This window comes from Streptomyces sp. NPDC058401, assembly GCF_042722885.1.
Taxonomy (GTDB): Bacteria; Actinomycetota; Actinomycetes; order Streptomycetales; family Streptomycetaceae; genus Streptomyces.
The window spans coordinates 38,639-92,913 of record NZ_JBHXKA010000008.1 but is presented as its reverse complement, the minus strand read 5'-3'; the positions used below and the strand labels follow the sequence as shown (position 1 = coordinate 92,913).

General features: G+C 72.6%; 54 protein-coding genes, 3 tRNA genes and 1 pseudogene (1 of these 58 cut by a window edge). 23 read left to right on the top strand and 35 right to left on the bottom strand.

The annotated features are described in order from the left end of the window. The 4 genes from ACFWNV_RS05000 to ACFWNV_RS04985 all read left to right on the top strand — a co-directional run. Positions 1-72 carry the 3' portion of an SPFH domain-containing protein gene (locus ACFWNV_RS05000; protein WP_383940616.1) on the top strand. The gene continues 2,283 nt to the left of window position 1, outside the view, so 72 of the gene's 2,355 nt are visible here — the last part of the coding sequence; its start codon lies off the left edge, out of view; its stop codon occupies positions 70-72. Between the two features lie 241 nt (positions 73-313). Continuing rightward, positions 314-940, top strand: a complete 627-nt coding sequence (locus ACFWNV_RS04995; RefSeq protein WP_383940614.1) for a lytic polysaccharide monooxygenase — start codon at positions 314-316, stop codon at positions 938-940. A 58-nt stretch (positions 941-998) separates the two neighbouring features. Beyond that, positions 999-2,675, top strand: a complete 1,677-nt coding sequence (locus tag ACFWNV_RS04990) for an AMP-binding protein (protein ID WP_383940611.1) — start codon at positions 999-1,001, stop codon at positions 2,673-2,675. Between the two features lie 109 nt (positions 2,676-2,784). After that, positions 2,785-2,858, top strand: a tRNA-Lys gene (locus tag ACFWNV_RS04985). Positions 2,859-2,935: 77 nt separating this feature from the next. Here ACFWNV_RS04985 and ACFWNV_RS04980 read toward each other — a convergent pair. Beyond that, complete coding sequence (locus ACFWNV_RS04980; protein ID WP_383940608.1) at positions 2,936-3,694, bottom strand: IclR family transcriptional regulator; 759 nt, start codon at positions 3,692-3,694, stop codon at positions 2,936-2,938. Positions 3,695-3,933: 239 nt separating this feature from the next. Between ACFWNV_RS04980 and ACFWNV_RS04975 the strand changes: the two genes are divergently transcribed. Next, the gene (locus ACFWNV_RS04975; protein WP_383940605.1) at positions 3,934-5,097 is read left to right on the top strand and encodes an LLM class flavin-dependent oxidoreductase; all 1,164 of its coding nucleotides are present in this window, start codon (positions 3,934-3,936) and stop codon (positions 5,095-5,097) included. A gap of 18 nt (positions 5,098-5,115) precedes the next feature. Here the strand turns inward: ACFWNV_RS04975 and ACFWNV_RS04970 are convergent, their stop codons facing one another. Together ACFWNV_RS04970 and ACFWNV_RS04965 are read right to left on the bottom strand one after the other, a co-directional pair. Then, a complete protein-coding gene (locus tag ACFWNV_RS04970) occupies positions 5,116-5,523 on the bottom strand; it encodes an NADAR domain-containing protein (RefSeq protein WP_383940602.1) in 408 nt (135 codons plus the stop codon). Between the two features lie 93 nt (positions 5,524-5,616). After that, entirely contained in the window at positions 5,617-5,898 is a 282-nt protein-coding gene (locus ACFWNV_RS04965; RefSeq protein ID WP_383940599.1) for a hypothetical protein, read from the bottom strand. Positions 5,899-6,225: 327 nt separating this feature from the next. Here ACFWNV_RS04965 and ACFWNV_RS04960 point away from each other — a divergent pair, with 327 nt between their 5' ends. Next, positions 6,226-7,929, top strand: coding sequence for a glycosyl hydrolase family 18 protein (locus tag ACFWNV_RS04960; RefSeq protein WP_383940596.1), 1,704 nt, complete (start codon positions 6,226-6,228; stop codon positions 7,927-7,929). An 89-nt stretch (positions 7,930-8,018) separates the two neighbouring features. Here the strand turns inward: ACFWNV_RS04960 and ACFWNV_RS04955 are convergent, their stop codons facing one another. Then, positions 8,019-9,182, bottom strand: a complete 1,164-nt coding sequence (locus ACFWNV_RS04955; RefSeq protein WP_383940593.1) for a serine hydrolase domain-containing protein — start codon at positions 9,180-9,182, stop codon at positions 8,019-8,021. 179 nt (positions 9,183-9,361) lie between these two features. Between ACFWNV_RS04955 and ACFWNV_RS04950 the strand changes: the two genes are divergently transcribed. Together ACFWNV_RS04950 and ACFWNV_RS04945 are read left to right on the top strand one after the other, a co-directional pair. Further along, complete coding sequence (locus ACFWNV_RS04950) at positions 9,362-10,210, top strand: Scr1 family TA system antitoxin-like transcriptional regulator (protein WP_383940590.1); 849 nt, start codon at positions 9,362-9,364, stop codon at positions 10,208-10,210. Continuing rightward, a complete protein-coding gene (locus ACFWNV_RS04945; protein WP_383940587.1) occupies positions 10,170-10,430 on the top strand; it encodes a DUF397 domain-containing protein in 261 nt (86 codons plus the stop codon). The genes ACFWNV_RS04950 and ACFWNV_RS04945 overlap by 41 nt, the downstream gene beginning before the upstream one ends. Before the next feature lie 4 nt (positions 10,431-10,434). On the opposite strand, the gene ACFWNV_RS04940 is transcribed toward ACFWNV_RS04945, so the two are convergent. Then, positions 10,435-12,321: a putative bifunctional diguanylate cyclase/phosphodiesterase gene (locus ACFWNV_RS04940; RefSeq protein WP_383940584.1), complete on the bottom strand. Its 1,887-nt coding sequence runs from the start codon at positions 12,319-12,321 to the stop codon at positions 10,435-10,437. Between the two features lie 441 nt (positions 12,322-12,762). Here ACFWNV_RS04940 and ACFWNV_RS04935 point away from each other — a divergent pair, with 441 nt between their 5' ends. Next, positions 12,763-13,962 carry a M6 family metalloprotease domain-containing protein gene (locus tag ACFWNV_RS04935; protein WP_383940582.1) on the top strand — a complete coding sequence of 400 codons (1,200 nt, stop codon included), beginning with the start codon at positions 12,763-12,765 and terminating at the stop codon, positions 13,960-13,962. A gap of 30 nt (positions 13,963-13,992) precedes the next feature. Here the strand turns inward: ACFWNV_RS04935 and ACFWNV_RS04930 are convergent, their stop codons facing one another. From ACFWNV_RS04930 to ACFWNV_RS04915, 4 genes are all read right to left on the bottom strand, one after another. Next, positions 13,993-15,129: an alpha/beta hydrolase gene (locus tag ACFWNV_RS04930; protein ID WP_383940579.1), complete on the bottom strand. Its 1,137-nt coding sequence runs from the start codon at positions 15,127-15,129 to the stop codon at positions 13,993-13,995. 176 nt (positions 15,130-15,305) lie between these two features. Continuing rightward, positions 15,306-15,379: transfer RNA gene (locus tag ACFWNV_RS04925), tRNA-Lys, on the bottom strand. Positions 15,380-15,397: 18 nt separating this feature from the next. Further along, complete coding sequence (locus ACFWNV_RS04920; protein ID WP_383940576.1) at positions 15,398-15,955, bottom strand: bifunctional DNA primase/polymerase; 558 nt, start codon at positions 15,953-15,955, stop codon at positions 15,398-15,400. A 120-nt stretch (positions 15,956-16,075) separates the two neighbouring features. Continuing rightward, the gene (locus ACFWNV_RS04915) at positions 16,076-16,423 is read right to left on the bottom strand and encodes a hypothetical protein (protein WP_383940573.1); all 348 of its coding nucleotides are present in this window, start codon (positions 16,421-16,423) and stop codon (positions 16,076-16,078) included. Between the two features lie 170 nt (positions 16,424-16,593). On the opposite strand from ACFWNV_RS04915, the gene ACFWNV_RS04910 reads away from it, so the two are divergent. Continuing rightward, on the top strand, positions 16,594-17,856 hold the full coding sequence (locus tag ACFWNV_RS04910) for a M20 family metallopeptidase (protein ID WP_383940570.1): 1,263 nt from the start codon (positions 16,594-16,596) through the stop codon (positions 17,854-17,856). Here the strand turns inward: ACFWNV_RS04910 and ACFWNV_RS04905 are convergent. Further along, a complete protein-coding gene (locus ACFWNV_RS04905; protein ID WP_383940567.1) occupies positions 17,846-18,415 on the bottom strand; it encodes an NADPH-dependent FMN reductase in 570 nt (189 codons plus the stop codon). The two genes, ACFWNV_RS04910 and ACFWNV_RS04905, sit on opposite strands and share 11 nt — an antisense overlap. A gap of 106 nt (positions 18,416-18,521) precedes the next feature. Between ACFWNV_RS04905 and ACFWNV_RS04900 the strand changes: the two genes are divergently transcribed. Next, on the top strand, positions 18,522-19,022 hold the full coding sequence (locus ACFWNV_RS04900) for a MarR family winged helix-turn-helix transcriptional regulator (RefSeq protein ID WP_383940564.1): 501 nt from the start codon (positions 18,522-18,524) through the stop codon (positions 19,020-19,022). A gap of 54 nt (positions 19,023-19,076) precedes the next feature. Here the strand turns inward: ACFWNV_RS04900 and ACFWNV_RS04895 are convergent, their stop codons facing one another. The 5 genes and pseudogenes from ACFWNV_RS04895 to ACFWNV_RS04875 all read right to left on the bottom strand — a co-directional run. Continuing rightward, positions 19,077-20,477: a signaling protein gene (locus ACFWNV_RS04895; RefSeq protein WP_383940561.1), complete on the bottom strand. Its 1,401-nt coding sequence runs from the start codon at positions 20,475-20,477 to the stop codon at positions 19,077-19,079. Positions 20,478-20,589: 112 nt separating this feature from the next. After that, on the bottom strand, positions 20,590-21,927 hold the full coding sequence (locus ACFWNV_RS04890; protein ID WP_383940659.1) for an AAA domain-containing protein: 1,338 nt from the start codon (positions 21,925-21,927) through the stop codon (positions 20,590-20,592). A gap of 2 nt (positions 21,928-21,929) precedes the next feature. Next, complete coding sequence (locus ACFWNV_RS04885) at positions 21,930-23,534, bottom strand: hypothetical protein (RefSeq protein WP_383940559.1); 1,605 nt, start codon at positions 23,532-23,534, stop codon at positions 21,930-21,932. Then, positions 23,522-24,808 carry a hypothetical protein gene (locus tag ACFWNV_RS04880; protein ID WP_383940556.1) on the bottom strand — a complete coding sequence of 429 codons (1,287 nt, stop codon included), beginning with the start codon at positions 24,806-24,808 and terminating at the stop codon, positions 23,522-23,524. The genes ACFWNV_RS04885 and ACFWNV_RS04880 overlap by 13 nt, the downstream gene beginning before the upstream one ends. 235 nt (positions 24,809-25,043) lie before the next feature. Further along, a pseudogene (locus tag ACFWNV_RS04875) lies at positions 25,044-25,517 on the bottom strand (phosphatase PAP2 family protein); the annotation flags it as partial. A 323-nt stretch (positions 25,518-25,840) separates the two neighbouring features. Here ACFWNV_RS04875 and ACFWNV_RS04870 point away from each other — a divergent pair. Then, complete coding sequence (locus tag ACFWNV_RS04870) at positions 25,841-26,437, top strand: histidine phosphatase family protein (RefSeq protein WP_383940553.1); 597 nt, start codon at positions 25,841-25,843, stop codon at positions 26,435-26,437. A gap of 106 nt (positions 26,438-26,543) precedes the next feature. Here the strand turns inward: ACFWNV_RS04870 and ACFWNV_RS04865 are convergent, their stop codons facing one another. Genes ACFWNV_RS04865 through ACFWNV_RS04855 form a run of 3 tightly spaced genes read right to left on the bottom strand, consistent with a single transcriptional unit; the run spans position 26,544 to position 28,575 of the window. Further along, on the bottom strand, positions 26,544-26,939 hold the full coding sequence (locus ACFWNV_RS04865; protein ID WP_383940550.1) for a type II toxin-antitoxin system VapC family toxin: 396 nt from the start codon (positions 26,937-26,939) through the stop codon (positions 26,544-26,546). Next, positions 26,939-27,214, bottom strand: coding sequence for a hypothetical protein (locus tag ACFWNV_RS04860; protein ID WP_383940547.1), 276 nt, complete (start codon positions 27,212-27,214; stop codon positions 26,939-26,941). The genes ACFWNV_RS04865 and ACFWNV_RS04860 overlap by 1 nt, the downstream gene beginning before the upstream one ends. A gap of 8 nt (positions 27,215-27,222) precedes the next feature. Next, complete coding sequence (locus ACFWNV_RS04855) at positions 27,223-28,575, bottom strand: tetratricopeptide repeat protein (protein WP_383940544.1); 1,353 nt, start codon at positions 28,573-28,575, stop codon at positions 27,223-27,225. Positions 28,576-28,892: 317 nt separating this feature from the next. Between ACFWNV_RS04855 and ACFWNV_RS04850 the strand changes: the two genes are divergently transcribed. Continuing rightward, entirely contained in the window at positions 28,893-29,309 is a 417-nt protein-coding gene (locus ACFWNV_RS04850) for a hypothetical protein (RefSeq protein ID WP_383940541.1), read from the top strand. 80 nt (positions 29,310-29,389) lie between these two features. Continuing rightward, positions 29,390-30,268: a spermidine synthase gene (locus ACFWNV_RS04845; RefSeq protein WP_383940538.1), complete on the top strand. Its 879-nt coding sequence runs from the start codon at positions 29,390-29,392 to the stop codon at positions 30,266-30,268. A 19-nt stretch (positions 30,269-30,287) separates the two neighbouring features. On the opposite strand, the gene ACFWNV_RS04840 is transcribed toward ACFWNV_RS04845, so the two are convergent. Then, positions 30,288-31,790, bottom strand: a complete 1,503-nt coding sequence (locus ACFWNV_RS04840) for a class I adenylate-forming enzyme family protein (RefSeq protein WP_383940535.1) — start codon at positions 31,788-31,790, stop codon at positions 30,288-30,290. 69 nt (positions 31,791-31,859) lie between these two features. Continuing rightward, the gene (locus ACFWNV_RS04835; protein ID WP_383940532.1) at positions 31,860-32,402 is read right to left on the bottom strand and encodes a hypothetical protein; all 543 of its coding nucleotides are present in this window, start codon (positions 32,400-32,402) and stop codon (positions 31,860-31,862) included. A gap of 79 nt (positions 32,403-32,481) precedes the next feature. Here ACFWNV_RS04835 and ACFWNV_RS04830 point away from each other — a divergent pair, with 79 nt between their 5' ends. The 5 genes from ACFWNV_RS04830 to ACFWNV_RS04810 all read left to right on the top strand — a co-directional run bounded on the left by ACFWNV_RS04830 (position 32,482) and on the right by ACFWNV_RS04810 (position 36,248). Then, positions 32,482-33,171: a response regulator transcription factor gene (locus ACFWNV_RS04830; protein ID WP_383940529.1), complete on the top strand. Its 690-nt coding sequence runs from the start codon at positions 32,482-32,484 to the stop codon at positions 33,169-33,171. Between the two features lie 10 nt (positions 33,172-33,181). Then, positions 33,182-34,573 carry a sensor histidine kinase gene (locus ACFWNV_RS04825; protein WP_383940526.1) on the top strand — a complete coding sequence of 464 codons (1,392 nt, stop codon included), beginning with the start codon at positions 33,182-33,184 and terminating at the stop codon, positions 34,571-34,573. 68 nt (positions 34,574-34,641) lie between these two features. Then, entirely contained in the window at positions 34,642-34,806 is a 165-nt protein-coding gene (locus ACFWNV_RS04820) for a DUF5993 family protein (RefSeq protein ID WP_383940523.1), read from the top strand. Positions 34,807-34,817: 11 nt separating this feature from the next. Next, complete coding sequence (locus ACFWNV_RS04815; protein ID WP_383940520.1) at positions 34,818-35,459, top strand: disulfide bond formation protein B; 642 nt, start codon at positions 34,818-34,820, stop codon at positions 35,457-35,459. 114 nt (positions 35,460-35,573) lie between these two features. Next, positions 35,574-36,248, top strand: coding sequence for an NADPH-dependent F420 reductase (locus tag ACFWNV_RS04810; protein WP_383940517.1), 675 nt, complete (start codon positions 35,574-35,576; stop codon positions 36,246-36,248). Here ACFWNV_RS04810 and ACFWNV_RS04805 read toward each other — a convergent pair. Together ACFWNV_RS04805 and ACFWNV_RS04800 are read right to left on the bottom strand one after the other, a co-directional pair. Then, positions 36,211-37,500, bottom strand: a complete 1,290-nt coding sequence (locus ACFWNV_RS04805; RefSeq protein WP_383940514.1) for an MFS transporter — start codon at positions 37,498-37,500, stop codon at positions 36,211-36,213. The genes ACFWNV_RS04810 and ACFWNV_RS04805 overlap by 38 nt on opposite strands. A gap of 145 nt (positions 37,501-37,645) precedes the next feature. Beyond that, positions 37,646-38,146, bottom strand: a complete 501-nt coding sequence (locus ACFWNV_RS04800) for a MarR family winged helix-turn-helix transcriptional regulator (protein ID WP_383940511.1) — start codon at positions 38,144-38,146, stop codon at positions 37,646-37,648. Positions 38,147-38,248: 102 nt separating this feature from the next. On the opposite strand from ACFWNV_RS04800, the gene ACFWNV_RS04795 reads away from it, so the two are divergent. Continuing rightward, the gene (locus tag ACFWNV_RS04795) at positions 38,249-39,091 is read left to right on the top strand and encodes an NAD(P)H-binding protein (protein WP_383940509.1); all 843 of its coding nucleotides are present in this window, start codon (positions 38,249-38,251) and stop codon (positions 39,089-39,091) included. Here ACFWNV_RS04795 and ACFWNV_RS04790 read toward each other — a convergent pair. The 5 genes from ACFWNV_RS04790 to ACFWNV_RS04770 all read right to left on the bottom strand — a co-directional run bounded on the left by ACFWNV_RS04790 (position 39,088) and on the right by ACFWNV_RS04770 (position 42,789). Further along, a complete protein-coding gene (locus ACFWNV_RS04790) occupies positions 39,088-39,864 on the bottom strand; it encodes a hypothetical protein (protein WP_383940505.1) in 777 nt (258 codons plus the stop codon). The genes ACFWNV_RS04795 and ACFWNV_RS04790 overlap by 4 nt on opposite strands. Positions 39,865-40,068: 204 nt before the next feature. Continuing rightward, a tRNA-His gene (locus tag ACFWNV_RS04785) sits at positions 40,069-40,141 on the bottom strand. Between the two features lie 96 nt (positions 40,142-40,237). Then, positions 40,238-40,840, bottom strand: coding sequence for an oligoribonuclease (gene orn / locus ACFWNV_RS04780; RefSeq protein WP_266877785.1), 603 nt, complete (start codon positions 40,838-40,840; stop codon positions 40,238-40,240). 82 nt (positions 40,841-40,922) lie between these two features. Next, entirely contained in the window at positions 40,923-42,092 is a 1,170-nt protein-coding gene (locus ACFWNV_RS04775) for a helix-turn-helix domain-containing protein (RefSeq protein WP_383940501.1), read from the bottom strand. 376 nt (positions 42,093-42,468) lie between these two features. Beyond that, positions 42,469-42,789, bottom strand: coding sequence for a hypothetical protein (locus tag ACFWNV_RS04770; protein WP_383940499.1), 321 nt, complete (start codon positions 42,787-42,789; stop codon positions 42,469-42,471). Between the two features lie 473 nt (positions 42,790-43,262). Between ACFWNV_RS04770 and ACFWNV_RS04765 the strand changes: the two genes are divergently transcribed. After that, positions 43,263-43,793: a universal stress protein gene (locus ACFWNV_RS04765; protein ID WP_214951587.1), complete on the top strand. Its 531-nt coding sequence runs from the start codon at positions 43,263-43,265 to the stop codon at positions 43,791-43,793. Between the two features lie 99 nt (positions 43,794-43,892). Continuing rightward, entirely contained in the window at positions 43,893-44,459 is a 567-nt protein-coding gene (locus ACFWNV_RS04760; protein WP_383940496.1) for an acetate uptake transporter, read from the top strand. Positions 44,460-44,544: 85 nt separating this feature from the next. On the opposite strand, the gene glmS is transcribed toward ACFWNV_RS04760, so the two are convergent. The 3 genes from glmS to ACFWNV_RS04745 form a co-directional block, all read right to left on the bottom strand. After that, complete coding sequence (glmS, locus tag ACFWNV_RS04755; RefSeq protein WP_383940493.1) at positions 44,545-46,362, bottom strand: glutamine--fructose-6-phosphate transaminase (isomerizing); 1,818 nt, start codon at positions 46,360-46,362, stop codon at positions 44,545-44,547. Between the two features lie 89 nt (positions 46,363-46,451). Beyond that, positions 46,452-46,727: a hypothetical protein gene (locus ACFWNV_RS04750; RefSeq protein WP_383940490.1), complete on the bottom strand. Its 276-nt coding sequence runs from the start codon at positions 46,725-46,727 to the stop codon at positions 46,452-46,454. 107 nt (positions 46,728-46,834) lie between these two features. Then, positions 46,835-47,770, bottom strand: coding sequence for a DUF4429 domain-containing protein (locus ACFWNV_RS04745; RefSeq protein ID WP_383940487.1), 936 nt, complete (start codon positions 47,768-47,770; stop codon positions 46,835-46,837). A 52-nt stretch (positions 47,771-47,822) separates the two neighbouring features. Between ACFWNV_RS04745 and ACFWNV_RS04740 the strand changes: the two genes are divergently transcribed. Next, positions 47,823-49,427 carry a beta-N-acetylhexosaminidase gene (locus ACFWNV_RS04740; protein WP_383940484.1) on the top strand — a complete coding sequence of 535 codons (1,605 nt, stop codon included), beginning with the start codon at positions 47,823-47,825 and terminating at the stop codon, positions 49,425-49,427. A 22-nt stretch (positions 49,428-49,449) separates the two neighbouring features. Here ACFWNV_RS04740 and ACFWNV_RS04735 read toward each other — a convergent pair whose 3' ends face one another. The 5 genes from ACFWNV_RS04735 to ACFWNV_RS04715 form a co-directional block, all read right to left on the bottom strand. Next, complete coding sequence (locus ACFWNV_RS04735; protein WP_383940481.1) at positions 49,450-50,376, bottom strand: siderophore-interacting protein; 927 nt, start codon at positions 50,374-50,376, stop codon at positions 49,450-49,452. 139 nt (positions 50,377-50,515) lie between these two features. Continuing rightward, positions 50,516-51,556: an ABC transporter substrate-binding protein gene (locus ACFWNV_RS04730; RefSeq protein WP_383940478.1), complete on the bottom strand. Its 1,041-nt coding sequence runs from the start codon at positions 51,554-51,556 to the stop codon at positions 50,516-50,518. Between the two features lie 127 nt (positions 51,557-51,683). Then, entirely contained in the window at positions 51,684-52,844 is a 1,161-nt protein-coding gene (locus ACFWNV_RS04725; RefSeq protein ID WP_383940474.1) for an acyl-CoA dehydrogenase family protein, read from the bottom strand. Between the two features lie 8 nt (positions 52,845-52,852). After that, positions 52,853-53,785, bottom strand: a complete 933-nt coding sequence (locus tag ACFWNV_RS04720) for a hydroxymethylglutaryl-CoA lyase (protein WP_383940471.1) — start codon at positions 53,783-53,785, stop codon at positions 52,853-52,855. Next, a partial coding sequence (locus ACFWNV_RS04715) for an acetyl-CoA carboxylase biotin carboxyl carrier protein subunit (protein WP_383940468.1) occupies positions 53,782-54,275 on the bottom strand: 494 nt, incomplete at its 5' end. The genes ACFWNV_RS04715 and ACFWNV_RS04720, both read right to left, overlap by 4 nt.

The window sequence follows — 54,275 nt, the reverse complement described above, 5'->3', positions numbered from 1 at the left end:
CTCGACGACTACGAGCGCAAGGCCCTCGTGAAGGACCTGACCGTCGCCTTCTATACGGGCCGCGCCGAGTAGCCCCTACGGGCGCGAGCGGCCAACGCGGGCCGACAGGAGAACGGGTGGAATCCGGGTGGTCCGGACCACCCGTTCTTCCGTTGGTCTGGACATGGCCAACTCCCGTCAATACTGTGGAACTTGGTCTAGACCTACACCAGAGCTCGTGAACGGGCCGTGCCGCCGAAACCGGTACGGCCCATCCCCACGCGTGCGCACGCTCTCTCCGGACTTCCCCCCACGTTCAAGGAGCATCAGCATCATGCGTTCCTTCCGCATGCCCAGAACCAAGCGGGCCGCCGCCACGGCCACCGCCACCACCGTCGGCCTCGGAGTCGTCGCCGCCCTCGCGCTCGTCACGGCCCCCACGGCCAGCAGCCACGGGTACACCGACACCCCGATCAGCCGCCAGAAGCTCTGTGCCAACAAGACCGTGTCCGACTGCGGCCCCATCCAGTGGGAGCCGCAGAGCGTGGAGGGCCTCAAGGGCTTCCCCGCGGCCGGTCCCGCCGACGGCAAGATATGTGCGGGCAACCACTCGGAGTTCGCGCAGCTCGACGACCCGCGCGGCGGCGCCTGGCCGGCCACCCCGGTGACCAGCGGGCAGAGCTACAGCTTCCGCTGGCAGTTCACCGCGAACCACTCCACCACCGACTTCCGCTACTACGTCACGAAGAACGGCTGGGACTCCACCAAGCCCCTCACCCGCGCCGCGCTCGACCCGCAGCCGTTCCTCACGGTCGCCTACAACGGCGCCCGTCCCGCCACGACCACCGTCCACCAGGGCACCATGCCGAGCGGCAAGACCGGCCGGCACATGATCCTCGCCGTGTGGACCGTCAACGACACCCCGATGGCCTTCTACTCCTGCTCCGACGTCCAGTTCTGATCACCACGGCCCGCCGCGGCGTTCAATTCTGACGGAACGTCAGCTATTCTCCGGCGGCATGCGGCCAACGAGGACACCCGAAACCGTCGCGGAGCTCATCGCGAGCCAATGGGGCGACCACCGGCCCGGGCTGAAGTACGCCGACGGCGTGCTCAGCCACCACCGGACCGCCCGGGAGGCCGCGGCGCGCGCCGCGCTCCTCGTCGACCTGCTGCCGCCGGGGGCGGAGCCGCACATCGGGGTGCTGCTCGACAACACCCCCGAGTTCCCGTTCTGGCTCGGCGCGGCGGCCCTCGCCGGGGCCGCCGTCGCCGGGATCAACCCCACCCGGCGCGGTCCCGAGCTGGCCCGCGACATCCTGCACACCGACTGCCGGATCCTGGTGACCGAGCGGACCCACCTGCCGCTCCTGCGCGGGCTCGACCTGCCCGGCGTACGCCTGCTCGTGACGGACACGGACGAGTACGAGGCCCTGCTCGCCCCGTACGCGGGCGCGAAGCCCGGCGACGCGACGCTGGGCCCCGGCCCGACCCCGGCCTCCCGCCTCCTCCTCTACTTCACCTCGGGCTCCACCGGAGCCCCGAAGGCCGCCATCTGCACCCAGGGCCGGCTGGCCGGCGCCGGCGCTTCGCTGGCACGTCACTTTTCGGTCACCCCGGACGACGTCCACTACATCTGCATGCCCCTCTTCCACGGCAACGCCGTCATCGCCGACTGGCTCCCCGCCCTCGCGGGCGGGGCCGCCGTGGCCCTGCGCCGCCGCTTCTCGGCCTCCGCGTTCCTGGACGACGTACGGGCTTACGAGGCGACGTACTTCACCTACGTAGGACGGGCGGTGCAGTACCTCCTCGCCACCCCGCCCCGCCCCGACGACCGCGCGCACACCCTGCGCCTCGGCTTCGGCACGGAGGCGGGCGCCGTCGACGCGGCCCGCTTCGCCGAGCGCTTCGGGGTCCGCCTCGTCGAGGGCTACGGGGCCACCGAGGGCGGAGCCTCCGTCCAGCGCACCCCCGACACCCCACCGGGCGCCCTGGGCCGGGCCGGCGCGGGCGACGACCTGGCCGTCATCGACCCGGAGACGGGACGCGAATGCCCGCCCGCCGAGCTCGACGCCCGGGGCCGGCTCCTGAACGGCTCCGAGGCCATCGGCGAGCTGGTCAACAAGGGCCGCAGCCTCTTCGAGGGCTACTGGCGCAACCCCGACGCGGAGGCCGCCCGCACCCGCGACGGCTGGTACTGGACCGGGGACCTCTTCTTCCGCGACCCCGACGGCTTCCTCTACTTCGCCGGCCGCACCGACGACCGGCTGCGCGTCGACAGCGAGAACCTGGCCGCCGCGGTGATCGAGAACATCCTGGCCCGCTGGACGCGGGCGGCCGCGGTCGCCGTGTACGCGGTACCGGACGAGGTGGCGGGCGACCAGGTCATGGCCGCCGTGGCCCTGCGCGACGGGGCCGTCTTCTCCCCGCAGGGGTTCGCGTCCTTCCTCGCCGCCCAGCCCGACCTCGGCACGAAGATGGCCCCGCGCTACATACGGGTCGTCGGCGCCATGCCCACCACGGCGACCAACAAGGTCCACCGGGTCTCCCTGCGCGGCGAGGCCTTCCGGACCACCGACCCGGTCTGGTGGCGGCCGCGCGGCGAGGACGCGTACCGGAGGCTGGAGGCGGAGGACCTGACCGGGCTCCTGGCGGCCTACGAGGCCCAGGGGCGAGCCGATCTGCTGGGCCGCTGAGGACGTCGCCGAGGGCGTCGCGGAGAGGGCTGCGGAGGGCCGCGGAGGGCCGCTCCGTAAGCGGTTTTGAGCACTCCTGGGGAGCAGGTAGTATTTTCTCTGTCAGCAGGCGCCGCTAGCTCAGTTGGTTAGAGCAGCTGACTCTTAATCAGCGGGTCCGGGGTTCGAGTCCCTGGCGGCGCACCTGTCCTTCGGGCGGTTTCCGGTTCACCGGGAACCGCCCGAAGTGTTTTCCGGGCCCCCTCGCAGAGGGTCAGACCTCAGAGGGTCAGCGACAGCAGCAGTGGCGCGGCCTTGCGGTTCAGTACGTCGGCCGCGGCCCGAAGCCGGTGGGCGTGCTCCACGGGCAGGGACAGCGCGAGGCAGCCCACCGAGGCGCCCGCGGTGATCGGGACGGCCGCGCAGACGGTTCCGACGGCGTATTCCTGCAGGTCGAGCGTGGGCACCGTGGCCGGCTGGCTGTCCAGCTTCGAGAAGAGGATCCGCTCGTTCACGATGGTCTTCGACGTCAGCCGGGCGATCTTGTGCCGGGAGATGTGGTCGCGCCGTCCGTCGAGGTCGAGCTGGGTCAGCAGGCACTTGCCGACCGCGCTGGCGTGCGCCGCGGACCGGAAGTCGACCCACTCGTGGACCTTGGGGGTACGCGGGCTGTCCGCGAACTGGGTGATCCGGACCTCGCCGTCCACGTACCGGCTGATGTAGACCGCGGCGCCGACGGAGTCCCGGAGCCGGTCCAGGGTGTCCTGGAGCTTGTCCTGCAGCGCCTGCTGGCGGTCGACGCCGGATCCGAGCAGGACGAGCGAGTCCCCGATGGCGTAGGCGCCGTCGGACACCTGCAGTACGTATCCCTCCCGGCGCAGCATGAGGAGCATGGGGGCGAGATGGACCGCGGGCAGGCCGGTCTCACGCGCGATCTGTACGTCGGTCACGCCGCCGGTATGGCGGGCGACCGTTTCGAGTACGCGCAGGGCGTACTGCACCGAGTGGAACGGCGCGGTCGGCTCGGGCTTCAGCGCCACGGTTTCCCCCTAGCAGGTTGTTACCGCTTGCTCTCACACGATAGCCACCAAGAGGCCCGTGTGGAGCGCCTGTTGATGAGATTGATGGCTCAATCACATCGGTCTGCCTGGATCTACTCCTCTGGCATATGCCAAGGTCATGGGTGGTGTCCGAGAGTGCCGGGAATGCCCGGACCGGCCGCGCGGTTCGAGTTCTTCGTACGGACGAGGACGGACGGGCGAGCGGAGCGGGAGAGACGATGAGTGAGCTCAGTGGCGCGGGGGACCCGGGACAGCCGCAGGGGATCGGCGGTTCCCCCTCGGGAAGCGGCGACGGCGGCGACGGAACCGGAACAGGTGACGCAATCCGCGGGACCGCCCTCGGCCGGGCGCCGGTGCCGCTCTCGGTGCTCGACCTCGTCACCGTCGGCGCGGGCAGCACCGCCCACGCCTCCCTGCGCACCAGCGTCGACATCGCCCGGCTCGCCGAGTCCCGCGGCTACCACCGGCACTGGGTCGCCGAACACCACTCCATGCCCGGGGTCGCCAGCTCCTCCCCGGCCGTGATCCTGGCCCACCTGGCCGCCCACACCTCCCGGATCCGGCTCGGCTCCGGCGGGGTCATGCTGCCCAACCACGCCCCGCTCGCCATCGCCGAGCAGTTCGGCACCCTGGAGGCCCTGGCCCCGGCCCGGATCGACCTCGGCCTCGGCAGGGCACCCGGCACCGACGGGCAGACGGCCGCCGCGCTGCGCGGGCCCGGGCGCCGGGACGAGGCCGTGGACGAGTTCCCCCGGCAGCTCGCGGAGCTGATCCGCTTCCTCGACGACGACTTCCCCGACGGACACCCGTACGCCCGCGTGCACGCCGTGCCGGGCCCCGTACAGGGCCCCGCCGGACGGCCGCCCATCTGGCTGCTCGGCTCCTCCGGCTTCAGCGCCCGCCTCGCCGGCGGACTCGGGCTGCCCTTCGCCTACGCGCACCACTTCTCCCCGGCCGGAACCCTGCCCGCCCTCGACCTCTACCGGCAGTCCTTCCGCCCCTCGGCCGTCCTGGACGCCCCGTACGCCGTCATCGGAGTCGCGGCCCTCGCCGCCGACACCGCCGCGGAGGCCCGCGCACAGGTACTGACCGGCGCCCTGTCGATGCTCCGGCTGCGCAGCGGACGCCCCGGCCTGGTCCCGACCCCGGAGGAGGCGGCGGCGTACCCGTACACCCCGCTGGAGCGGGAGTTCGTCGACGACCGCCTCGCGAGCGTGGTCCACGGCACCCCCGACGAGGTCACCGCGGGCCTGGACGCCCTCGCGAAGCTGACCGGCGCGGACGAGTTGATGCTGACGGCCAACGCCCACTCCGGCGAGTCCCGCCTCCACTCGTACACCCTCATCGCAGACGCGTACGGCATGCCGGTCCTCGGCGCCTGACCGGCCCGGGATCCCCGCTCACAGCCCGGGGATCCCGGCCCGCCGCAGATGCAGCTCGGCCCGGACCAGCTCGAGCAGCCGCCCGGTCCAGTTGCGGCCCCGGCCGGCGTCGTCGCCCCAGAACGCCGAGTCCGAATCCTCGTACAGCAGATGGGCATCGCCCGTTGCCAGCAGGATCTCGGCCAGCTCGGGATACCGGTCGTACTTGGCGCGCAGCAGGCCGGCCATGACGGCGGTCCGGGCATGCTCCCAGCCCTCGCGGTCCCGCACCACGTCCACGAGATTGCCCGGCGAGCTCCATATCCGAGCGAGCGACAGCGTCCAATAGGCGTCGGCGACCGAGAGGTAGGCGATCTCGCGGACCGCGACCGGGGTCGGGTAGTCGTTGCGCAGGCCGTGCAGGCCGTGCAGGCCGGGATCGGCCATGGGCTCGCTCAGGAACACCTGGCGGAGGCGGACCGCCGGAGCGCGTGAGGCCTCCGGTCCGTCGGCCGGGACGCGCGCCTCCTGCCGCGCCTTTCATCGGGCCCGATTCTCGAAGTACGCGAGGGCTCGGTCGTACGTCTCCTGCGTGACCGGCGGGTCGATCGGCAGGTAGGTCAGGCCGCCGGGCCCTGCCACGAGGACCCGCAGCGGCCAGTCCTTGTTGTCCATGTCGCCCAGGAGGCCGCGGCGCTCCGAGAGCGGGACGGCCAGGAACGCGGCCCGGGCAGCGGACCGGTTCTCCTCGGTCCGGTCGGCGAGGGAGGCCTCGACGGCGGCCAGGCAGCGGTCGGTCGGGGTGATCCGGTTGCCGGTCATCCCGTGATTCTGCCGCCGAGGCGGGCCCGCCGGGAAGGGTTTACGGATGCGCACCAGCCCCTAGCGCCTCACACACGCCGACATCCGGAGTTTGGCTGGTTTGTTGCTGAAACCTTGCCGGAGGGTGAATGAAGTCAGGCTTAAATCGCTCGTCACCGTGGGTGGCGGGGGATTTTTGGTGGGGTGTCAGGTCGCTGACGTGGGCTTCTGGGTGGTGAGTGGTCTAGTCCTTCTTTGGTCCAAACCATTGACTCGGGACCGGAGTGATCGCTATCACTATCCCCACCTGAAGTCTTGCCTTCCCCTCCCACTCCCCGGAGGCAGTTCATGCACATCCGTAAATCCCTCATCGCGGCCGCCGCCACGGCCGCGCTGGCCGGCGGCACGCTGGCCGCCTTCGCGGGACTCACCACCGCCTCGGCCGCCGAGGCCGGGACCACCGCGACGGCCGGCAACGTCAAGATCGCCTACTACGACCAGTGGTCGGTGTACGGGAACGCCTTCTATCCCAAGCACCTCGACACCCGTGGCATAGCGAGCAAGTTGGACGTCATCAACTACTCGTTCGGCAACATCCACCCCACCAACCTCACCTGTTTCGAGGCGAACAAGGCGGCGGGTGACGACAACAACCCCAACGCCGGTGACGGTGCGGGCGACTCGTACGCCGACTACCAGAAGTCCTTCAGCGCGGCCGACAGCGTCAGCGGCGTCGCGGACAAGTGGGACCAGCCGATCGTCGGCGTGTTCAACCAGTTCAAGCAGCTCAAGGCGAAGTACCCGAACCTGAAGATCAACATCTCGCTCGGTGGCTGGACCTACTCGAAGTACTTCAGCGACGCGGCCAAGACCGACGCTTCCCGCAAGAAGCTCGTCACGTCCTGCATCGACCAGTACATCAAGGGCAACCTGCCCGTCGAGGGCGGCTACGGCGGCGCGGGCAGCGCGGCCGGCATCTTCGACGGCATCGACATCGACTGGGAGTACCCGGGCTCGTCCGGTGGCCACCTCGGCAACCACTACGCCCCCGAGGACAAGCAGAACTTCACGCTCCTGCTCAAGGAGTTCCGCAGCCAGCTCGACGCCTACGGTGCGGCCAACGGCGGCAAGAAGTACCTGCTGACCTCGGCCCTCCCGGCCGGCCAGGACAAGATCAAGTACATCGAGACGGACAAGATCGGCGCGTACCTCGACTACGCGAACATCATGACGTACGACATGCACGGCGCTTGGGACTCGGACGGCCCGACGTACCACCAGTCCCCGCTGCTGCCCTCGTCGTCCGACCCGACCGACGTGATCGCCCCGGGCACCGAGAAGTACAGCGTCAAGAACGCCATCGACTCCTGGATCGACGGCAACGCCGCCTACGGCATCACCGGCGGCTTCCCGGCCAACAAGCTGGTCCTGGGCTACGAGTTCTACTACCGCGGCTGGAAGGGCGTGCAGCCCGGTACCACCAACGGTCTCGCCCAGCCCGCCACCCTGGCCTCCGCCGCCCGTCCGACCAGCCAGCAGGCCGGCATCGCGCTCTACAAGGAGCTCGGCGGCATCGTCGACAACCCGGCGACCACCTTCTGGGACGACCAGGCCAAGGCCTCGTACTTCTACAAGGACGGCGAGTTCTTCACCGGCCTCAACCAGAAGTCCATCCAGGCCCGTGTCGACTACGGCAAGCAGCGCGGCCTGGCCGGCGCGATGATGTACTCCCTGCTCGGCCTGGACGCCAACGCGACCCTGCTGAACCAGATCTCGGACTCCCTCGGCGGCACCACCCAGCCGCCGACCACCCCGCCGACCACGCCTCCCACCACCCCGCCCACGACGCCTCCCACCACCCCGCCGACCACGCCTCCGACGACGCCGCCCGCGGGCTGCACCGCTCCGGCCTACGTCGCGGGCACCGTCTACAACGGTGGCAACGAGGTCTCGTACAACGGCCGCAAGTACAAGGCCCAGTGGTGGACGCAGAACGAGGTGCCCGGCACCACCGGTGAATGGGGTGTCTGGAAGGACCTCGGCGCCTGCTGATTCCCCCCACCCCGCGCCGAGCGCCGGCAGCCCCCGCACTCCCCTCCCAGGGTGCGGGGGTTGCCGTGTTGTCAGCCCTGTCAGCCCTGTCAGCCCTGTCCGCCCTGGCCGCACAAGGCGTGGTCGACGAGGTCGCGCAGCGCGTCCTCCTGGCGGGCCGCGACCTGCGGGTCCGCGGAGCGGCTGTGCGCGGAGACGGTGACGGTGCGCCGTCCGTCCGTGGTCGTCGCCGCGCGCATGTCGTATCCGAAGCCGTTTCCGCCGTGGCCGAGGTAACCGCCACCGCAGGACAGCGGCGTGAAGAACAGGCCCAGGCCGTCCCGGGTGCCTTCCGGGTGACCGCTGTCCGGCGGCATCGGCACGGTGTCGCGCAGCGCGGCGAGTTCGGCGGGCTTCAGCAGCTGTCCGGCCGCCAGTGCGGCGAAGAAGCGGTTGAGGTCGCGCGCCGTACCGGTCATCGAGCCGTCGGCTCCGCTGTCGAAAGGACGGTAGGCGATCGTCGTGTCGACCAGGGGGCCGTTCGCGGTGAACTGCTGGTGGTTGGTGGTGTGGGGATGCGGGAGGAAGGGCCACGTGCCGGGAGTGGCGGTCTGCCGGAGGCCGAGCGGGCGCAGGACGCGGTCGTGGACCTGCTGCTCCCAGGTGTGGCCGGTGACCTTCTCGATGATCATTCCGGCCAGTACGTAGTTGGTGTTGGAGTACGCCCAGCGGGTGCCTGCCGGGAAGGCGGGTTCGTGGCGCAGGGCCAGGGCCACCAGCTCTTCGGGCCGGTAGGTGCGCCACCGGTTGGCCAGGTAGGTCCGGGCGGTGGGTTCGGGGAAGACGTCGGGGACGTACTCGGGCAGGCCGCTGGTGTGCCGGAGCAGATCGCGGAGGGTGATGGTCCGGCCGTCGTTGCCGGCACCGGATACAACCCCGGGCAGTAGCTCCTCCACCGTCTGGTCGAGGGAGATCCGCTTCTCGCCCACGAGTTGCAGGACGACGGTGGCGACGAACGTCTTGGTGGTACTGCCCAGCCGCAGGTACCCGCCCTCCGGAACCCCCACCCCGGAACGGGCCGTGACCGTCCCGCGCGGGGTGTCCAGGCGGACCGCCACCCCGGTGACCCCGGTGTCCCGCAGCGCGTCGGCGTCACGCTGGACGGAACCGGCCGGGTCGGAGGGTCGTGGCGCGGCCGAAGCCGCGACGGAGGGCAGGGAGGACAGGGTCAGCGCCAGCACTGCGGTTGATAACCAGAAACGACGAGAGATCATCAACCGAGGCTAGGAACGGCCGAGGGGCGACGGCCATCCCGCATACGCCCCGACTCGAACGGGTGCCAGCCGGATGGACAGCGCACGGCTTGCCGAATTCCCCGTACCGGAGCGTGTCGAAGTCACTACGCTCGGCGATGAGTTGGATCCGCACGCGTCTTCATGGGGGTGACCATCCCATGGTCAACATCCGCGCTCTCGATCCCAGCGCCTCGCCGCTGGACTACTACGGCAACGAACTCCGCCGCCTACGGGAGGCTGCCGGCCTGAAGCAGCAGCAGCTGGGCGACAAAATCTTCTGCGCCGCCTCCCTGATCGGGCAGGTGGAGACCGCGAGGAAGGTCCCGACCCGCGACTTTTCGGAACGGCTCGATGCGGCGCTGGGCACGGACGGGCACTTCTCCCGGCTGGTGGGGCTGGTCCTACGGAGCCAGTTGCCCCACTGGTTCCAGGCGTACGCGGAGATGGAGGCCCAGGCCGAGTACATCTCCACGTTTCAGTGCCAGTTGGTCTACGGTCTCCTCCAGACGGAGTCGTACGCCCGAGCGCTGATCGGCGTGGACCGCCCCGACCAGGTCGACGAGCTGGTGGCGGGCCACATGGAGAGGCAGCGCCTTCTGGAGCGCGAGCAGCCACCGGCACTGTGGGTGGTCCTCGGCGAGGCCGTGCTGCACCAGGAGGTCGGCGGGTGCGAGGTCATGCGGGACCAGCTCACACACTTGTTGAGCTTTGCCCATCGGCCCTGGGTGCAGATTCAAGTGCTGCCTTTCTCGGCTGGAGCGCACACGGGCATGCAGGGGTCGTTCACCCTCCTCCGCTTCGAGAGTGATCCGGACCTGATCTATGAAGAGGGGTATGCGCAGGGCTACATGTCTGCCAATCCACCAGTGATCAGGGAGCGTTCGGTCGGATACGCTCGGCTGCAAGCCGGGGCGCTCTCGACGGAATGCTCGGCGGCGTTGATCACTCGGGTAATGGAGGAACGCTATGGGAACCAACCAGAACCTGGCGGGCGCGCTGTGGCGTAAGTCGTCGTACAGCGGGACCACCGGCGGTGAATGCGTCGAGTGTGCCCCGCTCGGCACGGCCGCCTGGCGCAAGGCCTCGTACAGCGGAACCAACGGGGGCGACTGCATCGAGATCGCCGCCCAGCCCTGCCGCATCGCCGTCCGGGACTCCAAGCGCCCCGACGGCCCCGCCTTCACCGTGAGGCCCGAGGCCTTCGGGGCCTTCGTCCGGAGTCTCTGACTCATCAGACCTCCGGGTGCGGCGCGGGTCCCTCCGGCTGGGCGGGGCCCGCGGCGGCCTGGCGGCTGATGATGGCGGCGATGGCTTCCGGGGCCACCGCGCGGGAGTACAGCCAGCCCTGGCCGGTGTCGCAGCCGACGCGGCGCAGGCGGGCCGCCTGGCCGGCGGTTTCCACGCATTCGGCGGTCACCGTCAGGCCCAGTCGGTGGGCGAGCTGGACCAGGGCTTCGACGATGGTCTCGTCGGCCGGGTTCGGGTGGGAGCCCTCCTCGTAGCGGAAGCCGCGGACGAAGGAGCCGTCCAGTTTGAGGACGGAGACGGGCAGGCGGCTGAGGTAGGCCAGGTTCGAGTAGCCGGTGCCGAAATCGTCGATGGCGATCCGCACCCCCATGTCGCTCAGTGCCTGGAGGGCCTGGAGCGGGCGGCCCGCCGAGCCCATGACGGCCGACTCCGTCAGTTCGAGCTGGAGGAGCTGGGGGGCCAGTCCGGTCTCCGCGAGGATCTCGGCGACGTCGCCGACGAGGTCGGAGTCCCAGACCTGGCGGACGGCCACGTTGACGGAGACGAAGACGGGGGAGTCGCTGGGCTGCTCGATCTGCCAGCGGCGGGCCTGGCGGCAGGCGGTCTGGAGCACCCAGCGGCCCAACTGGACGATGGAGCCGTCCTCTTCGGCAATTCCGATGAACCGATTCGGCGTCAGAGTGCCGAACTGCGGGTGGTTCCAGCGCACCAGGGCCTCCACCCCGCGCACCGCCCCGCTCTCCAGGTCCACCAGCGGCTGGTACTCCACGTTGAACTCGCCGCGCTCCACGGCCGGCCGCAGCGTCGAGGACAGGGCCTGGCGGGTCATGCGGTGGGCGTTGCGCTCCGGGTCGAAGAGGGTCCAGCGGGCCTTTCCGTCGGCCTTGGCCCAGTAGAGGGTCGTGTCCGCGGCCTGCATCAGGCCGGTCGCCGAGGTGCCGGCGGCCGCCCGCTCCACCACCCCGATGGACGCGGAGACCGACAGCCGCTGCCCGGCCAGGTCGAAGGGCTCCTGTACGGCGGCCAGGACGCTCCGCGCCAGGTCCGCGAGCTGCTCGGTGCCGGTGGAGTCCTCGACGAGCAGGGCGAACTCGTCGCCGCCGAGCCGGGCCACCAGGTGGCCGCCGGTGCGCCCGTAGCCGGACTGGTCGGCGCACTGGGTGAGCCGCTGGGCGACGGCGGTCAGCAGCCGGTCGCCGACCCGGTGGCCCAGGGTGTCGTTGACGGCCTTGAACCCGTCGAGGTCCAGGTAGCAGAGCCCGATCCGGCCCGTGCCGCTCTGCCCGTACGAGGAGGCCTCCAGGGCGGCGGAGAGCCGCTCGAAGAACAGCGCCCGGTTGGCGAGGCGGGTCACCGGATCGTGCATCTGGAGGTGGCGCAGCCGGGCCTGGAGGTCGCGCCGGTCGCTGATGTCGGCGACGGAGAGCAGCACGTCACCGGTGCCGGGGACGGGGCCGAGGGTGATCTCGGTCCACAGGGAGTGCCCGTCGGGGTGCTTGAGGCGGCGCGTGCAGCGGAGCCGGGCCTGCCGGCCGCGCAGCACCTCCTGGTAGGCCTGCCAGGTCCGGGCCTCGGAGGCCAGGTCCACCAGCTCGGCGGCGGACTGCCCGGCGAGGAGGTGCGGCTCGGAGCCGAGGAGGGCGGCGAGGGCCTGGTTGGCTCCGGCGATGTGGCCGGTGCGGTCGACGACGGCCATGGGGAGGTGGGCCGCGTGGAAGGCGGCCCGGTAGTCGGCGGGGTGGTCGTCCGGGCGGTCGGCCGGGTGCTCGGCCCGGGAGTCGGCCGGGTAATCGTCCGCGCGGTTGGTCTGGTGGTCGGCGCGGTCCGGGGTTGCCGTCGTCGCCGGCGTTGCCGGGTGACGCTGCGTCATGGCCGGTCGGATGCTGTCGGCCGCCGAACCGGTTCCGTCTGGGGTTCCGCTCACCCTTGGCTCCCGCAGTGCGTGTGAGTGTCCGTGCAGGAAAGTGTGCCGATCATAGAGGTTCCCGTACGGCCCTATCCAGCGGCGACGCCGTGCGGGGCGCGGGAGTTCGGCGTGATGACGGTTCGTCGGCCTGACGGCGAATGATCGTTTCCGCGCGGCTGTGAGCATCCGGCGCCCACCGCTGATCCGACCTGATCGGTCGTGACTTTCCGTAGGCGCATGTGCGAAACCCGGCGTCACCGGCTTGCCCTAGTGCTCACTCGTGTGGGGCAGCGGAACAGGGCATTAGTAAGACAATCGCCCCAAGGTGGATGAAGAGGTACTAATCCACCACCGGAGGTCGATGTGCCGCGACAGCAGACACCCGGGGGAGTGGACCGCTCCCGCATGCGAACCACGGCGGCGGCGCTCACCTCCCTGACGGCGCTCGCCGCCATGTCGCTCGTCGCGGGACCCGCGGTCGCCGCTCCCGGAGCCGGACCCTGCGCGCTGACCCGTACCGCCGCCCACCACTCCCTGGGCCTGGACAGCTGGAACGGCGCCTACCCCAAGCCCGAGCGCACCCTCAACGCGGTCATGGTCTTCCTCTCCTTCCCCGACCACCGCACCACCCTGACCACCGACGAACTCACCGCCGACTACTTCCCGGCGACCAGCGAGTTCTTCGAGCGGGCCTCCTACGGCCGCTTCCGGCTGGTCCCGCACCCGCAGAAGCAGTGGATCCAGATGCCGAAGCCGTCCGCCGCCTACGGGATACAGCGCGACTGGGCCCCGGCGGACCGGGCCGCCTACCTGCGCGACGCCGTGGCCGGAGCGGACCCGTCGGTGGACTTCAGCCGGTACGACGTCGTCTACTTCGTCGCCGACCCGGACGCGCCCGGAGTCGACTCCGACGCCACCAAGGTCGTCAACTTCGAGCAGCCGATCCGGGCGGACGGAGCCGACCTGCGCCGCATCGTCACGGTCTTCGAGAAGCACCCGCCGGACCGCAACGTACTGGCCCACGAGACCGGCCACGTCTTCGACCTGCCCGACCTCTACCACCGCCCCTCGGACGGCAAGGGCGACTGGGACACCTACGTCGGGGACTGGGACGTCATGGGCAGCCAGTTCGGCATGGCCCCGGACCTCTTCGCCTGGCAGAAGTGGAAGCTCGGCTGGCTCGACGCCTCCCAGGTGGACTGCGTGGTGTCCGGCTCCTCCCTGCACACCCTCCAGCCCCTGTCCGAGGCCCCGCGCCCCGGCGGCACGGGCGGCACCCGGCTCGCGGTGATCCGTACGGGCCCCGGCAGCGCGATCGCCGTCGAGGCGCGGGGCTCCGCGGGCAACGACGGGGACACCTGCACCGAAGGGGTCCTCATCTACCGGGTCCGCAACGAGGCGGCCTCGGGCGGCGGGCCGATCGAGGTCGTGGACGCGCACCCCCACACCGAGGCCTGCTGGGACCGGTCGGTGTACCCGCCGCTGGCGGACGCCCCGCTGGAGGTGGGGGAGACCTTCACCATTCCGGAGGAGCGGATCACCGTGGAGGTGGCGGACCGCACGCAGTCGGGCGCGTACACGGTGAAGATCACGCGGGAGCGGTAGCGGTAGCGGCGGCGGCAGGGGTCGCCGCCGTCAGCCGCGCGTCCAGCGGAAGCCGACCTCCGGGTAGCGCGGGGAGGGGGCGTTCAGCAGCGGCGACGGCCGGCCCTTCAGGAACCGGTCGAGGCACAGGCGGGTGTAGGTGCGGATCAGCTCGGTCGAGCGGGCCGGGTCCAGGGTCCCGAGCAGCTCGGCGTACAGATCGGCCGGCCAGGCTTCCCCCAGGCCGCCCGGGCCGGCGAAGTGCGGCAGATCGGTGTAGGTGAGGTGGCCGGTGCCGTGCGCCCGCAGCTGGCGGCCCCAGCCGCGCTGGTGCTCGCGCCAGCGCCGCCAGGTGTCGTGGTCCTCCAGCGCGGTGAGCAGCAGGTACGGGCGGTCCAGCCCGAGGTCGGCCACCGGCGAGCCGAACAGGGCGCCGTCGAGGCCGACGCCGACGGCGAAGCGGTCGTCCACCCGGAGGAGTTCGGCAGCGGCGGCCCCTCCCATGGAATGTCCGACGACGCCGATCCGGCGGGGGTCCGCGCGGGGCGAGCGTCGCCGACGGGTCAGGGCCGTGGCGACGAACCGCAGGTCACCGACGCGCGCGGCTATTTCCAGGCGCTCCTGGCGCTCCCAGTCGTCCGATTCCTCGGGCAGCACGCTGTGGACGGCCCGGCCGCCGGGGAACTCCACCACCGCGGCGTCGTAGGTGTGGTCGATGCCCGCGACCAGGTACCCGTACGAGGCGAGCTCCTCGGCCAGGGCGGTGCAATTGCTGCGGCCGCCCTTGCGCCCGTGCCCGAGCAGCACCAGCGGCAGCGCTCCCGCCGCGGCCGGCGCACCGGTCCTGGCGTGCGGACGTACGGCGGCCAGGGTGCCCGCCCGGAGCGGCAGGCCCGCCTCCAGGGCGGCGGCGACCCGGCCCGTGGTGTACGGGGCCCTGCGGCATCCGGCGGTGGTGAGCGCGGGGTACCAGAGCTGCACCATGAGCTCGCGCGGCCTGCGGTCCGGGGCGAGCGGGTCGTCGCGGTCGTGGTCGACCAGGTGCAGGTCGACGGTGCCCACCGGCTGCCCGGAGGTGGGAGCGGGAAGGTCGATGAACCGTCCGGCGGCCCGCGCGGGTACGGCGGGCAGGGCGACCGCCCCCGCGCCCGCTCCGGCGAGCACGAGAAGGGACCGGCGCGTGACCATCAACCACCCCAAGGCAACGGTGTGCGGAAGGACTTGACGGTTGCTCACCCTAGAAGGTCTGGACCATTCTGCCTAGGCGTGGGGGCGCCGGTGCGCGCGGTCGCGCGGCTGCGGCACGGGATCTGCGGGGGGACACGAAAAAGACCCCCACCTGAGTGGGGGTCCTTCTCCGTCTGTGCGCCGCCAGGGACTCGAACCCCGGACCCGCTGATTAAGAGTCAGCTGCTCTAACCAACTGAGCTAGCGGCGCTTGGTGACGAGAGAGACATTAGCACCCCGAGCGGCGATCGGAAAAATCGATATCCGCAGCTCGGGTGGCACGGACGAACGCCCACAGCAGCGCCTCGGGCCCGGGCAGCCACGGAAGGCGCGCGTCGGGCGCCACGAGCCAGCGCGAGGGGCCCCCGTCGGCGGCCAGCGGGGGCACGGTGACGGCGTCGCCGGGGCCGTGGCAGAGCGGGGCGGGCACGGGGCTGCTCCACTCCTCCCAGGCCAGCAGGGCCGGGAGGCGGTGGGCGGTGCCGGGGGTGGCGAAGAGCAGGGTCCGCCCGCGGTGCACGGCGGCCGGCCCGGAGCCCGGGCCTTCGGCCCAGAGCAGGTCGAGCATCCGGCGGCCGAGGACGAGGGGGACGTTGACGACGTCGAAGGCGGTCCCGCAGGGCAGCACGGCGGGCGCGGTGGGCCGGGCCTGCCAGGCGGCCAGCGTGCCTCCGGGCTGGGCGGAGGCCGAGGCCAGCCAGGCGGCGCCGGCCGGGGTGACGTGGGTCGCGGAGGCGGTCGTCGTCGTCCGCAGGTCGAACGCGGGACAGCCGGTCAGGGTCGTCATGCGTCCAGGTCTACCCGCGGTAGCGATCCGGTCTCCGGGAGTTACGGGAAACCGGGACAGGGCGGGTGGGACTGGGGTATGTTGCGCCCCGCATATGCCAGAGGTTGAGGCCGGCCCCCCTCAGGCGCCCTCGGGGGCGGTGCCGCGCAGCAGGGACTCGCCGAACTCGATCATCTTGCGGGCGTAGTCCTCGGTCCACTCCGCCTGCTCCGCGATCGCGGAGGCCGGCAGCCGGTCGAACCGCCGGGGATCCGCGAGCTGTGCCGCGGCCACCGCCTGGAACTCCACCGCCCGCTCCTGGGCGGCGCGGAAGGCGAGGGTCAGCTCGGTCGCCCGGGTCAGCAGTTCCCGCGGGTCGTCGATCGATTCGAGGTCGAAGAAGTGCTCCGGGTCCGTGACGGTCTCCGACGGCTCGAAGAGCAACTGCGCGGGCCGCAGCCTCCGCTCGGTCCGCTCGGGCTCTGCCATGCGTGTCCTCCTGCTGGACGTGGAAAGGGCTTCCGGGCCGAAGGGCCTGCGCGGTTGCGCGGCTCCGCGGCTCCGGGGCGCCGGGGCTGGAAAAGCTTCCGGGCCACCGTCCATTGTCCAGCTTCACGCAAGGGTGCCCGAGGTCCCGGCGCATGGGTTAGAACGTACGTATGGCCGATGGTGTGCACGAGGACCTGGACAAGCTCTGTGACGAGGGCATCGAGCAGGTGATCGGCTGGCGCCGTCATCTGCACCGCAATCCGGAGCTGCCGAACCGCGAGGCCGCCACCGCGCGACTCGTGGCCCGGGAGCTCACCGGCTTCGGACTGGACGAGGTGCGGACCGGCATCGCCGGGCACGGGGTGGTCGGGGTGCTGCGCGGCGGCCGGCCCGGGGACCGGGTGGCGGCGCTGCGGGCCGACATGGACGCCCTGCCCGTCCCCGACCGCTGCGGTGCGGACTTCGCCGCCACCGGCGCGGCCTCGCACGCCTGCGGCCACGACTGCCACACCGCGATGCTCCTCGGAGCCGCGCGCGCACTGGCCGACGTACGGGTGCGGGAGCGGCTGCCCGGAACGGTGCTGTTCGTGTTCCAGCCCGCCGAGGAGGGCCCGCCCGTGGACGAGGAGGGCGGGGCACGCCTGATGGTGGCCGAGGGGGCCTTCGCCGATCCGGTCCCCACGATGGCCTTCGGCATGCACGTCACCCCGCACCCCAAGGGCTGGATCGGCTACAAGTCCGGTCCGATGTACGGGGCCTCCTGCCTGGTCCGCATCACCGTCGCGGGCCGGCAGTCCCACGCCTCCTCGCCCTGGCACGGCATCGACCCGATGCCCGCCGTCGGGGCGCTGCTGACCGGGATCGGCCAGCTCTACCGGCAGGTGTCGGCTTTCTCCCCGGTCACGGTCTCCATCGGCCACATCGAGGACGTCGGCCGGTTCAACGTCATCGGGGAGACGGTCACCCTGTGGGGCACGATCCGCTGCGCCGAGGAGCGGGACATGCCCGAGGTCAAGCGCCGGCTGACCGTGCTGGCCGAGCACACGGCCGAGGCCTACGGGGCCTCCGCGGCCGTCGAGCTGCTCCAGGACGTGCCCGCCGTGTGCAACGACGCGGCCTGGGTCGAGGCCGCGCTGCCCACGATGCGCCGGGTCGCGGGCGCGGACCGGGTGGTGGAGGTCGGCGGCACGCTGGGCTACGACGACGTCTCCGAGTTCATCACCCGCTTCGGCGGGCTGTACGTGATGCTCGGCGTCCAGGACACCGCCCTGGACCCGGCGAGCGGCGAACCGGTGGCCGTCCCGGGCGGCCGGGGCCTGGTGGGCAACCACCACCCCGGTTTCTACGCCGACGACGCCACCCTGCTCACGGGCGTACGGCTGCACGCGCACGCCGCGTACGACCACCTGACGGGGGCCCTCGTCACGCGCTGACCGGCGTCCTCGCCAGGGCGGCGAGCTCCTCCAGTACGGCCGCCAGCCGGTCCGCGAGGCCCTCCGGGGCCCGGAACCCGTCGGCCGTGACCAGCCCCGTGATGCCCGGAACGGCCGCCGAGGCCACGGCCGGGACCATGCCGACGGCCTCCAGCACCGGCCGCAGCATCCGCCCGGCCGGGGCGCCGCCGGAGCCGCCCGCGCTGTAGGAGAGCAGGCCGGCCGGCTTGCCCTGCCATTCGCGGTAGAGGAAGTCGATGGCGTTCTTGAAGGGGGCGGTGAAGCCGCCGTTGTACATCGGCAGGACGAAGAGGAAGGCGTCGGCGGAGTCGACCAGGGCGCTCCACGCGCGGGTGTGGGCGTGGGCGTAGACGCCGGTGGAGGCGTAGGCGGGCTCGTCGAGGAAGGGCAGGGCGATCTCGGCGAGGTCGACGGGGGTGACCTCGAAGCGTCCCGCTTCCCGTGCCTGTCCGGCGGCCCAGTGGGCCAGGGGGCGGGCGGCGGAGGTGGGGCGGACGGAGGCGGAGATGACGTGCAGGCGGATCGGGCGGGGGTTCACGGGGGCTCCCTGAGGGTTTTGTTGACGTGTCACCTATGGAAGCGCGAGAGTGTGTGACGTGTCAACTAGATAGGTGACGTGTCACGCATCGGTCTAGACTTGGACCATGAGCGAGAAAGAGAGCGGCCACGGGACCGAGAGCGCACCGCGCTGGCTCAGCGAGCCCGAACAGCAGGCCTGGTACGCCTGGCGGCGGATGTTCCCGCTGGTCAACGCCGATATCGCGCGCGATCTGACCCAGGACAGCGGCCTCTCCGAAGCCGACTACGACGTCCTGTCCGTCCTCGGCTCCACCGACGGCCACCGCATGCGCATCAGCGCCCTCGCCGTCCTCATGCAGTGGTCCCGCAGCCGGCTCTCCCACCAGCTCACCCGCATGGAGCAGCGGGGCATCGTCCGCCGCGAAGAGGTGGCCGACGACGGGCGCGGCGCCGAAGTGGTGCTCACCGAGCAGGGCGTCACCGCGATCATGACGGCCGCACCGCTCCACGTGGAATCGGTGCGCCGCCACCTGATCGACATCCTGACCCCGGAGCAGCTGCGCACCTTCGCCGAGGTGGGCGAACTGCTCCGCACCCGGCTCGGCGTCGAACGCAAGACCCGCTGAGCCGGGCCCGTGCGGCCCGGCACGCGATCAGCCGGTTCGGCTGGTTCAGCCGGTTCAGCTGGTGAAGAAGCCGGCGTCGAGTCCGATCCAGCCGGTGAGCTGGCGCTGGTCGAAGACGACGAGCGAGCCGTCGGTGAGGACCTCCCACCGGATGGTGAGGGAGTCCGTGACGCCGGAGCCGGTGGTGACGCCGATCAGGCCCTGGGTGCGCTGGGGGCGGATGTGCGGCGGGAGGGTGAGGACCTTCTCGCCGTTGGTCCACGGGGCGCCGTCGGCGCGGGCCAGCCGCAGGTGGAGGTCGACGCGGTTGCCCAGCTGGCGGTACTGGGGAACGTAGTTGCCGGAGTTGGGCGTGTAGACGGCGGTGTCGTAGTCCAGGTTGGTCCACGGGACGTGCTCGCCCGTGCCGTCGGTGGTGCTGGTGATGCCATAGAGGGCCATGCGGCGCGGTCCTGGTTCTTGGGTGGCGAAGCCGAAAACGAGCTGGGGCCCGTCGGGCGTCGGACGGACGGTGATGGATTCGGTCTCGCGGTGGGAGAGGCCGAGGGCGGTGGTGTTGAACCGCCGCTCGATCGTCTGCCCGGTGGTGATGTCGTAGACGTTCCACCAGGAGTTGCCCGGGGCCGGGTTGGCCGGACCGTAGGCGCTGCCCTCGTTCTGGTAGACGAGGTCACCGGCCAGGCACCAGGCCTGGGTGCGGTAGCGCGCCGGGAACGCGTGCAGCGGGGTGAAGGACCGGCGCTTGAAGGCGTCGAGGTCGTAGACGCGGTACTCCTCGGCGCCGTGCGCCCCGTGGCGTATCCCGATGCGGCCGCGCCCGGCATCCAGGGACGGGGTGATGCCGGAGGTCCCCGGAACGGGGTCGAACACCTCGATGCCGGCGCTCCCCGCATCCACGACGGCATCGGGAGCGAACGCGATGCGGCCGATGCGCTTGCCGTAGGCGAAGCCGTCGGCGACGGGGGTGGCGTCGGTCTCCAGCCAGAGCCAGACGCGGCCGTCGGCGTGCTCGACGCCCAGCCCGCCGCCGTGGCCGACACCCCTCAGGTACATGACGGCACGGACGGCGCCGTCGGGGGCGACCTCGTTGATGCACAGGTCGCCCCGGCGCTCGCGCTCGACGCCGGGTACGGGGGCGGACTCGTCGGCGAGCTGGCGGCCGTCGCTGATGAGCTGCGTCGCGTAGGCGAGGCCGGTCACCGGATCGAAGGCGACCTGCTGGTGCACCCTGCCCTGGGTGAGCCGGATCTCCTTGCCGAACAGGTCGGCCGGCTCGGCCCGCAGGTCGAACCTGTTCCGCGCGTGCAGGCCCGGGCCGGTCGGGCTCTTGGCGAGGGGGCCGGCCGCGAGGGCGGTCTGACGGCCGGCTGCCCGTGCGGCTGCGGCGGGGACGATGACCGGGACGGCGGCCACGGCGGCCGCGGTGGTCAGGACGGTACGGCGGGTCAACGGCATGACGGGAGTACAAGCCCCCTTCTGAAATGATCACTTGTACGGTGAAGTGATTTTCACATGCCGAACCGGGGGTCCCGGAGCCACTGCTCCGGCCCCGGTAGCCACCGCTCCGCTACGGCCGCCAGAGCACCCGGTGCTCGGCCAGGTGGGCCAGGACCGAGTGGTTGGCCTCCCAGCCGTCCGGGAACTTCATCGTCACGCCCAACTGCACCGGTTCCGAGGACGGGTGGGCGTCCAGGAGGTCCGCTATCCCCGCCCTGGCCACGACCACGCAGGCGTGCCGGTGCCGGGAGGCCAGCACGCACAGCCGGCCCGTCTCCAGGTGGAAGGCGGTCGCGTCGGGGCGGCCCGACAGGGGGTGCAGGACCACCGTGAGGTCGTACTCGCGGCCCTGGAGCCGGTTGGCCGTGTCCACGGTGACCCCCGTGACCCCGATCGCGCACAACGCCGCCCGGACCGCCGCCGCCTGGTCCCGGTGCGCGGTGCCGACCGCGATCCGGTCCGCCGTCAGCGGGGACGGGCCGCCCGGCTGCTCGTCCACCGTCACCGCACCCCGGTCCAGCGCCCGGCGCACCACCAGGGCCACCGCCCGCACCGCCTCCGGGTCGGTGCGCGGGGTGTGCCGGGCCGGCAGCTCCAGCAGCCCCCACCCCGACTCGGCGGCCTCGTCCAGCACCCGGTCGGGGCCCGAGCCGTCGCCCGCGACCCCGTAGGACAGCCGCCGGTCGCCCGGGCCGGTACCGCTGCGGAACTGCGTGTACGGGTAGAAGGCGCGGGAGACCAGCGGCGCGGCCGAAGCCGGCAGCCGCCAGGACACCGGCAGCCGGTGCTGCGGCAGGTCCGGGTTGTGCGCCAGCAGGGTGGACACCGCCGAGGCCGAAGGATCGTAGGACAGGCCCGCCCACTGCTCGGCCCCGACCACGCTGAAGGGGTCGAGCTGCCCCGGGTCGCCCACGAACAGCGCCCGGTCGAACAGCCCGGCCACGGCCAGCAGCGCGTCCGACCGCATCTGGTACGCCTCGTCCACGATGGCGTGCTCCCAGGGCTCCACGTCCTTGACCCACGCCCACTTGGCCGCCGTCGAGATCGTGACCGGCAGCCCCGCCAGGTCCCCCGGCTTCGCCGAGAGGACCACGGAGTCCAGGTCGCGCAGCGCAGGATCGTAGGCATCGCCCTCGCTGCTGTGCAGCCGGCCCACCTTCAGCTCCGGATCCTTCGCGTGCAGCCGCAGCACCAGGTCGTCGACCTGCGCATTGGTCTGCGCGACCACCATCAGCCGGCGCCCGGCCGCCGCCAGGTCCCGGGCGGCCCGGACGACCAGGGTGGACTTCCCGGCCCCGGGCGGGGAGTCGACCACCACGCCCCGGGCCGTGCCGTGCAGGGTGTCGCGCAGGATGGCGTCGGTGGCCCGGCCGGCGGCCGCGCCCGGATCGAAAGCGGTGCTCGCGATGCTCACAGGAGGTCCTCGGCGGTCACGGGATCGGGCAGCGGCAGCACGGGGGTGTCGCCGGTCAAGTGCGCGGGCGGTCCGCCGTGGGTCCACGGGGTCCGCTCGGGGTCCGGCAGCTTCGGGCCGCCGCGCGCATCGTGCTCGAACAGCGTCCAGCAGACCCGGTCGCCCTTCTCCGGCACCGAGCCCGGCTCCGGGTCCTTGCCGCGGCCCATCTTGTCGAGCAGGCGCAGCACGAGCCGGCCGTCCTCCTCGCGGCGCACGAACTGCGCGCTCTGCGGGCGCCCGTCCAGCGAGCGGTACACCTTCGGACCGCCGCTGCCGCCGCCGTCCCCGGTGAGCTGCGGCCGGTCCTCCGTGGCCACCCACACCAGGGGGCGCGGGCTCGGCCGCTTCGACTCCGTCCACTCCATGACCACTTCGGTGACCTCGCCGGCGAAGGCCTCGCCCGAGAGCCGCCGGCCCGCCATCACCAGCAGGTCGTCCAGCGCCTCCTGGGCGTCGAGCCGTACCTGCTCGGTCTCCCGCGCCGCGAGCTTGCGCGCGGCCGTCACCGCGTCGTCGCGGCGCGGCTGCGGGCCCTCGCCCGCCCGGACCCGGTCCCGGTGACCGGTGTACGACCAGCGGTCACCGGTCCAGCGGTCCTCGGTGCGCTCGCCCGGGGGCAGTTCGCGGAGCAGGGCGACCGATTCCCAGACCGCCCGCCAGGTGCCCTCCATCTGCTCCACGACCAGCCGCCGGACCGCCTGCTCGGCGGCGGCGCGCCGTCCGTCGCCGTTCCCGCTCGCCGCCTCGGCCGCCCGGGCCGCGTCGAACTTCGCGATCGCCGGGGCCAGCAGCTTGTTGTCGAAGGCCGGATCGGTGGCCGGGCCCGCCGGCGGGACCAGCAGCAGGCCCTGCGGGTCCCGGCCGAGCTCGGCGCGCAGCGCCCGCTCGGCGCCGGATTCACCCTCGGGCGGGGCGATCCACGCCAGCAGGGCGCCCAGGTGCTGGTCCTCCAGATTGCTCTGCCCGGTCGCCCAGTGCCGCGACAGCAGGTCCGTCGCCGACAGCAGCATGGAGGAGCCGGGCACCCGGGAGCGCTCGGCGAGGTGCGTGAACCAGCGGCCCAGCAGCGGCACCTGCGCGGGCGCCGGGTAGGGGTGCTCGGGGTCCTCCTCGGCGGTCCGCCGGAACCGCATGGAGCGCCCCAGCAGCCGCACGTACTCGATGCCCGCGCGGCTCGGCACGATCAGCTGCGGCGCGTCCAGGCACAGCTCGGCCGCCACCTTGACCCGCTTGCCCGTCTCCGGATCGGTCTCGGTGCGCTCCACCGGCTCCACGGCGTCCGCGTAGCCCTCGATGTACGGGACCACGTGCCCGGCCAGCTCCGCCAGGAACTCCCACCGCAGGTCCCGGTCGCGCGGCTGCGGTATGGCCAGGACGTGCGGCCGGTCCGGATCGGTGCCGACCATCGCGCCCAGCGGAGCCCCGGCCTCGCCCGCCGTGGTCAGCGGTACGAAGACCAGCGGCTGCTCGCTCAGATGCCGGTGCCGTACGGTCGCCAGCGGCTGGGCCCGCCCGGCGCGGACGGCCTCCAGCCGGGCCAGGGTGTTCAGCAGGGACATGCGGCGGCCTCCGTGCGGACGCGGGCGGGGGCCTGCTCCAGCGCCTCGGCGCGCAGCCGGGCGGCCTGCCGCAGCGCGGCGGCCGTGGGGTCGTCGGGGGCCGCCCCGTCGGGGGAACCGCATGCCGCCGCGAGGGCCGCCTCGACCGTGGTCAGCCCGCCCAGCTCGCCCCGTACGGAGCGGCCGAGCGCGGTCACCTCGTCGGCCGTGCGGGCCCGCTCCCGGCAGTGGAAGGCCAGCTCGCAGGCGGCCAGGCACTCGGGGGCGTAGGAGGCGGACACGGCCGACACGGCCTCGGTCAGCTCCTCGGCCGAGGACGCCGGGTCGAAGGTGAGGCCCGCGGGCAGGGCCCCGGCCAGTTCCTCGACCCGGGTGAGCCGCTCCAGCTGGCGCCGGGTCACCGAGCGCTCGCGGCGGACGTCAACGGGGGCGGCGGTGGGCAGGTTGGAGAAGTCCTTGGGGCAGACGAGCAGCACGGTGTGCCCGACCTCGGCGCCGGCCACCTTGGCGGCGGTGGTCTCCAGGGCCAGGACGTAGACGGCGGCCTGGCGGGCGGCGGCGCCCACCTTCGCGGCGTCGGCCGACCCGTCGATCATCGGGAACGACTTGATCTCCACCACGGTCCAGCGCCCGTCGGGGTGCACGACGACCGCGTCCGGCTCCAGGTAGGCGGGGGAGCCGGCCACCTCCAGCGCGAGCATGGGGTGGTCGAGCAGGGTCCAGGCCCCGGCGGCGGTCGCCTCGCGCAGGGCGAGCGCGGTGCGGGCGGCGCGGCCCTGGGGGCCGGCGGCCGTGAGGTCGGGGGTGAGGGCGTCCGGTCCGGGCGGGTCCGCGACGCCGCCGGAACCCGCGGTGCCGGATCCCGCGCCGAGGTGCTCGTACACCAGCCGCAGGAGCTCGGCCCCGCCGTCTCCCTTGACCTTGGCCTCGAAGGAGTTGCCGCGCACGATGGCGAACTGCGACTGCCCGAAGGCCGCGGGGGAGCCGAGGGCGGCGGCGAGGACGGTCTTGTCCACGCCGGCCCCGTCGAGCAGGGCGCGTCTGCCGCACCCGGGGTTGGCGGCGAGGGCCGCCAGCGCGCGGGCGTCGAGCGGGCGCGGTGCGACATCGGGGCCGCGCAGGTCAGCGAGCCGCTGCCGCAGCGTCTTCGGGGGACTCGGGGGATTCGTCGGCTGCGCGGCCTGGGTGGCCTGCCATGCCGCCGGCTGCGCCGTCGGTCCGGGGGACCGCGGCGGGGTCTGCGGCGGCTGACCGCTGGACGGGTAGGAGCTCACCCGCGGAAGTCTCCCATCCGCCACTGACAATCGTGGACTTACGGCGGAAACCGGCTGTTCGGGTGGTGTGCGGGCCGGCCGCGGCGGAACCCGGGGACCCGGCGGAAGCGGCGCTCCGGTCGATCCCGGTGATCCCCGCGATCCCGGTGATCCCCGCGGGCAGGGCGCGGGCGGCGAGGTAGCCGGCGCCCATCACGGCGGCCCCGGCGACGGCGTCGAGGAAGTAGTGGTTGGCGGTGCCCATGACCACGAGGGTGGTGACGGCGGGGTACGCGGCCCCGAGCGCCCGGACCAGCGGCCGGCGCGCACAGCTCCACAGCACGATCCCGCACCACAGGGCCCAGCCCACGTGCAGGCTGGGCATGGCCGCGAACTGGTTGGTGAAGGAGCCGAGCCCGCGCGGGGCGCTGGCCTCCCCGCCCCACCAGCCGTAGGAGCTGTAGCGGGCCATCGTGTCGGTGAACCCGTACGAGGCGTCGAGCAGCCGCGGCGGGCAGGTGGGCAGCAGGGCGAAGCCGACGAGCCCGAGGAGGGTGGAGAGCATGAGCCAGGTGCGGGCGAAACGATACTGCTGGGGGCGGCGCCGGTAGAGCCAGACCAGCACCGCGGGGGTGACGAGGTAGTGCAGGGAGGCGTAGACGAAGTCGGCGGGTATGCCGAGGACGGCCTGCGCGGTGAAGAGCCGGTTGAGCGGCCGCTCCAGGTCCATGGCCAGGAGCTCCTCCAGGCGCAGGATCGCGAGCCCGTGGTCCACCGCCATCCCGACGTCGCCCCGGGCGAGGAGTCTGCCACCCGAGTACGCCGCGTAGACGAGCCCGAGGAGCAGCAGTTCGGCCCACCAACGCGGAGGCTGCCGCCTATTAGTCATACGGCGTATGACGTGTGTGAAGAGGCAAGGGTTGCGCGCCGTTCACCTGATGGATGATGGAACGGCGACGGAACCCCCGCAAAGCAGTGCGAATGGTCGGGCCGTCGGTGCTCCACCCGTCCCGCCCGCCCCACCCATCCCACCCCTCGACCAGGAGAACTCATATGGCCCCCCGCATCCTCTTGGCCCGTCACGGCCAGACGGCGTGGTCCCAGCTCGGCAAGCACACCGGACGCACGGACGTGCCCCTGCTGGAGGAGGGCAAGCGCGGCGCCAAACTGCTCGGCGAGCGCCTCTCCCGCGACCCGTGGGCGAGCCTGCGCGGGCTGGAGGTGCGCACCAGCCCCCTGGTCCGCGCCAGCGAGAGCTGCGACCTGGCCGGCTTCGGGATCCAGGCGGAGCCGTGGGACGCGCTGATGGAGTGGGACTACGGCGACTACGAGGGCATGACCCCGGCCGAGATCCAGGCGATCCGGCCCGGCTGGCTGATCTGGCGCGACGGGGTCCCGGGCGGCGAGTCCGTCGCGGACGTCTCGGCCCGCGCCGACGAGGTCGTCACCTGGGCCCGCTCGGCCGAACGCGACGTCCTCGTCTTCGCGCACGGCCACATCCTGCGCACCCTGGCCGCCCGCTGGCTCGGCTTCGACGCCTCCTTCGGCGCCCGCATCCGCCTGGAGCCGACCTCCCTGTCGGTCCTCGGCTGGGCGTACGGGGCCCCCGCACTGGAGCGCTGGAACGACACGGGGCACCTGGACGCGTAGGCGGCGGGCCGGAAGGGCCGCTCGTGGCCGTCCCCCGGTCCGGCCATCGGGGGCGGCCCGCCGGTGCCCGGAGCCGCATCCGGGCACAGGCACGGGGTTCCCCGTCTCAGACCCCCTGTACGAGCACGCGGTCGCCGCAGAGCAGCCTCATGTCCTGCGCGTCGGACGTGAAGATCGTGACGCTTCCCGGCTGGCGCAGTGCCACGGCGGCGAGGGACGCGTCGATGGCGTACTTGTGCCCGTGCAGGCCGGCGGCCTCCAGCAGCTCGATCGCCTCGCCCGCGATCTCGCGCGTAACCGGTTCCACCGCGATTTTCGAAGGGGTCCACGACCACGCGGCCTTCCTGACCCGCTTGTGATAGGCCTCGATGAGCGTCATGGAGCTGGTCACCACCCGAATGCCCGAGCGATCCGCGTCCTTGAGGCGGGCGCCCATGGCACGGTTGCCGAGCACGGCCTGGGAGAGGCCCTCGCTGTCGAGCACGTAGACGAGCCCGGACATCAACTCGCCTTCCGGTCCGGCACGGACCGGGCCTTGAGTTCCGCGTGCTGCCGCTGGAGCGAGAGCCGCTCAGCCTCGGCCAGCGCCAGCTCGGCGTCGGTGACCTCTCCGTGCTCGCCCTCCCACCAGCCGACGAACTCGTGGAGGTGGTCCCGCTCGCGCTGGCGCTCTATGGCCTGGGTGACGTACCGACTGAATCCACCGGACCCCACCTCGGCGCGGATCTCCTCCGCCAGCTCCTCCGGCAGGGTCACGGTGTATTTCTTGGTTGCCATACCAGTCGTCATACCGCCGACGCGTGCCGCCCGAGGAAGGCGCCGACGCGCGGGGAGCGCTGGTGGGGGACCAGGGTGCGGGCCGTGGCCGCCAGCATCGACTGGATGCGGGTCGACTGGACCTGGGCCAGCAGGTCCAGCACCCGGCCGCCCGCCCAGGCGGCCTCGTCGGGGGCGCCCGCGTGGGCCAGGTTGTCCGCCAGCTCCGCGGTGTAGAGGGCGACGTTGCGGGCGAAGTGCGGGTCCTGGAGGTCCGCCGCCCGGCGGGCGTGCCGGGCGGCCCGGGCGTGCTCGCCGAGCGCGGCCCAGCAGCGGGACTCCAGGGACTCCAGCTCGGCCTCGCCGAAGAACGACATCCACTCGGGGTCCGCACCCGCCTCACCGCGGGAGAACTCCGTGTGCGCCCGGGTCAGCGCCTCCTCGCAGGCCTTGCGGTCGGACAGTCCCGCCCAGCCGCCGGCCTCCCGCAGCGCGAGCAGCGACAGCAGCCGCGGGGAACCGAGCGAACGGGCGGCGCGGCGGCCCGCCTGGGCCGCCCGTACCGATTCGCGGGGGCGCCCGCAGTCCCGGGCCAGGAACGCCATGTTGCTGAAGGCGTGCGCCTCCAGCCCGGCGTCCCCGGAGACCCGGGCCGTGGCCAGCGCCTCCGCGTAGTGCGAGCGGGCGTCGTCGAACCGGCCCGAGTCGTGCGCGAGCCAGCCCACCGAGATGGCCAGCTCGCCCGCGCCCGCGTGCAGCCGGTCCTCGGTGGACTGCCGGGTCGCCCCCGCATCGAGCAACGCGTAGGCGGTGCGCAGGGGTTCCGCGGCCCGCCGGTACAGGGCGTCGGCGCCGTGCCGGTCGTCCAGCAGCCGGATCTGGCGTACGGCGTCCTCGACGGCGGCCGCCTCGGACTCGCCGGCGCGGGACGGGATCCGGCGGGTGTCGCCGAGCAGGGTGAGGCTGAGGGTCGCGGCCGCCACGGTCGCGGAACCCCCCGCCATGAACGCGCGACGCAGCACGTCGCTCTCCTTGGAACGCGAAGGGGCAGGGATGCCGGTGGGGTGCGGGCGCTTGGCGAAGGCGGCGAAGGGCGCGGCCTGTTCGCGCTGCGCCAGCCGGCCCCGTACCGTCTCGCGCGGGGAGAACCCCAGGTCGGCCAGGGTGCGGCCGGGGAACATGTGGAGGAAGACCCGCTCGTAGGCGTAGTTGGGGCAGCGGATCTCGCCGGACTCGACCCGGCCGATGTAACGGGCGTCGCAGGAAACCGTTTCTCCGATTTCCTTCGCCGCCCTGCGCACCAACGCGGCGAATTCGGCCGGGGAGTGCTGACCGCGCAGTCGCCGGAAGGGGGTGTTCGGTGAGTGGGGGGACGCCGCCATGGACGTGGCCTCTCTGGGCAAGTGATCGCGCTGCCGGTGCCTGTGCGGTGAAGCGGTGGTGCCTGTGTGACGCGCTGCCCGGCGGGCACGAACGTACCGCCACGGACGGAGGGTTGACTCGGTGTTTGGCTACAAAACGGATATCTCACCCGCGATCCGCCATGAACTGCCATCCTTTGCAGCGTCTTGCCGCCGCACCTGTTGACGTTCCCGTGCGTTGAACCCGTGCGGAGTGGGAGGAAGCCCGCCGGCTTCCGGGACCGCTCGCGCGATGCTCGTACGCGGATCGAGGAGGGGTTCCCTTGGTGGAGGGCGGCATGGAGAGTACGGACGTGAACACCGCGCCCGAGCCCGGAGCGGCCCTCCTCGCGGGCGCCCCGGACCTGGTCACCGTGCCCACCCGGCAGGGGCTGGAGGCCGTCGACATCATCCAGCGGGCCGCCGGACAGGCCAGCCGCGCGGGCGGCGTCGGCCCGGTCCTGCACGACGGCTCCGGCAGCACCCTCGGCTTCCTCGTCCCGCCCGGCACCGCCGACGCCTGGGACCTCCCGGGCAGCGCCTGCACGCACACCAACGGGCGCGGCATGCGCTTCGGCGACACCTCGCCCACCGCGGGCGACACCGGCTGGCTGCTGCCGCCGGACGCCGTCGGGCCGGTCACCGACCCGGAGGTGCTGCGGGCGGCGCTCGGCGAGGCGGCCCGGCTGATCGAGGCCGCCGACAACTGCCGCTGACCCGCTCCGGCAGCTGCCGCTGACCCGCTCCCGCAGCTGCCGCTGACCCGCTCCCGGCCCTGACCAGCCATAATGAGGACGTGGCGAGCAAGGGCAAGGGCAGTGACAAGCGGCGCGGGCGCGAGAGCGCCGAGGCACCGGCCGGGCAGGTCGACGGCGGTCACGCCGCGCTGGAGCCCGACCGGGAGCGGTCGCGCGCCTGGACCCTGCTGATCGACGGCGCCCCGCAGTCCCACGTGGACCTGGACGACCCCGGCCACCTGGACTTCTCCTACCAGCGCCGGATCGGCCACCTGATCGACCTGTTCGCCCCCGCCCGCCAGCCCCTGAACGTGCTCCACCTCGGCGGCGGCGCCTTCACCCTCGCGCGCTACACGGCCGCCTCCCGCCCCCGCTCGACGCAGCAGATCGTCGAGATCGACGCCGGGCTCGTGGCCTTCGTACGGGAACACCTGCCGCTGGACCCGCAGGCCCGGGTCCGGGTCCGCGCGGTCGACGCCCGGGCCGGGCTGGCGAAGATCCCCGACGGCTGGGCCGACCTGGTGATCGCCGACGTGTTCAGCGGGGCCCGGACCCCGGCGCACCTGACGAGCGCCGAGTTCCTGGACGACGTACGCCGGGCCCTGGCGCCGGGCGGCTGGTACGTGGCGAACCTCGCGGACGGTCCGCCGCTCTCCCATCTGCGGGGCCAGATCGCCACCGCCGCGTCCCGGTTCACGGAACTGGCGCTGGCCGCCGACCCCGTGGTGTGGCGGGGGAAACGCTTCGGCAACGGCGTGCTGGTGGCCGCCGACCGGGAGCTTCCGGTCGCCGAGTTCACCCGCCGGGTGGCGAGCGACCCGCACCCCGGGCGGGTCGAACACGGCCGCGCCCTCATCGACTTCGCGGGCGGCGCCGCCCCGGTCTCGGACGCCTCGGCGGTGGCCTCGCCGGAGCCCCCGCCTTCGGTCTTCCGCTGAGCCGCGGCTATCCCCGCGGCTATGCCCGCGGGGCCGCCGCCAGCTCGCGCAGCCTCCGCTTGTCCGGCTTGCCGCGGTCCGTCAGCGGGAGCTCCGGCAGCCAGAACACCGCCGCCGGCCGCTGCCCCGGCGCCAGCTCCGCCGCGACCAGCGCGCACGCCGCCTCCGCCGCCCCGTCCGTCGGGGCGTGCCCGGGGGCCGCGACGAGGAAGGCGCACACCGCCTCCCCGGTGAGCGGGTCCGTGCGCCCGACGACGGCCGCCCGGGCCACGGCGGGATGCCTGGTCAGGGCCGTCTCGATCGGGCCGCAGTAGATGTTCGCCCCGTGCACCATCACCACGTCCTTGACCCGGTCGTCGAGGTACAGGTACCCGTCGGCGTCGAAGTGCCCGACGTCCCCCGTGCGCAGCCAGCCCTCGTGCAGCACCTCGGCGGTCAGGGCGGGCTGGTTGCGGTAGCCGGCCATCACCATGGGGGAGCGCACCCACACCTCTCCGGTGGCCCCCGGCGCGGCGCCCCGCACCTCGACCTCCACCCCGGGAGCCGGACGGCCGACGGAGCCGAGCAGGTGGGGTCGGTCGGCGGCCGCCGCGTCGTGGTCGGCCGGGGAGAGCCGGCTGAGCACCCCGGCCTCGTTCATCCCGTAGCCCTGGGTCCAGCGCACCCCCGGACCCCACCGGGTCAGCGCCCGGCGCAGCCGCTCCGGGTGGACGGGGGAGTCGCCGTAGGAGACCCGGACCAGGCCGGGCACGCCGTCGGCGGTCTCCGGGTCGTCGAGCAGCCGGTACAGCATCGAGGGCGTCAGGTACGTGGCCGCGGGCCCGAGCCGCCGGCAGGCCTCGGCGAACTCCCGGGTGCCGAAGGGGTGCAGGATCTCGGAGCGGCCGCCGGTCCGCAGTTGTTCCAGGCACCGGCCGCCGGAGCGCTGGGAGAGCGAGTCGGTCGACACGAAGGTGAGCGGCGCGGTGTCCGGGGAGTGCGGGGCATCGGTGCGGGTGGCCGTACGGGCCGCCATCGCGGCGAAGGTGGAGGCCACCCCCTTCGGCCGGCCCGTGGTACCGCCCGTGTAGGTCACCCGGGCCACGTCCTCGCCGCGCGCCGCCACCTCCACGGGCAGGGCCTCCCGGGCGGAGGCCAGCTCAAGCAGGGCGGCCAGGCCGATGCGGGCACCGGGGCCCGGCGGCACCGGGGTGTCGTGGACCACCAGGTCGGGCGCGCAGTCCCGTAGGAGCTGGTCGAGTCCGTGGGTGGTGGGGCCGACGCACACGTGGGTCAGCCGGGCCCCCAGCACGTGCGCGGCCAGCCGGACGAGCAGGGTCCGGGGCGGGTTGCCCGCCGAGACGCAGGCCAGTGCGGAGCCGCGCCGGATCCCCAGCTCGGCCAGGGCGCCCGCCAGCCGGTACGTCCAGGCCAGCACCTCGGAGTAGGTCAGGACCCAGGGACCGGAGCCGAGGGCGGGCCGGTCGGCGTACCGCTCGCAGGCCTCGATCAGGTCGGTGACGTACCGCGCACGGGTGCTCATGGCGCCACGGTATCCGGCGGTCCCGACCGGGCGGACGGGCCTGTGGACAAAGGTCCGGGGGCCGCCCGGCTACGGGTCGACGATCTCCACCAGCGGCGGGTGGTCGTGCCAGGTGCAGAACACCGACACCTCGCGGCCGTCGCGGGTGAAGGTGACCCGGATCCAGGACGGCTGCTTCCAGACCTGCATCCGCCAGCCGGCCAGCGGGGTCGCCGACACCAGCTCCGCGGAGGTGGCACCGAGATCGAAGACGACCCGGCCGCCCGAGACGCTGTACGCCTTCACGTTCTCGCCCGGCGGCGCCTGGCGCCGCGGCTGCGGGGTGGGCGGCGCGGAGGACCTGGCGGAAGAGGAGGGGGAGGCCGGCGCGGTGGACGCGGACGGCGAGGGCGACGGCGGCGGAGAGGACGAGGGCGTCGGATCCGGCGGCAGCGCCTGGTGGGTGGAGGAGGAGAGGGGCTGCGCGGCCAGCGGCACCGCGAGCGGCGGATCGTAGGCGGTGCCGGACATGACCGAGTGCACGCCCCACCACGACAGCGTCACCGCCGCCCCGGTCGCCAGGGTCCACGCCCCGGCATGGCCGACCGCTCTACCGACTCGTCCTCGTCGCATCGGGGGACATACTGCACCACCCGCCCCAGACCCGGCCCGCCACCCCTCGGCGTCCCCCGGATGGGCTACGGTGCGGGCCATGGCTAGTGTGCTCGTGGTCGAGGACGACCAGTTCGTACGTTCCGCCCTCATCCGGCACCTGACCGAGGCCTCGCACACCGTGCGCAGCGTCGGCACCGCCCTGGAGGCGCTGCGCGAGGTCGCCCACAACCGCTTCGACGTGGTGATCCTCGACCTCGGACTGCCCGACCTGGACGGGGCCGAGGCGCTCAAGATGCTGCGCGGGATCACCGACGTGCCCGTCATCATCGCGACCGCCCGCGACGACGAGGCGGAGATCGTCCGGCTGCTCAACGACGGCGCCGACGACTACCTGACCAAACCCTTCTCCGTGGAGCACCTCTCCGCCCGGATGGCCGCCGTGCTGCGCCGCGCCCGCTCCGCCGCCGGGGCCGAACCGCCCTCCCGGGTGCTGCGCGTCGGCGGCCTCGCGATCGACCCGCTGCGCCGCCAGGCCGAGCTGGACGGGGCCGTACTGGACCTCACCCGGCGGGAGTTCGACCTGCTGACCTTCCTGGCCGGGCGGCCGGGCGTGGTCGTGGCCCGCCGGGAGCTGCTCGCCGAGGTCTGGCAGCAGTCCTACGGCGACGACCAGACCATCGACGTCCACCTGTCGTGGCTGCGCCGCAAGCTCGGCGAGACCGCCGCCAGCCCGCGCTACCTGCACACCTTGAGGGGCGTCGGGGTGAAGCTGGAGCCGCCGGCGTGAGGGGCTCTCCGTGAGGTGGGCCCTCGTCAAGGTGTGCCTCGCGGTCACCGTGATGGTGGTCGTGGCCTTCGCCGTACCGCTCGGGCTGGTCGTCCAGGAGATGGCCAGCGACCGGGCGTTCTCCAACGCCGAGCGGCAGGCCGCCACCATCGGGCCGACGCTGTCCATCACCACCGACCCGGTGCAGTTGCGCAAGGCCGTGGAGTCCACGCAGATGGGCGCCGACCGGCGGATGGCCGTGCACGTCCCGGCCGTCGGGGACGACCCGCGCGTGGACATCGGCGACGGCTGGGCCGGCGAGCGCGCCGTCTCCGAGACCCGGCGGATCGGGCGGGCCGCGACGGCCCCCGTGGCGGGCGGCGGCTTCGCGCTGCTCCAGCCCGTGGCGCTCGGCTCCGGGGACATCGCCGTCGTGGAGATCCTGGTGCCGGAGAGCGAGGTCAGCAACGGCGTCGCCACCGCCTGGCTGGTCCTCGCGGGGGTCGGCCTCGCCCTGATCGTGGGCTCGGTGGCGGTCGCGGACCGGCTCGGAGCCCGCCTGGTGCGGCCGGCCGAGCGGCTCGCGGACGCCGCGCACCGGCTGGGCGAGGGCCGGCTGGGGGCCCGGGTCCCGGAGGACGGGCCGAAGGAACTCCGCTCGGCAGCCGTCGCGTTCAACTCGATGGCGGACCAGGTCGTGGAACTCCTGGCCAACGAGCGGGAGCTGGCCGCCGACCTCTCGCACCGGCTGCGCACCCCGCTGACGGTGCTGCGGCTCAACGCGGCCTCCCTCGGCGACGGTCCGGCCGCGGAGCAGACCCGGGCGGCCGTGGAGCAGCTGGAGCGGGAGGTCGACACGATCATCCGTACCGCCCGCGAGCAGCGCCCGGCCGCGGCGCAGGGCCCGGGCGGGGTGCAGGGGGCGGGCGCCGGCTGCGACGCCTCCGAGGTGATCCGCGACCGGATGGGGTTCTGGTCGGCGCTGGCCGAGGACGAGGGCCGCGAGGTGCGGCTCGCGGGGGTCGACCGTACGGTACGGATCCCCGTGGCCCGGCCGGAGCTCGCCGCGGCGCTGGACGCCATGCTGGGCAACGTGTTCCGGCACACCCCGGAGGGCACCCCCTTCGCGGTGGACGTCCACGACGCCGGGGACGCGGTCATCGTGCTCGTCTCGGACGCGGGGGGCGGCATCTCCGATCCGGACGCGGCCCTGCGGCGCGGCAACGACGGCGGCCGCGACGGGTCCACGGGCCTGGGGCTGGACATCGTGCGGCGGGTCGCGGAGTCGACGGGCGGGGACGTGCGGCTGGGGCGTTCGGTGCTCGGCGGCACCGAGGTGCGGGTGTGGATCGCGCTGGACGGGCGGGCCCGGGGCGAGTCCGCCCGCGCCGGACGCGGCCGACGCAAGCGGCGACGCAACTGACGTAACCCTGGGCCGGGCGGGGGCGCGCCGCACGCCCGGCATGTCCCCCGGTCGGTACGGTCCGCGCCATGGACACCCTCATCTTCGGCGGCCTCCTCGCCACCCTGATCGCGATGTACCGGGACTCCCCGCGGTTCATCGTGCTCGGCGCCTGGTGGCTCGTGCTCCTCGCCGTGATCCTTCTGATGGCGCACCACATCACCGGCGGCCTCGCGCTCACCTTGAGCTACTGACCGTGGCCGCGATGTCCAGCCTCCTCCCGGAGGCGCCGCTGGAGGGCGGCCTGCTGGGCCGGGTCCAGTTCTGGTTCGCGTGCGCCTTCGCCATCGGCTGGACGGGGGTGGTGTGCGGCGGGCTCTTCTACCAGTTCGGGCTGGGGGAGTACCCCTGCCCGCTCTGCATGGTGCAGCGGATGTTCATGCTGCTGGCGGCCATGGGGGCGGCCCACATCGTGCGGACGGCGCTCTCGCGCGGGGCGGTCACCGGCCGCGACTACATGATGGGCTGGGGCCTGTCCCTGGTCGCCGTGACCGCCGGCTCGTTCGCCTCGTGGCGGCAGACGATGCTGCACGTCCTGCCGGGCGACAAGGGGTACGGGAGCGAGGTGTTCGGGCTGCACCTCTACGTCTGGGCGTGGATCCTCTTCCAGGCCTCGGTCGTCGCCGTGGGCATCGTGCTGGCCTTCGCCCACGCCACCGCGGACCGGCTCGTCCCGGCCGAGGACCCGGGACCGTACCGCACGGTGGGGATGGCCGCGCTGTGGTTCCTGGGGCTGGTGATCGCCGTGAACCTCGTGGCCGTCTTCCTGGAGGAGGGCTTCCACTGGTTCCTGCCGGACGAGCCGACGCGCTACCAGTTCTTCTACGACGTGGGGATCCTGGACTAGCTGAGGTTGGCGCGGAGTTGACGCCTCCCGCGCGGGAATCCGTACGACCTGCTTGAGTGGGTCCGCCCTTCTCCCCGTTCCTCCGTGTTCCTTCCGTATGCGATGGGAAGCGTCATGCGCTACGCAGTCCTCGGCACCGGGATCGTCGGCCGTACGGTGGCCGCCCGGTTGCTCTCCCTCGATCACGAGGTCGTCATCGGCACCCGGGACCCCGGGGCCACCCTCGACCGCACCGAATACGCCGCCTGGCAGCAGGCCCACCCGGCGGCCGGGCTGGCCCCCTTCGCGGAGGCGGCCCGGCTCGGCGAGGTGCTCGTCAACGCCACCGGCGGGCAGGTCAGCGTGGCGGCCCTGACCGAGGCCGACGCCGCGCACCTGGACGGCAAGATCCTGATCGACATCGCGAACCCGCTGGACTTCTCCCGCGGGTTCCCGCCCGGGCTCGACCCGGTGGACAGCGACAGCCTGGGCGAGCTGATCCAGCGGACGTTCCCGGGGCTGCGCGTGGTCAAGACGCTGAACACGATGAACTGCCAGGTCATGGTCGACCCGGCCAGGGTCCCCGGCGACCACACCGTCTTCCTCTCGGGTGAGGACGCCGAGGCCAAGAAGGCCGTACGGGAACTCCTGTACTCCTTCGACTGGCGCGAGCGCAGCGTCGTCGACCTGGGCGGCATCGAGACCGCGCGCGGCACGGAGATGCTGCTGCCCATCTGGCTCCGGCTGATGGGAACCCTCGGCCACACGGACTTCAACTTCCACATTCAGGGCGCGAACCGGACGGCGTAGGGCTGAGCATCCGGTCGGCCGCCGCCCACGCCAGTACCGCTGACGCCGCCGCGGCCGCGCAGGAGACGGCGAAGGCCGCCCGGTACCCGTAGGCCGCGGCGAGCGGACCGGAGACCGCGGCGGCCAGCGCCTGGCCGATGATCAGACCGCTGCCGGCCAGGGTCATGGCCTCGCCCATCCGCCGGGCGGGTCCGGCCCGTTCCACGAGGCCGAACAGCGCGATCAGGTGCGGGGCGACGGCCAGCCCGATGCCGGCGACCGCGAAGGCCGCGCCCCACAGGCCGGAGACGGCGAGCAGCGGAAGCGTCAGCAGTGCCTGGGCGGCGATGGTCCTGCGCAGCCGGACGGTCAGGGCGGCCGTTCCGGGCCGGGCCACGGTCACGAAGCCGGCCACCGAGCTGGTCACCGCCATGGCGGCCCACACGAGCCCGGCGGCCCCGGGGGAGCCGACCGCCACGGCGAGCGCGTTGACCCCGGTGTTGGCCCCGCTCCACGCGGCGCCCTGCAGGACGGCCACCACGAACAGCAGCGCCAGCGCCGGAGACCACAGCCGTACGTCGCCCCGCGCGCCGGTGCCCGGCCGCGTTGGCCCGGGCGCCGTGGGATGCAGGGCGAAGAGCGTCCCGAACACCAGGCCCAGGGCGGCTGCGAGGAGCAGCGCCGACGCGGGGTGGACGGTCACCGCGAGGATCCCGGCCAGCGTGGGCCCCACCATGAAGCCGACCTCGTCGAGGGTGGTGTCGAAGGAGAGCGCGGCCCCGACCAGGGCCTTGTCCTCCCCGGCCAGCCGCGCCCACCGGGCCCGGGCCAGCGGCCCGACCTGCGCCGACGTGAGGCCGGCGGCGACGGCGAGCGCGAGGCGGGCGGCGAGCGGCAGCCCGCCGAGCACGGCGGCGACGAGGGCGAGGAGCACGGCGGCGTTCGCGGCGCAGGCGACCAGCAGCACGGGCCGGTGGCCGCGCCGGTCGGCGAGCCGGCCGATGACCGGACCCCCAAGGGCCTGGCCGAGCCAGAGGGCGGCGGCGATGGTCCCGGCGGCGCCGATGCCGTCGCGTTCGTTGATGAGCAGCAGCGTCCCGATGGGGCACAGGGCGGCGGGGAGGCGGGCGAGGAACCCGTGGACGGGGAGGGCGCGGCCGCCCAGGGCGAAGACCCCGCGGAAGCCTGCGGGGGCGGGGGTGGGGGCGGGGGTGGGGGCGGGTGTGGGTCCGGCTGCGGGCACGGGTGTGGACTTGGGGGACTGCGTGGGCATGGACAACCTCCAGCCGCACGCCGACCCTCCCGTTTCTCCGGCGCGCGCCGTTGCCCGTTGGGCGGGAGGCTAGCGCCGGAGCGGCCGCTTGGGTAGGGCCTGTCCGGGGCCGGGGCCGGGGCCGGGGCCGGGGTCGCCGGTCGTGTCAGTCACCCTCCGCCGAGTTCAGCCGCTTGGCCTGGGCGCGGCCGACTTCGGCGGCGCGGTGCAGGTAGTCGGCGATGACGGCGAGTTCGGCGTCGGAGTAGCTCGCCAGGACGGCGCCGAAGGCGCGGCCCGGGGTGTCCCACGCGGCGCCGATCCGGTCGCGGGCGGAGGGGGAGAGGGCGACGAGGGAGCGGCGGCGGTCGTTCGGGTCGGCGTGCCGCTCGACGATGCCGGCCTTGACCATGCGGTCCACCAGGCGGGTGGCGGAGCCGGAGGTCAGACCGGTGAGACGGGCGATGTCACCGGTGCTGACCGGCTCGGGCTCCATGTCGAGGAGGGCGACGCACTGCATGTCGGTGGGGTGCAGGCCCACGTGGTCGGCCATGGCCTGGTTGAAGAGCGAGTAGTCGGCGTAATGCCGCTGGCTCTCGGTGACGATGCGCGCGAGCAGTTCGGCGCGGGTCCACTCATCACTCGAACGAGCGTAATCCGTTGACATCGGCTTCTCCGTGGTCCAAATTTATCTGTGTGACGCAGAGGTTGCGTCACACAGAATCTGCGTCACGTATTCAGTCTAGAGCAGGAAGAACAGGAATCCGCCATGTCGAACACGTCCAAGGTCCCGCAGGTCCTCGTCACCGGTGGCCGCGGCTCCGTCGCCCGGGGCCTCTCGTCCCTCCTCGCCGCCCACGGAGTCCCCCACCGCCTCGCATCCCGCGAGCCGGACACACCCGGCACCGTTCACTGCGATCTCACCGATCCCGCGACCTTCCCCGAAGCCCTCGCCGGTGTCCGCTCCGTCTTCCTCTACGCCGAGGCCGCCGCCATCGAGGACTTCGTACACGAAGCCGTCAGCGCCGGCGTCGAAGACGTCGTCCTCCTGTCCTCCTCCTCGGTCCTGGCCCCCGACGCCGCCGACAGCCCCCTCGCCGCCTCCCACCTCGCGGTGGAGCAGGCCCTCCTCGCCTCCCCGCTGCGCACGACCCTGCTGCGCCCCGGATCCTTCGCCAGCAATGCCCTCGGCTGGGCCTGGGCGATGAAATCGGGCCACCCGGTCCGCCTGCCGTACCCGGGTGCGTACAGCGATCCGGTCCACGAGACCGACCTCGCCGAAGCCGCCTACGCGGTCCTCACCGACCCCTCGCTCGGGGGACGCGCGTACACCCTGACCGGACCGCGGACACTGACCTTCGCCGCACAGCTGGCGATACTGGGCGAGGCCCTCGGCCGGCCCATACCCTTCGAGCCCGTCTCGCGCGAGCAGTGGAAGTCCGAGGCCGCCGGCTACATACCGGCCCCGTACGCGGAAGCCCTGCTCGACTTCTGGTCCGCCTCGGACGGCCTCCCGGTCCCCCTCACCGAAGACCTGGAGCACCTCACCGGCCACACCCCGCGCCCCTTCGAAACCTGGTCCACGGACCACGCGGACGCCTTCCGGATCTAGGGGGTCTCCTTCGGATCCTGCCGATCGGGCCGTTCGCTCCGCGGAGCGCGTCGCGCGGTCGAGCGCCATGGGCGTCCCCACTTCCAGGCCAGGGCGAGGAAGCCCGCCGGCATGCAGGCCTGAAACCAGACAGGGGCGCCTGCGAATGCGCCGACCAGCGCGGCCAGTGGGATGAGGCTGAGCACGCCCGCCAAGACCCAGCCGGCAACGCTCACCGACCTGGTGCGGCCGGCCGCGTAGTCCCCGGGGTGGCGCAGCAGCCACCAGACGAACCACAGGCCGAAGGCGCCGACAGTCGTGAGGAGCAGGCTCAGGGCGATGGGATACAGGTAGTCGCCCGTGGGGTCGGCCGGAGTCGCCTGGCTCACTCCCCTCCCGGTTACGGAGGTGATGCGTCCCCGCCAGACGGTGGCCGTGACGGGGTCGCCCCGGTGCAGGCGGACGAGCAGGGGGGAGTCGCCGCTGAAGCGCACGGTCAGGGGGGAGGCGGATCCGGAGGCGAGGCGGGCCTCGTACTGCGCGCCGCGACCGTCGAAGATCTTCGTGTTGAGCACGGTATGCGGGACCAGCCGCAGGCAGTTCTTGTCCTCAGGGCGCGCCATGGCCGGGCAGGGCAAGGCCGAAGAGTAGGCGCGTTCCTTCGCCAGGGTGGCGGGGACCGAACTGGCCACGAGGGCGGCCAGAGCCAGGCAGGCCAGCCCGCCCGGCAGGAACAAGGCGGCCAAGAGGTGGGGCCGCGGCCGGCGGTGCGGAGTGGTGCGGGCGAAGCGCATGGATCCTCCCCGTGGCGGGCCGGGGCTCCCGGCGCGCCGGAACGCACGCTACGCAGCTCTGGAGGCGGAAGGACCTGTGGTGGTCGGCAGTCTCCGCACCTCGCCACATGCCGGAGCCCGGCATCGGGAGCGGTTCGTCGGGTCCTTGCCCGGGGAACGACAAAGGGCCCCGGTCCGCTTTCGCGGAACGGGGCCCTTTCGCAGGGTGAGTGACGGGACTTGAACCCGCGGCCACCTGGACCACAACCAGGTGCTCTACCAACTGAGCTACACCCACCATGTCCGGTCGGAAAACCGACCGGCCGAAGAAAAGCGTACAGGGTCCGGGAGGGTGCTCGCTCCCTCCTTTCCCCGGACCCCTCTCCGGTGGGTGCTAGGCGCCGGGGACCACGTGCTTGGCGGCGATGGTGCGCGCCGTGTCCGAGTCCGGACCGGGCTGCGGTACGAAGACGGCCTCCCGGTAGTAGCGCAGCTCGGCGATGGACTCCTTGATGTCCGCGAGCGCCCGGTGGTTGCCGTTCTTCGGGGGGCTGTTGAAGTAGGCGCGGGGGTACCAGCGGCGGGCCAGCTCCTTGATCGAGGACACGTCCACGATCCGGTAGTGCAGGTAGCCCTCCAGCGCGGCCATGTCGCGCAGCAGGAAGCCGCGGTCGGTGCCGACCGTGTTTCCGCAGAGCGGTGCCTTGCGGGGTTCCTTCACGTGTTCCCGTACGTAGGCCAGGACCTGTGCCTCCGCGTCCGCGAGGGTGGTCCCGCCGGCCAGCTCGTCGAGCAGGCCGGACGACGTGTGCATCTCGCGCACCACGTCGGGCATGGTTTCCAGGGCCGCGTCCGGCGGGCGGATCACAATGTCCACGCCTTCGCCGAGCACGTTGAGCTCCGAGTCGGTGACCAGTGCGGCCACCTCGATAAGTGCGTCGTCCGTCAACGAGAGCCCGGTCATCTCGCAGTCGATCCACACCATGCGATCGTTCATGCGCCCCACCTTATGCGGAAGGTCCCCCGCATCGGTGACCACCGAGGTGACCACTGATGCGGGGGACCTTCCGAGGACCTCGTTACGCGTGCTCGCGCAGCACCCGGCCCGGGGCGTACAGCTCCGTCACCGTGGGACCGGACGCGGCCAGTGCCGCGGCGGCCCGCTGCGGCTGCGGAGTGCGCTGGTGCGGAACCGGCGACTCCGACAGCTGAGCCACCTGGACCACGTCCGCCTGCGGGCGGCGGGCCCGGTAGGCGGAGCGGTAGGCGGCCGGGGAGGACCCCAGCTGGCGGCGGAAGTGACCGCGCAGGGCGACCGGCGAGCGGAACCCGCAGCGTCCGGCGACCTCGTCGACCGAGTAGTCGGAGGTCTCCAGCAGCCGCTGCGCCTGAAGCACCCGCTGGGTGATCAGCCACTGCAGCGGCGCGCTGCCGGTGAGCGAGCGGAACCGCCGGTCGAAGGTGCGCCTGCTCATGTAGGCGCGCGCCGCCAGCGTCTCCACGTCGAACTGCTCGTGGAGGTGTTCCAGTGCCCAGGCGACGACCTCGGCCAGCGGGTCGGCGCCGATCTCCTCCGGCAGCGACCGGTCGAGGTAGCGCTCCTGGCCGCCCGTACGGCGCGGCGGCACGACGAGCCTGCGGGCCAGTGCCCCGGCCGCCTCGCTGCCGTGGTCCGTGCGCACGATGTGCAGGCACAGGTCGATTCCGGCCGCGGTGCCCGCGGACGTCAGCACGTCGCCGTCGTCGACGAACAGCTCGCGCGGATCGACGTGGACGGACGGGTAGCGCTTGGCCAGCGTCGGCGCGTACATCCAGTGCGTCGTCGCGGGCCGGCCGTCCAGCAGACCGGCGGCGGCGAGCACGAATGCCCCCGTGCACAGTCCGACGATCCGGGCCCCCTCCTCGTGCGCCAGACGCAGCGCGTCGAGCGCCTCCGGCGGCGGCGGTGAGGTGATGGAACGCCACGCGGGAACGACGACCGTGCCTGCCCGGGCGATCGCCTCCAACCCGTATGGCGCGGTCAGTTCGAGTCCGCCGGTGGTCCTCAGCGGACCGTCCTCACCGGCGCACACGAGCAGTCGGTAGCGTGGAACTCCCGCGTCCTGCCGGTCAATGCCGAACACGGAAAGTGGAATGGAGCTCTCGAAGATCGGTCCGCCGCTGAAGAGCAGCACCGCGACGATCTCCCTGCGGCGACGCCCCGCGAGCTTCCTGCCGTCAACGACGACGGCGGTGGAATCCTGGCTCATGGCGCTAAGCCCCCCTTGGGTGTCGCGACTCCTTGGTCTGGTCGCACCTGCACGTATCCCCTCGGCCTTGCACGTGGCTCCCCCGCCGTAAATACATGATCGAATCTACTGCGTCCCGTGGTGTCGGCGTGACAAGTTCAGCACGCAGCGCTATGTCGACTTGGCAACTTGGCGAAAAGCATTCGATCAGGAAGCGTTCCACTCCGCTACCCGGGTGGAAAGCGCACTGTCCGGCCATGGCCAGTACTCGTAGGGTCAAAGTGGCCTTGTGACGCCGTGGTCGCTGATGGTGAGGGGGTTGGGGGGACATTCCGGCAAGGGGGGTGACCTGCCGGGAAGTTGGCTGAAAACATGCGGGTGTGGATGTGCGAATCGGTCAGTCGTGAGAGGACATCCCGCCGGAAACCTGACATCCGCGCTGGCTTCCGGCCCCGGCGCGCGAGTGCCGGCCCCGGTGCGCGGGCGTCAATCGGTCCTCCGCGGGTACCCGGGCGGCATTCCGCTCCGTCTGCTCGGACTGGCGCAGCAGCACCCGGCAGGCAGCCGTGACGGCCGCCAGGCCGAGGGTGGCCACGGCGGCCCCGCCGAAGGAGGTCCCGTAGACGACGAGGACCACGGGGACGAGCAGGCAGCTGAAGGCGGCCCAGCGCACCACGTCACCCGCGGGGTCCTCGTGGGGCCGCCGGGCGGCCTGCACGGACGAGTGAAGAGGAGGGGGCGGCATGTGGACGGACTGCGTCGGCTGAGCGGGCGACTGAGCGGGCTGGACGGGGTGAACCGGATGACCGGGCACGGCGTGCTCCCTGCGGGCTCCCTGGACGGTCGGACTCGTGTCCAACGGCGGGCGGCGCGGCTCGGTCACTGCGCGCACGGGTGGCACCCACCCGATGGGGTGTACCTCGTCACTGGCTGTAGGGGGCAGCGGACATTGCCAAGGAGGCGTGGCTGCGGCATGCTCCCTGGGACGCTCTCCAAGGGCGGCATGACCTGTGCAGCACGGGAGTGTCGCCGTACCCTGGTGGGTATGGGCTTGGGAAGATGCTTCCCGGACAGAGCTCGGTCACACTGAGTTGTCATTTTCTGGAATCGTCCCGATTGAATCGTCGCTTCCGCCTACTGGCGCCCCGTCCGCTTGTCCCTTCCCCTGAGGACCTCTTCGCCGAGACACCCATGGCCGGTCACGAATTCTCCGAACCCGCGGACCGCAAGCGCAAACGCCTCGCCGATCCAGAATCGGCCGACCTGCGCGCGGTGGAACAACCACGTCATCCCTGCGACCCGGCCTTCCGGCACGGGGTCGTGGTGGGCTTCGACGGCTCCACGTCCAGCGAGCGCGCCCTCGCGTACGCGATCGGCATGGCCCGTCGCTCCGGCTCCGGTCTGATCATCGTCCACGTCGCGAACCGGCTGCCCACCACCGTGTGGGCCGGCTGCGAGCCGCCGGTCTTCGTCGACGTGCCGGACCACCGCACCGAGGTGCTGGGGCTGGAGCTGGCCTGCGCGGACTACCTGTCCGAGGTTCCGTGGATCCTCGTCGAGCGGGGCGGGGACATCTGCCACGAGCTGGAGGAGGTCGGCCGGGAGTACTCGGCGGACGCCATCGTGGTCGGCTCCACGCACGGGATCGTCGGCCGGATCTTCGGATCGGTGGCGGGCCGGCTGGCGAAGCGGGCGCAGCGACCGGTCGTTGTCATCCCGTAACCGGCTGTATGTCGATTGTGCGGTTGTGCACCCCCATGTAAGGGGTAGATAAATGCTGCTGGGACGCAGCAAACAACTGCAGATCGAAGGGAGCCCGCCGTGGACAATGGTGTCTCTGCGGGAAGCACGGCCTCGACTTCGACCCTCGGGCACATCGCCCTGGGTCTCACCCTTCTCGCGTTCGGTATCGGATACACCGGCATCATCGACGGTGTGACCGTGGCCAACTCCGTGTCGCTCGCGACGTTCCTCGGCGGACTCGCCCTGTTCGTCGTCGGAGTCATGGAGTACCGGGGCGGCAACGGCTTCAACGGCACCGCGTTCGCGGGCATCGGAGCCTTCTGGTTCATCTGGGCCAACGGCGCCGACGGAAAGGTTTCGGCGAACGCGGCCGGACTGTTCCTCGTCCTGTTCGCCATGCTGGCACTGACGTTGACCGCCTCGGCCTCGCGCGGGCTGTTCGGCCAGGGCGTGTACGGCCTGTTCACCCTCTCCCTGCTGCTCCTGGCGATAGGCACCTTCGCCGAGAACGACGGGCTGGCCAAGGCGGCCGGCTGGGTGGCGGCGCTCGCCGGACTGCTGGCCTGGTACGGGGCCACGGCGGCGCTGGCGAGCTGGCCGATGGCGTACAACAAGCGTTCGCGCGGCGCGGTCGCCGCGAGCTGACGCAGCACGCTCCACACGAAAAGGCCCCCGGTGGATCCCCGGGGGCCTTCCTCGTGTGTGCCGTGTGCCGTGTGCGACCTACGACCTACTCGACCGTGACGGACTTCGCCAGGTTGCGCGGCTTGTCGATGTCCCGGCCCATGGCCAGGGCGGTGTGGTACGCCAGCAGCTGCAGCGGGATGCCCATCAGGATCGGGTCCAGCTCGTCCTCGTTCTTGGGCACGAGGATCGTGTGGTCGGCCTTCTCCTGCTTGGTGTGGGCGACCGCCAGGATCCGGCCGCTGCGGGCCTTGATCTCCTCCAGCGCCGCGCGGTTCTTCTCCAGCAGGTCGTCGTCCGGGACGATCGCCACCGTCGGCAGGGAGGGCTCGATGAGGGCGAGCGGACCGTGCTTGAGCTCGGAGGCCGGGTAGGCCTCGGCGTGGATGTAGGAGATCTCCTTGAGCTTCAGGGAGGCCTCCAGGGCCACCGGGTAGCCCCGGACGCGGCCGATGAACATCATCGACTTGGCCTCGGCGTACTCCGCGGCCAGCTTCTTGATGTCCTCTTCGCCGTCCAGGATCTCCTGGATCTGCGCGGGCAGCTTGCGCAGGCCGTCGATGATCCGCTTGCCGTCGGTGACGGACAGGTCGCGGATGCGGCCCAGGTGCACGGCGAGCAGCGCGAAGGCCACGACCGTGTTGGTGAAGCACTTGGTGGAGACGACGCAGACCTCGGGGCCGGCGTGCACGTACACGCCGCCGTCGGCGGCGCGGGCGATCGCGGAGCCGACCACGTTGACCACGCCGAGGACGCGGGCGCCCTTGCGCTTGAGCTCCTGCACGGCCGCGAGCACGTCGTACGTCTCACCGGACTGGGAGACCGCGATGTAGAGGGTGTCGGGGTCCACGACCGGGTTGCGGTAGCGGAACTCCGAGGCCGGCTCGGCGTCGGCGGGGATGCGGGCCAGGCTCTCGATGAGGCCCGCACCGATCATGCCGGCGTGGTACGAGGTGCCGCAGCCCAGGATCTTGACGCGGCGGATGCCGCGCGCCTCGCGCGGGTCCAGGTTCAGGCCGCCGAGGTGGACGGTGCTGAAGCGGTCGTCGATCCGGCCGCGCAGGACGCGGTCGACCGCGTCGGCCTGCTCGGAGATCTCCTTGTGCATGTACGTGTCGTGGCCGCCCATGTCGTAGGAGGCGGCCTCCCACTCCACGGTCTCGGGCGTGGCGGTGGTCGTCGTACCGGAGGTGGTGTAGGTCCGGAAGTCGTCGGCCTTCAGGGTGGCCATCTCGCCGTCGTCGAGGGTGACGATCTGGCGGGTGTGGGAGACGAGCGCGGCGATGTCCGAGGCGACGAACATCTCCTTCTCGCCGATGCCGAGGACGACCGGGGAGCCGTTGCGGGCCACGACGATGCGGTCGGCGAAGTCGGCGTGCATGACGGCGATGCCGTACGTGCCCTCGACTACCTTGAGCGCCTCGCGGACCTTCTCCTCCAGGGTGTCGGCCTGGGCGCGGGCGATGAGGTGGACGAGCACCTCGGTGTCGGTCTCCGAGAGGAAGACGACCCCGTCGGCCTCCAGCTTGGCGCGCAGCTCGGAGGCGTTGTCGACGATGCCGTTGTGGACGACGGCGACCTTGTTGTCGGCGTCCAGGTGCGGGTGGGAGTTGAGGTCGCTCGGGGCGCCGTGGGTGGCCCAGCGGGTGTGGGCGATGCCGGTGGTGCCGGCGAAGCGCTTGGGGACCCGGGACTCCAGCTCGCGCACGCGGCCCTTGGCCTTGACGACCTTCAGGGCGGCGGCCTTCGGGCTGTTGACGACGATGCCCGCGGAGTCGTATCCGCGGTACTCCAGTCGCTGCAGCCCCTCCAGCAGCAGCGGTGCCACGTCACGCTTGCCGATGTAACCCACGATTCCGCACATAAGGTCTTTCCCCTCCTGAAGTTCCGTTGTTCCTGCCGCTGCCCCTGCAGCGTCCCGGCGCGCGGCCGGGGGTGGTGCTCAGTCGTTGCTCAGCCGTAGACGATGCGGCGCAGCTGCCGGAGCGACAGCTCCGGCGGTGCGACCGCGCGGTGCGGCAGTTCGCCTGCGATCCGCTCGAAGATGTCCGCGTTGACCGCGCCCCCGGACTGGAGCTCACGGTGGCGCCGGCGGACGAACTCCTCGGTGCTCTCGTCGAAGTACGCGAGGACGTCGAGCACCACTCGGGCGGCTTCGCCCCGCTGGAGCGAGGTGCTGCGCACCAAGTGGTCGACGAGGTCCTCGTGCGACGGGCTGCGGTCGGGCATCCGTTGATATTGGCGGTAGGAGCCGGAGAACGCAAAAATCCTGCCCGGAATCGGGCAGGATCGCGCTGGTCTGGACCAGTGGAGGGGTGAATTCCGGTCCGCGATGCTTAGAAACGACCCAAAATCGCCGCTTTCGCCGTCGTGAACTCCTCGGCCGTGAGGATCCCCGCCTGATGGAGCTCTCCCAGCTCGCGCAGCCGGCGCAGCAGGGCGTCGTGGTCCTCCACCGGGGCGGCGGCCGGGGCCGGAGCGAGGGCCGGAGCGAGGGCCGGAGCGGGCCCCGGCTCGGCTCCCGGCCGGGTACCGGCCGCCCCGGACGGGAGCTCCGGCGAGGAAACGGGCGCCGTCGGGTGCGGCATGCGCACCGCGACCGCCGCCGCGACCAGCGCCATCAGGGGGTCCTTCTTGAAGCCGAACAGCTCCACCGTGTACGGGTCGTACTTCGGCGCCGCGCTCTGGCCGGCGCCGGCCAGGGCGAAGCGGATCCATCCGTTGTCCAGCCCCCGCGACGGGGCCCACTCCACCGACCGCAGGTCCGCGACCCTGAACTCCCGGGGGCCGCCGGAGCGCTTCGCCTCCTCCGTCGTCCAGTTCCACTCCAGGGACACCCGGTCCCCGTCGAAGGCCACCGTCCCGTCGCCCGCGCCGACCGTGATCGGCACCGGCGGACCCGGCAGGAGGAAGGAACCGGCGGGCCCGGCATCCACCTGGTCCAGCAGCAGGGCGTTGCGCACCTCGTCCACGAAGTACTCCGCCACCCCGCCGCGGTCCGGCTCCACGGTCAGCCGGTACGGATCCGAGGCCTCCGGCAGCCGGCCGCCCGTCACCTGGAGCAGCGGGTCGGCGCCGTCACGCAGCCGCAGGCGCAGCCGGCCCAGCTTGCGCCCCGGTTCGTAGGAGATACCGGCCAGCGCGCGCAGCGGGACGAGCACCTCGCCCAGCGTCTGGCGCAGCAGGCCCACCCCCTTGTCGCGGCCCGGCACGATGCGCACCGCGTCCCCGTCGAAGGTCCATGTGCCGTCCTTCTGGATGATTTCCGCCATCCTTGGATTCTTGCATCGGCCCCACGGGCCCGGTTGGCCTATACCTATGCGCATGAGAGTTCCGCGACGCGTCCTCGCCGCCCTCCTCGTCCTCGCCGCCGTCCCCGCGGCCGCCTCCTGCAGCAGCGCCGCCAGGGGGGACGACGCCCGGCCGGGCGACGAGCCGCCCGTCGCGCTCGCGCCCTACCAGCGCCTCCTGCCCGCGCCCGTCTCCGCCCGGGCCGCAGGCCCGGGGTACGCCTTCGGCCCGGGCACCGTCATCCGTACCGGCCTGACCGGCGACGAGGAGGTCCGCAAGGTCGGCGAACTCCTCGCCGAGCAGCTGCGCGGCCCCAGCGGGCTGCCGCTGCCCGTGGTCGACGGAGCGGAGGGCGACGGGATCCGGCTGCGGATCGACGAGGCCACCGAGGACGCGGCGGACGCGGCGGGGGAGGAGGGCTACCGGCTGGAGTCCGGGCCCGGCGGGGTCACCCTCACCGCCCGCACGCCCGCGGGCCTCTTCCACGCCGGCCAGACGCTGCGCCAGCTCCTGCCCGTGTCCGGCCCGGGGACGGTGCCGGGCGGCACGGTCACCGACGCGCCCCGCTTCGCGTACCGCGGGGCGATGGTGGACGTGGCCCGCCACTTCTTCACGGTGGAGCAGGTCAAGAGGTACGTCGACCAGCTCGCGCAGTACAAGGTCAACACCCTGCACCTGCACCTGACCGACGACCAGGGCTGGCGCATCGCGATCGACTCCTGGCCCAGGCTCGCCGAGCACGGGGGCGCGAGCGAGGTCGGCGGCGGCCCCGGCGGGCACTGGACGAAGGACGAGTACCGGGACCTGGTGGCGTACGCCTCGGAGCGGTACGTGGACGTGGTCCCGGAGATCGACATGCCCGGCCACGTCAACGCCGCGCAGGCCGCCTACGCGGAGCTGAACTGCGACGGCAAGGCCCGCGAGCACTACACCGGGATCAAGGTCGGCTTCAGCTCGCTGTGCGTGGGCAAGGAGCGGACCTACGAGTTCATCGACCAGGTGCTGGGAGAGCTCGCGGAACTGACCCCCGGCAAGTACCTGCACATCGGCGGCGACGAGGCGCACTCCACGCCCGCGGCGGACTACGCGGCCTTCATGGACCGGGCGCAGGCGGTCGTGGCGAAGCACGGCAAGAAGGTGGTGGCCTGGCACCAGCTCGCGACGGCCCGCCCGGCCCCCGGCGCGGTCCTCCAGTACTGGGGCCACGACCGCACGGCGGCGGCCGAGAAGGCCGCGGTGACCGCGGCGGCCAAGGCGGGCAGCCCGGTGATCCTGTCCCCGGCGGACCGGCTCTACCTGGACATGAAGTACGACAAGGAGACGAAGCCGGGACTGGCCTGGGCCGGGTACGTACCGGTGCGCCGCGCCTACGACTGGGACCCCGGGACCTACCTGACGGGACTCCCGGAGTCCGCGGTCCTCGGCGTCGAGGCCCCGCTGTGGACGGAGACCATCGCCACGCGCGGCGACTGGGAGCTGATGGCCTTCCCCCGCGTCCTGGGCCTCGCGGAACTGGGCTGGTCCCCGGCGGCCACCCACGACTGGACCGCGTACCGCCTGCGCCTGGCAGCCCAGGCCCCGCGCCTCGACGCCCAGGACATCGGCTACTTCCGCGCACCGGACGTGCCGTGGCAGTAGGGCCGGACCCGGCGGCGTACCGCTAGAGCGCCGCCGTCGGGGTTTCGTCCGGCGCCCGGCCCGCGTAGGCCTCGGCCAGGAGGTCTTCCTCTGTGGCGCCGAGGCGCCAGTAGCCGGTGAAGCGGACCGTGCGGCGGTCCAGGGCGCAGTCCTGGACGAAGTGTCTGCGGACCGCGCGGACCGTTGCGGACTCGCCGGCGATCCAGGCGTACGGGGCTGCGGTGGCGGGCCGTTCGGCGGTGCGGAGGGCGTCCAGGACCCGGTCGGTGCGTTCGTGGCCGGCGCCGGGGTCCCGTACGACCCAGGTGATGTCCGCGCCGGCGGGCGTCGGGAGGTACAGGCGGTCCTCCTCGTGCGGGACCTCGAACCAGGCCCTGACCGGGGTGCCCGCGGGGAGCCGGTCCAGGATCGCGGCGGCCGCGGGCAGGGCGGTCTCGTCGGCGTAGAGGAGGACCGAGTCGGTGGCGGCGGGGGGCTGGAAGCGGACGGACTTGTTCTCCGCGACGGCCGGGCCGATGGCCATGATCCGGCGGCCGGTGACCGCGCGGCCCGCCCAGGCGGAGGCGGGGGAGGAGGCGCCGTGCAGGACGAAGTCGATGTCCACCTCGTCCACGCCGCCGGGGGTCCGGCGCTGTTCGCGGACCGTGTACGAGCGCATCACCGGGCGCTCCTCGTCCGGCATGCCGCGCCAGTCCGCGAACCAGGTGTCCTCGCCCGTGGAGGGCAGCGCCGTGTGCTCGCGGCCGGTGGGCGGCAGGAAGAGGGACAGGCTCTGGTCGTAGCCGCCCGAGCGGAAGTCCGCCAGGGACGGGCCGCCGAAGGTGATCCGGAGGAAGGAGCGGCCGAGGCGGCGCGTGCGGAGCACTTCCAGTGCGAAGAACCGGAAGTGGGGGGTGTCATCGGCGATTTCGGCGGCTTCGGGTGCGGCGTCCGGGGCGGTGGCGGTCATGCGGTCCCCCTGGGAGTCGGGTCGGTGGCGGGCCGGGCGGCCGGTACGGCAGCGGGGCGCTGCGGGCCGGTGGTGGTGCGCCGGATGCGACAGAAGGCCCCGGCGCCTGGGTGAGGTGCCGGGGCCGGGCGGTCAGGGGTCAACTGACCTTCTTGGCGTTCTGGATGGCCTTGGTGAGCTCTTCGACGATCTGCGCGCACTTCTCGTAGGAGTAGATCGGCTCGGTCACGCGCGGGGTGATCTGACCGGCCTTGACGGCCGGCATCTCGGCCCAGGTCGGCTTGGCCTTCAGCTCCTCCGGCTGAAGGGTGCCGGTGCGGTTGTCGAGGAGGACCACGTCCGCCCGGTACTTGCCGGCGTTCTCCCAGCTGAGGCTCTCGAAGAAGCCGCCCTCGACCTTGTCCGGGACGATGAACTCGACGCCGAGCGACTGGAAGTACTTCAGGTCGGCGGCGGTGGCCGGGGTGGAGACGTAGAAGAGGTCGGCGGCGCCGGAACCGACGAGCACCTTGATGCCGGGGTTCGCCTTGGTGGCCTCGCGGAGCTTCGCGGAGGCAGCCTCGAAGCGGGCCTTGGCGTCGACGGTCTTCTTGTCGTTCAGGTCGGCGCCCAGGGACTTCGCGAGGTCCGCGGTGCGGGCCAGGGCCCTGTCCATCGTGGCGTCGCCGCCCACGCCGATCGCGGCGGCCGGGGCCAGCTTCAGGATCTTGTCCTTGGAGGCTTCCGGCAGGTACCAGTAGCTGTCCTTCTCCCAGGTGTTGGTCACCAGGAGGTCGGGCTGCAGGGCGGCGTACTTCTCGACGTTGAACTCGTCGTAGACGTTGCCGAGGATCTCGACCTTGGAGATGTCCATCGAGCCGGCCTGCACGTCGGCCTTGCCGTCGGCGGTCTTCGTCGGGCCGAACACGCCCTTGACGCCGATCCCGTAGTCGTGGAGCGCGGCGGCGGTGCCGGTGAAGGCGACGATGTTCTTCGGCGTGGACTTGGCGGTGACGGCCTTGCCCATGTCGTCCTTGAAGCTCCAGGCCCCCGAGGCCGCGCTCCCCGTGCCCTTGCCGTCCGAACCGTCCTTCGCGGAGTCGCTGCCACCGCAGGCGGTGAGCGCGGCCACCAGGCCGAGGGCGCCGCCTGCCGCGATCAGGCCGCGGCGGGTGAGGAGGGAGGACCGGGACTTGGGCATGGAGATGTCCACTTTCGTGCGTACTGGGTGGCTCGGGCGTTCGATAGGAAGGTTAGCCTAACCTTTCCTGAGACGGTAAAGGGCCCTCCTCGCGGAGGGCCCCGTACCGCACCTGCTGCCGCCGCCGTCAGGCGGAAAGCCCCAGCTCACGGGCGATCAGCATGCGCTGCACCTCGCTCGTGCCCTCGCCGATCTCCAGGATCTTCGAGTCGCGCCACATGCGGGCCACCGGGTACTCGTTCATGAACCCGTACCCGCCGTGGATCTGCGTGGCGTCGCGCGCGTTGTCGACCGCCACCGTCGAGGAGTACAGCTTCGCGATGGCCGCCTCCTTCTTGAAGGGCTCCCCGGCCACGAGCCGGGAGGCCGCGTCGCGCCAGCCGATCCGGGCCATGTGGGCGCGCATCTCCATGTCCGCCAGCTTGAACTGAATGGCCTGGTTGTCGCCGATCGCCTTGCCGAAGGCGTGCCGCTCCTTGGCGTACTTCACCGACTCGTCCACGCAGCCCTGCGCCAGGCCCGTCGCGAGCGCGGAGATGGCCACGCGGCCCTCGTCGAGGATCCGCAGGAACTGGGCGTAGCCGCGGCCCTCCGCGCCGACCAGGTTGGCGAGGGGGACCCGTACGCCGTCGAAGGACAGCTCGCGGGTGTCCGAGGAGTTCCAGCCGACCTTGGAGTAGGGGGCGGCCACCGTGAAGCCGGGGGTGCCCGACGGGACGATGATCGAGGAGATCTCGGGGCGGCCGTCCGCCTTGCGGCCCGTCACGGCGGTGACCGTGACCAGACCGGTGATGTCCGTACCGGAGTTGGTGATGAAGCACTTCGAGCCGTTGATCACCCACTCGTCGCCGTCGCGGACGGCGGTCGTACGGGTGCCACCCGCGTCGGAGCCCGCCCCCGGCTCGGTCAGGCCGAAGGCGCCGAGGATCTCGCCGGAGCACATCCGCGGCAGCCACTGCTGCTTCTGCTCCTCGGTGCCGAACAGGTAGAGCGGCATCGCGCCCAGCGAGACGCCGGCCTCCAGGGTGATGGCGACCGAGGAGTCGACGCGGGCCAGCTCCTCCAGGGCGATGCCGAGGGCGAGGTAGTCGCCGCCCATGCCGCCGTACTCCTCCGGGAAGGGCAGGCCGAACAGGCCCATGCGGCCCATCTCGCGGACGATCTCGTACGGGAACTCGTGCCGCTCGTACAGATCGCCGATCTTGGGCGCCACCACGTCGTGCGCGAACGCCTCTACGGTGCGGCGGAGTTCCTCGTGCTCGGGGGTGAGCCGGTGGTCGAGGGCCATGGTCTTCGTTACTCCTTGTGGGAGAGGGCGCGGACGGTACGGGAGGGGCTCGGGCGCCCCAGCTGCTCGGCCATCCACACGCTCGTGGCGGTGAGGGCGGCCAGATCGACCCCGGTCTCGATGCCGAGGCCGTCGAGCATCCAGACGAGGTCCTCGGTCGCGAGATTGCCGGTGGCGCTCTTGGCGTACGGGCATCCGCCGAGGCCGCCCGCGGAGGCGTCGACGGTGGTCACGCCGTGCTGGAGCGCGGCGAGGGTGTTGGACAGGGCCTGGCCGTAGGTGTCGTGGAAGTGCACGCCGAGCCGGTCGGTGCCGACGCCCGCCTCGTTGAGCGAGGAGAGGAGGGTCTGCACGTGCCCCGGGGTGGCGACGCCGATGGTGTCGCCGAGGCTCAGCTCGTCACAGCCGAGGTCGAGGAGGGCCTTGGCGACGCCGACCACCTGGTGGACCGGGACCGGGCCCTCCCAGGGGTCGCCGAAGCACATGGAGAGGTAGCCGCGGACGTGCGCCCCGTGCTCCTTGGCGCGTGCCACGACCGGCTCGAACATGGCCAGGGACCCTGCGACGGTGCGGTTGAGGTTGCGGGAGGCGAAGGTCTCGGTGGCGGAGCCGAACACGGCGATCCGGGTGGCCCCGAGCGCGAGCGCGCGGTCGAGGCCGCGGTCGTTGGGGACCAGGACCGGCAGCGCGGCCTTCACGTCGGCGAGGAGCGGGAACAGCTCGTCGGCGTCGGCCAGCTGGGGGACCCACCCGGGGTGCACGAAGCTGGTCGCCTCGATGGTGGTGAGCCCGGCGGCGGCCAGCCGGTGCACGAACTCGGCCTTCACGTCGGTCGGGACGGCCGTCTTCTCGTTCTGCAGCCCGTCGCGCGCGCCCACCTCGTGGATCCGGACCCGGGCCGGGAGGCCCTCGTCCGCGAAGCTCATCGGAAGCCCGTTCATGCGTCCTTCTCCTCCTCGTCCGGGGTGACCACGGCCAGGACCTGGTCCATGGCGACCGTGGTGCCCGGCGTGACGTCGAGTTCGGTGACGGTGCCGGCGTGCGGGGCGGAGATGACGTGCTCCATCTTCATGGCCTCGACGACGAGCAGGCTCTGGCCGGCGGCCACCTCGTCGCCGACGGCGACCTTGACGACGGTGACGGTGCCGGGCATCGGGGCCGCGAGGGTGTTGGCGCCGCCGCGGCCCGCGCCGCGGAGGTTGGCCTCGACCGGGTCGTGTGCCTGTACGTGCCAGGAGTCGCCGTCGCGGCCGAGCCAGGTCCCCTCCGGGGAGGTGGCGTGGCTGAAGCGGTGGGTGACCCCGTCGAGTTCCACCGTGAGGTGGGTGGGGCTGAGCGCAACGATCCGGCCCCGGGCCGGGGTGGGGGGGGGGGGGGGGGTGGTGGGCTCGGCGCGCCCGCGCGCACGGCGGCCGGGTGCGGTGGGGAGGG

Excerpts from the sequence above, each read along its gene's own strand:
- ACFWNV_RS04960 (WP_383940596.1), top strand. The coding sequence starts at position 6,226 with ATGCACATCCGTAAATCCCTCATCGCGGCCGCCGCCACGGCCGCGCTG.
- ACFWNV_RS04855 (WP_383940544.1), bottom strand. The coding sequence starts at position 28,575 with ATGGCGGCGTCCCCCCACTCACCGAACACCCCCTTCCGGCGACTGCGC.
- ACFWNV_RS04725 (WP_383940474.1), bottom strand. The coding sequence starts at position 52,844 with ATGGCCCTCGACCACCGGCTCACCCCCGAGCACGAGGAACTCCGCCGC.
- glmS (WP_383940493.1), bottom strand. The coding sequence starts at position 46,362 with ATGTGCGGAATCGTGGGTTACATCGGCAAGCGTGACGTGGCACCGCTG.
- ACFWNV_RS04765 (WP_214951587.1), top strand. The coding sequence starts at position 43,263 with ATGGCCGGTCACGAATTCTCCGAACCCGCGGACCGCAAGCGCAAACGC.
- ACFWNV_RS04965 (WP_383940599.1), bottom strand. The coding sequence starts at position 5,898 with ATGACCGGCAACCGGATCACCCCGACCGACCGCTGCCTGGCCGCCGTC.
- ACFWNV_RS04950 (WP_383940590.1), top strand. The coding sequence starts at position 9,362 with ATGGTCAACATCCGCGCTCTCGATCCCAGCGCCTCGCCGCTGGACTAC.
- ACFWNV_RS04955 (WP_383940593.1), bottom strand. The coding sequence starts at position 9,182 with ATGATCTCTCGTCGTTTCTGGTTATCAACCGCAGTGCTGGCGCTGACC.
- ACFWNV_RS04990 (WP_383940611.1), top strand. The coding sequence starts at position 999 with ATGCGGCCAACGAGGACACCCGAAACCGTCGCGGAGCTCATCGCGAGC.
- ACFWNV_RS04830 (WP_383940529.1), top strand. The coding sequence starts at position 32,482 with ATGGCTAGTGTGCTCGTGGTCGAGGACGACCAGTTCGTACGTTCCGCC.
- ACFWNV_RS04930 (WP_383940579.1), bottom strand. The coding sequence starts at position 15,129 with ATGGTCACGCGCCGGTCCCTTCTCGTGCTCGCCGGAGCGGGCGCGGGG.
- ACFWNV_RS04750 (WP_383940490.1), bottom strand. The coding sequence starts at position 46,727 with ATGCCCGACCGCAGCCCGTCGCACGAGGACCTCGTCGACCACTTGGTG.
- ACFWNV_RS04945 (WP_383940587.1), top strand. The coding sequence starts at position 10,170 with ATGGGAACCAACCAGAACCTGGCGGGCGCGCTGTGGCGTAAGTCGTCG.
- ACFWNV_RS04900 (WP_383940564.1), top strand. The coding sequence starts at position 18,522 with ATGAGCGAGAAAGAGAGCGGCCACGGGACCGAGAGCGCACCGCGCTGG.
- ACFWNV_RS04865 (WP_383940550.1), bottom strand. The coding sequence starts at position 26,939 with ATGTCCGGGCTCGTCTACGTGCTCGACAGCGAGGGCCTCTCCCAGGCC.
- ACFWNV_RS04920 (WP_383940576.1), bottom strand. The coding sequence starts at position 15,955 with ATGACGACCCTGACCGGCTGTCCCGCGTTCGACCTGCGGACGACGACG.
- ACFWNV_RS04975 (WP_383940605.1), top strand. The coding sequence starts at position 3,934 with ATGAGTGAGCTCAGTGGCGCGGGGGACCCGGGACAGCCGCAGGGGATC.
- ACFWNV_RS04940 (WP_383940584.1), bottom strand. The coding sequence starts at position 12,321 with ATGACGCAGCGTCACCCGGCAACGCCGGCGACGACGGCAACCCCGGAC.
- ACFWNV_RS04775 (WP_383940501.1), bottom strand. The coding sequence starts at position 42,092 with ATGAGCCAGGATTCCACCGCCGTCGTCGTTGACGGCAGGAAGCTCGCG.
- ACFWNV_RS04815 (WP_383940520.1), top strand. The coding sequence starts at position 34,818 with ATGTCCAGCCTCCTCCCGGAGGCGCCGCTGGAGGGCGGCCTGCTGGGC.
- ACFWNV_RS04935 (WP_383940582.1), top strand. The coding sequence starts at position 12,763 with ATGCGAACCACGGCGGCGGCGCTCACCTCCCTGACGGCGCTCGCCGCC.
- ACFWNV_RS04740 (WP_383940484.1), top strand. The coding sequence starts at position 47,823 with ATGAGAGTTCCGCGACGCGTCCTCGCCGCCCTCCTCGTCCTCGCCGCC.
- ACFWNV_RS04840 (WP_383940535.1), bottom strand. The coding sequence starts at position 31,790 with ATGAGCACCCGTGCGCGGTACGTCACCGACCTGATCGAGGCCTGCGAG.
- ACFWNV_RS04735 (WP_383940481.1), bottom strand. The coding sequence starts at position 50,376 with ATGACCGCCACCGCCCCGGACGCCGCACCCGAAGCCGCCGAAATCGCC.
- ACFWNV_RS04870 (WP_383940553.1), top strand. The coding sequence starts at position 25,841 with ATGGCCCCCCGCATCCTCTTGGCCCGTCACGGCCAGACGGCGTGGTCC.
- ACFWNV_RS04915 (WP_383940573.1), bottom strand. The coding sequence starts at position 16,423 with ATGGCAGAGCCCGAGCGGACCGAGCGGAGGCTGCGGCCCGCGCAGTTG.
- ACFWNV_RS04970 (WP_383940602.1), bottom strand. The coding sequence starts at position 5,523 with ATGGCCGATCCCGGCCTGCACGGCCTGCACGGCCTGCGCAACGACTAC.
- ACFWNV_RS04790 (WP_383940505.1), bottom strand. The coding sequence starts at position 39,864 with ATGCGCTTCGCCCGCACCACTCCGCACCGCCGGCCGCGGCCCCACCTC.
- ACFWNV_RS04995 (WP_383940614.1), top strand. The coding sequence starts at position 314 with ATGCGTTCCTTCCGCATGCCCAGAACCAAGCGGGCCGCCGCCACGGCC.
- ACFWNV_RS04895 (WP_383940561.1), bottom strand. The coding sequence starts at position 20,477 with ATGCCGTTGACCCGCCGTACCGTCCTGACCACCGCGGCCGCCGTGGCC.
- ACFWNV_RS04805 (WP_383940514.1), bottom strand. The coding sequence starts at position 37,500 with ATGCCCACGCAGTCCCCCAAGTCCACACCCGTGCCCGCAGCCGGACCC.
- ACFWNV_RS04860 (WP_383940547.1), bottom strand. The coding sequence starts at position 27,214 with ATGGCAACCAAGAAATACACCGTGACCCTGCCGGAGGAGCTGGCGGAG.
- ACFWNV_RS04910 (WP_383940570.1), top strand. The coding sequence starts at position 16,594 with ATGGCCGATGGTGTGCACGAGGACCTGGACAAGCTCTGTGACGAGGGC.
- ACFWNV_RS04835 (WP_383940532.1), bottom strand. The coding sequence starts at position 32,402 with ATGCGACGAGGACGAGTCGGTAGAGCGGTCGGCCATGCCGGGGCGTGG.
- ACFWNV_RS04885 (WP_383940559.1), bottom strand. The coding sequence starts at position 23,534 with ATGTCCCTGCTGAACACCCTGGCCCGGCTGGAGGCCGTCCGCGCCGGG.
- ACFWNV_RS04720 (WP_383940471.1), bottom strand. The coding sequence starts at position 53,785 with ATGAACGGGCTTCCGATGAGCTTCGCGGACGAGGGCCTCCCGGCCCGG.
- ACFWNV_RS04745 (WP_383940487.1), bottom strand. The coding sequence starts at position 47,770 with ATGGCGGAAATCATCCAGAAGGACGGCACATGGACCTTCGACGGGGAC.
- ACFWNV_RS04810 (WP_383940517.1), top strand. The coding sequence starts at position 35,574 with ATGCGCTACGCAGTCCTCGGCACCGGGATCGTCGGCCGTACGGTGGCC.
- ACFWNV_RS04800 (WP_383940511.1), bottom strand. The coding sequence starts at position 38,146 with ATGTCAACGGATTACGCTCGTTCGAGTGATGAGTGGACCCGCGCCGAA.
- orn (WP_266877785.1), bottom strand. The coding sequence starts at position 40,840 with ATGAACGATCGCATGGTGTGGATCGACTGCGAGATGACCGGGCTCTCG.
- ACFWNV_RS04850 (WP_383940541.1), top strand. The coding sequence starts at position 28,893 with ATGGAGAGTACGGACGTGAACACCGCGCCCGAGCCCGGAGCGGCCCTC.
- ACFWNV_RS04795 (WP_383940509.1), top strand. The coding sequence starts at position 38,249 with ATGTCGAACACGTCCAAGGTCCCGCAGGTCCTCGTCACCGGTGGCCGC.
- ACFWNV_RS04820 (WP_383940523.1), top strand. The coding sequence starts at position 34,642 with ATGGACACCCTCATCTTCGGCGGCCTCCTCGCCACCCTGATCGCGATG.
- ACFWNV_RS04730 (WP_383940478.1), bottom strand. The coding sequence starts at position 51,556 with ATGCCCAAGTCCCGGTCCTCCCTCCTCACCCGCCGCGGCCTGATCGCG.